53 protein-coding genes (1 of these 53 only partly in view) are annotated in these 54,558 nt (G+C 70.9%); 27 read left to right on the plus strand and 26 right to left on the minus strand.

Features of this window, described 5'->3' with window-relative positions; translation table 11 throughout:
* Positions 1–18: 18 nt before the first annotated feature.
* Entirely contained in the window at positions 19–2,340 is a 2,322-nt protein-coding gene (locus AB0J64_RS36415) for a methylmalonyl-CoA mutase family protein (protein WP_364037587.1), read from the minus strand.
* A 126-nt stretch (positions 2,341–2,466) separates the two neighbouring features.
* Here AB0J64_RS36415 and AB0J64_RS36420 point away from each other — a divergent pair, with 126 nt between their 5' ends.
* Positions 2,467–3,516 carry a glucose 1-dehydrogenase gene (locus AB0J64_RS36420; protein WP_364037590.1) on the plus strand — a complete coding sequence of 350 codons (1,050 nt, stop codon included), beginning with the start codon at positions 2,467–2,469 and terminating at the stop codon, positions 3,514–3,516.
* A 6-nt stretch (positions 3,517–3,522) separates the two neighbouring features.
* Here the strand turns inward: AB0J64_RS36420 and AB0J64_RS36425 are convergent, their stop codons facing one another.
* Positions 3,523–4,410, minus strand: coding sequence for a CHAP domain-containing protein (locus AB0J64_RS36425; protein WP_364037593.1), 888 nt, complete (start codon positions 4,408–4,410; stop codon positions 3,523–3,525).
* A gap of 181 nt (positions 4,411–4,591) precedes the next feature.
* A complete protein-coding gene (locus AB0J64_RS36430; RefSeq protein WP_364037595.1) occupies positions 4,592–5,362 on the minus strand; it encodes a protein phosphatase 2C domain-containing protein in 771 nt (256 codons plus the stop codon).
* Positions 5,363–5,438: 76 nt separating this feature from the next.
* Here AB0J64_RS36430 and AB0J64_RS36435 point away from each other — a divergent pair, with 76 nt between their 5' ends.
* From AB0J64_RS36435 to AB0J64_RS36450, 4 genes are all read left to right on the plus strand, one after another.
* Positions 5,439–7,370: an N-6 DNA methylase gene (locus tag AB0J64_RS36435; RefSeq protein WP_364037597.1), complete on the plus strand. Its 1,932-nt coding sequence runs from the start codon at positions 5,439–5,441 to the stop codon at positions 7,368–7,370.
* Between the two features lie 171 nt (positions 7,371–7,541).
* The gene (locus tag AB0J64_RS36440) at positions 7,542–8,432 is read left to right on the plus strand and encodes a serine/threonine-protein kinase (RefSeq protein ID WP_364037599.1); all 891 of its coding nucleotides are present in this window, start codon (positions 7,542–7,544) and stop codon (positions 8,430–8,432) included.
* Between the two features lie 59 nt (positions 8,433–8,491).
* Positions 8,492–9,487 (plus strand): LacI family DNA-binding transcriptional regulator, encoded by a 996-nt coding sequence (locus AB0J64_RS36445; RefSeq protein ID WP_364037601.1) that lies wholly within the window; start codon positions 8,492–8,494, stop codon positions 9,485–9,487.
* The gene (locus AB0J64_RS36450) at positions 9,488–10,354 is read left to right on the plus strand and encodes a phosphotransferase (RefSeq protein ID WP_364037603.1); all 867 of its coding nucleotides are present in this window, start codon (positions 9,488–9,490) and stop codon (positions 10,352–10,354) included. It begins immediately after the preceding gene.
* 8 nt (positions 10,355–10,362) lie between these two features.
* Here the strand turns inward: AB0J64_RS36450 and AB0J64_RS36455 are convergent, their stop codons facing one another.
* Positions 10,363–11,121, minus strand: a complete 759-nt coding sequence (locus tag AB0J64_RS36455; protein ID WP_364037605.1) for an SDR family oxidoreductase — start codon at positions 11,119–11,121, stop codon at positions 10,363–10,365.
* A gap of 62 nt (positions 11,122–11,183) precedes the next feature.
* Between AB0J64_RS36455 and AB0J64_RS36460 the strand changes: the two genes are divergently transcribed.
* Together AB0J64_RS36460 and AB0J64_RS36465 are read left to right on the plus strand one after the other, a co-directional pair.
* Positions 11,184–12,155: an alpha/beta hydrolase gene (locus tag AB0J64_RS36460; RefSeq protein WP_364037608.1), complete on the plus strand. Its 972-nt coding sequence runs from the start codon at positions 11,184–11,186 to the stop codon at positions 12,153–12,155.
* Positions 12,156–12,251: 96 nt separating this feature from the next.
* Complete coding sequence (locus AB0J64_RS36465; protein ID WP_364037611.1) at positions 12,252–13,121, plus strand: LysR family transcriptional regulator; 870 nt, start codon at positions 12,252–12,254, stop codon at positions 13,119–13,121.
* A 55-nt stretch (positions 13,122–13,176) separates the two neighbouring features.
* Here the strand turns inward: AB0J64_RS36465 and AB0J64_RS36470 are convergent, their stop codons facing one another.
* The 5 genes from AB0J64_RS36470 to AB0J64_RS36490 all read right to left on the minus strand — a co-directional run bounded on the left by AB0J64_RS36470 (position 13,177) and on the right by AB0J64_RS36490 (position 18,910).
* The gene (locus AB0J64_RS36470; RefSeq protein ID WP_364037614.1) at positions 13,177–14,703 is read right to left on the minus strand and encodes a glycoside hydrolase family 13 protein; all 1,527 of its coding nucleotides are present in this window, start codon (positions 14,701–14,703) and stop codon (positions 13,177–13,179) included.
* 4 nt (positions 14,704–14,707) lie between these two features.
* Positions 14,708–15,610, minus strand: a complete 903-nt coding sequence (locus tag AB0J64_RS36475) for a carbohydrate ABC transporter permease (RefSeq protein ID WP_364037617.1) — start codon at positions 15,608–15,610, stop codon at positions 14,708–14,710.
* A complete protein-coding gene (locus tag AB0J64_RS36480) occupies positions 15,607–16,473 on the minus strand; it encodes a sugar ABC transporter permease (protein ID WP_364037620.1) in 867 nt (288 codons plus the stop codon). The genes AB0J64_RS36475 and AB0J64_RS36480 overlap by 4 nt, the downstream gene beginning before the upstream one ends.
* A gap of 4 nt (positions 16,474–16,477) precedes the next feature.
* Positions 16,478–17,806, minus strand: coding sequence for an extracellular solute-binding protein (locus tag AB0J64_RS36485; RefSeq protein ID WP_364037623.1), 1,329 nt, complete (start codon positions 17,804–17,806; stop codon positions 16,478–16,480).
* A gap of 114 nt (positions 17,807–17,920) precedes the next feature.
* Positions 17,921–18,910: a LacI family DNA-binding transcriptional regulator gene (locus AB0J64_RS36490; RefSeq protein WP_364037626.1), complete on the minus strand. Its 990-nt coding sequence runs from the start codon at positions 18,908–18,910 to the stop codon at positions 17,921–17,923.
* A 239-nt stretch (positions 18,911–19,149) separates the two neighbouring features.
* Between AB0J64_RS36490 and AB0J64_RS36495 the strand changes: the two genes are divergently transcribed.
* Entirely contained in the window at positions 19,150–22,404 is a 3,255-nt protein-coding gene (locus tag AB0J64_RS36495; RefSeq protein ID WP_364037629.1) for a discoidin domain-containing protein, read from the plus strand.
* Here the strand turns inward: AB0J64_RS36495 and AB0J64_RS36500 are convergent.
* Entirely contained in the window at positions 22,401–23,273 is an 873-nt protein-coding gene (locus AB0J64_RS36500) for a sugar kinase (RefSeq protein ID WP_364037632.1), read from the minus strand. The genes AB0J64_RS36495 and AB0J64_RS36500 overlap by 4 nt on opposite strands.
* A gap of 188 nt (positions 23,274–23,461) precedes the next feature.
* Between AB0J64_RS36500 and AB0J64_RS36505 the strand changes: the two genes are divergently transcribed.
* The 3 genes from AB0J64_RS36505 (at position 23,462) to AB0J64_RS36515 (ending at position 25,757) form a co-directional block, all read left to right on the plus strand.
* A complete protein-coding gene (locus AB0J64_RS36505) occupies positions 23,462–24,196 on the plus strand; it encodes a hypothetical protein (RefSeq protein ID WP_364037635.1) in 735 nt (244 codons plus the stop codon).
* 135 nt (positions 24,197–24,331) lie between these two features.
* The gene (locus tag AB0J64_RS36510; RefSeq protein WP_364037638.1) at positions 24,332–25,036 is read left to right on the plus strand and encodes a DUF4344 domain-containing metallopeptidase; all 705 of its coding nucleotides are present in this window, start codon (positions 24,332–24,334) and stop codon (positions 25,034–25,036) included.
* Between the two features lie 16 nt (positions 25,037–25,052).
* Positions 25,053–25,757 carry a maleylpyruvate isomerase family mycothiol-dependent enzyme gene (locus AB0J64_RS36515; protein WP_364037641.1) on the plus strand — a complete coding sequence of 235 codons (705 nt, stop codon included), beginning with the start codon at positions 25,053–25,055 and terminating at the stop codon, positions 25,755–25,757.
* A 42-nt stretch (positions 25,758–25,799) separates the two neighbouring features.
* Here the strand turns inward: AB0J64_RS36515 and AB0J64_RS36520 are convergent, their stop codons facing one another.
* The 3 genes from AB0J64_RS36520 to AB0J64_RS36530 form a co-directional block, all read right to left on the minus strand.
* On the minus strand, positions 25,800–26,039 hold the full coding sequence (locus tag AB0J64_RS36520) for a DUF3040 domain-containing protein (protein WP_344987182.1): 240 nt from the start codon (positions 26,037–26,039) through the stop codon (positions 25,800–25,802).
* Positions 26,040–26,120: 81 nt separating this feature from the next.
* The gene (locus AB0J64_RS36525) at positions 26,121–26,366 is read right to left on the minus strand and encodes a type B 50S ribosomal protein L31 (RefSeq protein ID WP_344987183.1); all 246 of its coding nucleotides are present in this window, start codon (positions 26,364–26,366) and stop codon (positions 26,121–26,123) included.
* Between the two features lie 28 nt (positions 26,367–26,394).
* The gene (locus AB0J64_RS36530) at positions 26,395–27,156 is read right to left on the minus strand and encodes an SDR family oxidoreductase (protein WP_364037645.1); all 762 of its coding nucleotides are present in this window, start codon (positions 27,154–27,156) and stop codon (positions 26,395–26,397) included.
* Between the two features lie 135 nt (positions 27,157–27,291).
* Between AB0J64_RS36530 and AB0J64_RS36535 the strand changes: the two genes are divergently transcribed.
* The gene (locus tag AB0J64_RS36535; protein WP_364037648.1) at positions 27,292–28,452 is read left to right on the plus strand and encodes an MFS transporter; all 1,161 of its coding nucleotides are present in this window, start codon (positions 27,292–27,294) and stop codon (positions 28,450–28,452) included.
* Between the two features lie 273 nt (positions 28,453–28,725).
* On the plus strand, positions 28,726–30,537 hold the full coding sequence (recQ, locus tag AB0J64_RS36540; protein WP_364037651.1) for a DNA helicase RecQ: 1,812 nt from the start codon (positions 28,726–28,728) through the stop codon (positions 30,535–30,537).
* 105 nt (positions 30,538–30,642) lie between these two features.
* On the opposite strand, the gene AB0J64_RS36545 is transcribed toward recQ, so the two are convergent.
* The 3 genes from AB0J64_RS36545 to AB0J64_RS36555 are packed head-to-tail and all read right to left on the minus strand — an operon-like array spanning position 30,643 to position 33,271.
* Positions 30,643–31,302 carry a response regulator transcription factor gene (locus AB0J64_RS36545; RefSeq protein WP_364037654.1) on the minus strand — a complete coding sequence of 220 codons (660 nt, stop codon included), beginning with the start codon at positions 31,300–31,302 and terminating at the stop codon, positions 30,643–30,645.
* Positions 31,299–32,453 carry a histidine kinase gene (locus AB0J64_RS36550; RefSeq protein ID WP_364037657.1) on the minus strand — a complete coding sequence of 385 codons (1,155 nt, stop codon included), beginning with the start codon at positions 32,451–32,453 and terminating at the stop codon, positions 31,299–31,301. Before AB0J64_RS36550 ends, AB0J64_RS36545 begins: the two co-directional genes overlap by 4 nt.
* Positions 32,450–33,271 carry a type II CAAX endopeptidase family protein gene (locus AB0J64_RS36555; protein WP_364037660.1) on the minus strand — a complete coding sequence of 274 codons (822 nt, stop codon included), beginning with the start codon at positions 33,269–33,271 and terminating at the stop codon, positions 32,450–32,452. The genes AB0J64_RS36550 and AB0J64_RS36555 overlap by 4 nt, the downstream gene beginning before the upstream one ends.
* Positions 33,272–33,538: 267 nt before the next feature.
* Between AB0J64_RS36555 and AB0J64_RS36560 the strand changes: the two genes are divergently transcribed.
* Positions 33,539–34,453, plus strand: coding sequence for an alpha/beta hydrolase (locus tag AB0J64_RS36560; protein WP_364037663.1), 915 nt, complete (start codon positions 33,539–33,541; stop codon positions 34,451–34,453).
* Between the two features lie 300 nt (positions 34,454–34,753).
* Here the strand turns inward: AB0J64_RS36560 and AB0J64_RS36565 are convergent, their stop codons facing one another.
* Complete coding sequence (locus AB0J64_RS36565; protein ID WP_364037666.1) at positions 34,754–35,398, minus strand: maleylpyruvate isomerase N-terminal domain-containing protein; 645 nt, start codon at positions 35,396–35,398, stop codon at positions 34,754–34,756.
* A gap of 96 nt (positions 35,399–35,494) precedes the next feature.
* Between AB0J64_RS36565 and AB0J64_RS36570 the strand changes: the two genes are divergently transcribed.
* Entirely contained in the window at positions 35,495–36,001 is a 507-nt protein-coding gene (locus AB0J64_RS36570) for a hypothetical protein (RefSeq protein WP_364037669.1), read from the plus strand.
* Between the two features lie 5 nt (positions 36,002–36,006).
* On the opposite strand, the gene AB0J64_RS36575 is transcribed toward AB0J64_RS36570, so the two are convergent.
* Positions 36,007–36,834 (minus strand): lysophospholipase, encoded by an 828-nt coding sequence (locus AB0J64_RS36575; protein WP_364037779.1) that lies wholly within the window; start codon positions 36,832–36,834, stop codon positions 36,007–36,009.
* Between the two features lie 70 nt (positions 36,835–36,904).
* Between AB0J64_RS36575 and AB0J64_RS36580 the strand changes: the two genes are divergently transcribed.
* Genes AB0J64_RS36580 through AB0J64_RS36590 form a run of 3 tightly spaced genes read left to right on the plus strand, consistent with a single transcriptional unit; the run spans position 36,905 to position 38,714 of the window.
* A complete protein-coding gene (locus tag AB0J64_RS36580) occupies positions 36,905–37,393 on the plus strand; it encodes a methylated-DNA--[protein]-cysteine S-methyltransferase (protein ID WP_364037672.1) in 489 nt (162 codons plus the stop codon).
* The gene (locus AB0J64_RS36585) at positions 37,390–38,070 is read left to right on the plus strand and encodes a 2OG-Fe(II) oxygenase (protein ID WP_364037675.1); all 681 of its coding nucleotides are present in this window, start codon (positions 37,390–37,392) and stop codon (positions 38,068–38,070) included. The genes AB0J64_RS36580 and AB0J64_RS36585 overlap by 4 nt, the downstream gene beginning before the upstream one ends.
* 17 nt (positions 38,071–38,087) lie before the next feature.
* On the plus strand, positions 38,088–38,714 hold the full coding sequence (locus AB0J64_RS36590) for an alpha-ketoglutarate-dependent dioxygenase AlkB (protein ID WP_364037678.1): 627 nt from the start codon (positions 38,088–38,090) through the stop codon (positions 38,712–38,714).
* Here the strand turns inward: AB0J64_RS36590 and AB0J64_RS36595 are convergent.
* The 3 genes from AB0J64_RS36595 to AB0J64_RS36605 all read right to left on the minus strand — a co-directional run bounded on the left by AB0J64_RS36595 (position 38,698) and on the right by AB0J64_RS36605 (position 40,877).
* Positions 38,698–39,378 carry a helix-turn-helix domain-containing protein gene (locus tag AB0J64_RS36595; RefSeq protein ID WP_364037681.1) on the minus strand — a complete coding sequence of 227 codons (681 nt, stop codon included), beginning with the start codon at positions 39,376–39,378 and terminating at the stop codon, positions 38,698–38,700. The genes AB0J64_RS36590 and AB0J64_RS36595 overlap by 17 nt on opposite strands.
* Positions 39,379–39,588: 210 nt before the next feature.
* A complete protein-coding gene (locus AB0J64_RS36600; protein WP_364037684.1) occupies positions 39,589–40,398 on the minus strand; it encodes an alpha/beta hydrolase in 810 nt (269 codons plus the stop codon).
* Positions 40,399–40,430: 32 nt separating this feature from the next.
* Positions 40,431–40,877, minus strand: a complete 447-nt coding sequence (locus AB0J64_RS36605) for a MarR family transcriptional regulator (RefSeq protein WP_364037687.1) — start codon at positions 40,875–40,877, stop codon at positions 40,431–40,433.
* Positions 40,878–40,918: 41 nt separating this feature from the next.
* Between AB0J64_RS36605 and AB0J64_RS36610 the strand changes: the two genes are divergently transcribed.
* Complete coding sequence (locus AB0J64_RS36610) at positions 40,919–41,371, plus strand: nucleotide pyrophosphohydrolase (RefSeq protein WP_364037690.1); 453 nt, start codon at positions 40,919–40,921, stop codon at positions 41,369–41,371.
* A 24-nt stretch (positions 41,372–41,395) separates the two neighbouring features.
* On the opposite strand, the gene AB0J64_RS36615 is transcribed toward AB0J64_RS36610, so the two are convergent.
* Complete coding sequence (locus AB0J64_RS36615; protein ID WP_364037693.1) at positions 41,396–41,998, minus strand: TetR/AcrR family transcriptional regulator; 603 nt, start codon at positions 41,996–41,998, stop codon at positions 41,396–41,398.
* Between the two features lie 50 nt (positions 41,999–42,048).
* Here AB0J64_RS36615 and AB0J64_RS36620 point away from each other — a divergent pair, with 50 nt between their 5' ends.
* Positions 42,049–42,474, plus strand: a complete 426-nt coding sequence (locus AB0J64_RS36620) for a hypothetical protein (protein WP_364037696.1) — start codon at positions 42,049–42,051, stop codon at positions 42,472–42,474.
* Between the two features lie 93 nt (positions 42,475–42,567).
* Here the strand turns inward: AB0J64_RS36620 and AB0J64_RS36625 are convergent, their stop codons facing one another.
* Positions 42,568–44,070: an MFS transporter gene (locus tag AB0J64_RS36625; protein WP_364037699.1), complete on the minus strand. Its 1,503-nt coding sequence runs from the start codon at positions 44,068–44,070 to the stop codon at positions 42,568–42,570.
* Between the two features lie 89 nt (positions 44,071–44,159).
* Here AB0J64_RS36625 and AB0J64_RS36630 point away from each other — a divergent pair, with 89 nt between their 5' ends.
* Entirely contained in the window at positions 44,160–47,291 is a 3,132-nt protein-coding gene (locus AB0J64_RS36630) for a BTAD domain-containing putative transcriptional regulator (protein WP_364037702.1), read from the plus strand.
* A gap of 3 nt (positions 47,292–47,294) precedes the next feature.
* On the opposite strand, the gene AB0J64_RS36635 is transcribed toward AB0J64_RS36630, so the two are convergent.
* Positions 47,295–47,744 carry an SRPBCC domain-containing protein gene (locus tag AB0J64_RS36635; protein ID WP_364037705.1) on the minus strand — a complete coding sequence of 150 codons (450 nt, stop codon included), beginning with the start codon at positions 47,742–47,744 and terminating at the stop codon, positions 47,295–47,297.
* A gap of 59 nt (positions 47,745–47,803) precedes the next feature.
* Between AB0J64_RS36635 and AB0J64_RS36640 the strand changes: the two genes are divergently transcribed.
* Both AB0J64_RS36640 and AB0J64_RS36645 read left to right on the plus strand, forming a co-directional pair.
* Positions 47,804–49,018 (plus strand): amidohydrolase family protein, encoded by a 1,215-nt coding sequence (locus AB0J64_RS36640; RefSeq protein ID WP_364037708.1) that lies wholly within the window; start codon positions 47,804–47,806, stop codon positions 49,016–49,018.
* Between the two features lie 20 nt (positions 49,019–49,038).
* On the plus strand, positions 49,039–50,073 hold the full coding sequence (locus tag AB0J64_RS36645; RefSeq protein ID WP_364037711.1) for an alpha/beta hydrolase-fold protein: 1,035 nt from the start codon (positions 49,039–49,041) through the stop codon (positions 50,071–50,073).
* On the opposite strand, the gene AB0J64_RS36650 is transcribed toward AB0J64_RS36645, so the two are convergent.
* Complete coding sequence (locus tag AB0J64_RS36650; RefSeq protein ID WP_364037714.1) at positions 50,050–50,607, minus strand: TetR/AcrR family transcriptional regulator C-terminal domain-containing protein; 558 nt, start codon at positions 50,605–50,607, stop codon at positions 50,050–50,052. The genes AB0J64_RS36645 and AB0J64_RS36650 overlap by 24 nt on opposite strands.
* Before the next feature lie 81 nt (positions 50,608–50,688).
* On the opposite strand from AB0J64_RS36650, the gene AB0J64_RS36655 reads away from it, so the two are divergent.
* The 3 genes from AB0J64_RS36655 to AB0J64_RS36665 are packed head-to-tail and all read left to right on the plus strand — an operon-like array spanning position 50,689 to position 53,350.
* Positions 50,689–51,828, plus strand: coding sequence for an NAD(P)/FAD-dependent oxidoreductase (locus AB0J64_RS36655; RefSeq protein ID WP_364037717.1), 1,140 nt, complete (start codon positions 50,689–50,691; stop codon positions 51,826–51,828).
* Between the two features lie 44 nt (positions 51,829–51,872).
* A complete protein-coding gene (locus AB0J64_RS36660; protein ID WP_364037720.1) occupies positions 51,873–52,493 on the plus strand; it encodes a TetR family transcriptional regulator in 621 nt (206 codons plus the stop codon).
* A 17-nt stretch (positions 52,494–52,510) separates the two neighbouring features.
* The gene (locus AB0J64_RS36665) at positions 52,511–53,350 is read left to right on the plus strand and encodes an NAD(P)H-binding protein (RefSeq protein ID WP_364037723.1); all 840 of its coding nucleotides are present in this window, start codon (positions 52,511–52,513) and stop codon (positions 53,348–53,350) included.
* A 19-nt stretch (positions 53,351–53,369) separates the two neighbouring features.
* Here the strand turns inward: AB0J64_RS36665 and AB0J64_RS36670 are convergent, their stop codons facing one another.
* Positions 53,370–54,494 carry an FAD-dependent monooxygenase gene (locus tag AB0J64_RS36670; protein ID WP_364037726.1) on the minus strand — a complete coding sequence of 375 codons (1,125 nt, stop codon included), beginning with the start codon at positions 54,492–54,494 and terminating at the stop codon, positions 53,370–53,372.
* A gap of 63 nt (positions 54,495–54,557) precedes the next feature.
* Between AB0J64_RS36670 and AB0J64_RS36675 the strand changes: the two genes are divergently transcribed.
* On the plus strand, position 54,558 holds a 1-nt sliver of the coding sequence (locus AB0J64_RS36675) for a MarR family transcriptional regulator (RefSeq protein ID WP_364037729.1). 470 nt of this gene lie beyond the right edge of the window; just 1 of its 471 coding nucleotides falls inside the window; the start codon is cut by the window's right edge — 1 of its three bases falls inside, at position 54,558; the stop codon falls past the right edge of the window.

A 54,558-nucleotide genomic window follows, 5' to 3' on the forward strand; every position in this document is an offset into this window, starting at 1 on the left:
GAAGAGGGACTGGACCGATTAACCACGTGAGACCGGCTGGTACATGCGCGGGGGGATGATCGGGTTGGCCCCGGCCTCGGCGATGTGGTAGCCGGAGATCGAGACCGAGTAGAAGTTGCGCACGCCGTTCCTGATGAACCACTCCTGGATGTCGGCCATCATCCTGAGCGAGAACTCGGTGGAGAAGATGCAGGTGTTCTGGCCCTGATCCTCCTTGAGGATGTCGGCCTGGACCGTGCCCCTGACCGTGGCCAGCGTCCGCGCGCGCAGGTCAGCGGCCTCCTCGGCCGACGGCGCGCGGCCGTGCTCCGCCTGGAAGCGGTCGAGGGCCTGGTCGACGGCGGTGTTGAGGTAGAAGGCCAGGATCGTGGGCGCGGGGCCGTTGATCGTCATGGACACGGACGTGTTGGGCGCCGACAGGTCGAAGCCGTCGTAGAGCACCTTCATGTCGTCGAGCGTCGCGATGGAGACCCCCGAGGTGCCGACCTTCCCGTAGATGTCGGGCCGCAGGTCGGGGTCGTGGCCGTACAGCGTCACCGAGTCGAACGCCGTGGACAGCCTGGTCGCGGGCTGGCCCTCCGACAGCAGCTTGAAGCGCCTGTTGGTGCGGAACGGGTCGCCCTCCCCCGCGAACATCCTGGTCGGGTCCTCGTCCTCGCGCTTGAACGGGAACACGCCGGCGGTGAACGGGAACGTGCCCGGCAGGTTCTCGCCGCGCAGGAACCGCAGCAGGTCGCCGTGGTCGCTGTAGCGGGGCAGGGCCACGCGCGGGATGCGGTTTCCCGAGAGGGTCTCGCGCCAGAGCGGGGTGTGGATCTCGCGGTCGCGGACCTTCACCACCAGCTCGTCGGCGGTGTAGCGCTCCTTGACGGCAGGCCAGCCGTCGAGCAGGGCCCGGGTCTCGTCGGTGAGCTCCCGCTCCGCCTGCGCCTCCAGCTCCCCGAGCCGCGGGTCGTCGTCGTTCAGGAGGGCGCGCACGGCGGCGAGCTGCTGGCGGCGGCGGGCGACCTCGGCCTGGGCGAGGGTCTCCGCGTGGTACCCGCGCACGGTCTCGGCGATGTCGGCCAGGTAGCGGACCCGGGCGGGCGGCACGATGGCGGCCGAGGCCTGCGAGGTGCGTCCGGACACCTCGGGCAGCAGCCCGGGGCCCGATTCGGCCAGCAGGAGGGGCTTGAGGTGCTGGTAGAGGGCCGTGACGCCGGCGTCGTTGTAGCGGGCGGCGATGGTGCCGAAGACCGGCATGTCCTCCGGCCTGACGCCGAATGCCTCGCGGTTGCGTACGAGCTGGCGACGGACGTCGCGCAGGGCGTCCTCCGCGCCGCGCCGCTCGTACTTGTTGATCACCACGGCCTCGGCGAAGTCCAGCATGTCGATCTTCTCGAGCTGCGAGGCCGCGCCGAACTCGGGCGTCATCACGTACACGGGCACGTCCACATGCGGGACGATCCCGGCGTCGCCCTGGCCGATGCCGGGCGTCTCGACGATCACCAGGTCGTGGCCCGCCGCGCGGCAGGCGGTGATCACGTCGTCGAGACAGGCGGGCACCTCGCTGACGGCGCCCCTGGTGGCCAGGGAGCGGAAGTAGGTCTGGGGGCTCAGGCTGTTCATCCTGATGCGGTCGCCGAGCAGCGCACCGCCGCCGCGCCTGCGGGTGGGGTCGATGGCGACGATCGCGATGCGCAGCTTGTCGTCGTTGTCGACGCGGAACCTGCGTACGAGCTCGTCGGTCAGCGAGGACTTGCCCGAGCCGCCCGTTCCCGTGATGCCGAGCACGGGGGCGCGCTTCTCCGAGCCGGCGGCCCTGAGGCCCTCGACCAGCTCGGCCGGGGCGTGTCCCGACTCGAGGAGCGTGATCGCCCGGGCCAGCGCCGCCTGGTCGCCCGAGACCACGGCCTCCACGGACGGCGGGTCGCCCAGTTCGGCGTCGCAGTCCTCGATCAGCTTGTTGATCATGCCGGGGAGCCCGTACTTCTGGCCGTCCTCCGGCGAGAAGATGCGGGTGACGCCGCGCGAGTGCAGCAGCTCGATCTCCTCGGGGACGATCACTCCCCCGCCGCCGCCGTACACCTTGACGTGCCCGGCCCCGCGCTCGCGCAGCAGCTCCACCAGGTACGTGAAGAACTCCACGTGCCCGCCCTGGTACGAGCTGATCGCCACGCCCTGGACGTCCTCCTGGATGGCGGCGGTGACGATCTCGTCGACCGAGCGGTTGTGGCCGAGATGGATGACCTCGGCGCCCTGTGACTGGAGGATGCGCCGCATGATGTTGATCGCCGCGTCGTGGCCGTCGAACAGGGCCGCCGCGGTCACGAAGCGCACGGGGTGTTCCGGGACATGCACGCCTTTTCACTCCTTCGTGAGGGCTCTCCCTCGAAGATACTAGGACGTCCTACTATTTCGACAGTATGACGTCCTAGTATTTGCCACGGTCGCCTGGGGTAGACGTGCCCCAGGGGGTGAGGCCGCATGCGCGCGCTGACGTTCGCACCGGGCAGGAAAGGGACGCTCGCCGTCGAGGAGGTGCCGGACCCCGCGCCGGGCAAGGGCCAGCTGCTGGTGCAGGGGCTGGCGCTGGGCGTCTGCGGGACCGACCGGGAGCTGGCGACGGCCGACTACGGCTGGCCGCCGCCCGGCAGGGAGCGGATGGTCATCGGGCACGAATCGCTCGGCCGGGTGCTCGAGGTGCCCGAGGGGTCCGCGTACTCGCCGGGTGACCTGGTGGTGGGCGTGGTGCGCCGGCCGGACCCGGTGCCGTGCGGGGCGTGCCTGCGGGGCGAGTTCGACATGTGCCGCAACGGCCGCTACACCGAGCGCGGCATCAAGCAGCTCGACGGGTACGCCTCCGAGCGCTGGACGGTCGAGGCCGGGTACGCCGTGCGGCTGGACCGTTCGCTGGAGAACGTCGGCATGCTGGTCGAGCCCGCCTCGGTGGTCGCCAAGGCGTGGGAGCAGATCGACCGGATCGGGTCACGGACCTGGTTCGAACCCGGCAGGCTGCTCGTCACCGGGGCCGGGCCGATCGGGCTGCTGGCGGCGCTGATGGGGCGGCAGCGGGGGCTCGAGGTGCACGTGCTCGACCGCGCCACTGAAGGGCTCAAGTCCCGGCTGGTGGAGGAGCTCGGGGCGACCTACCACTCGGCGACGTCGCTCAAGGCGTTCGCCACCGACAGGCCCGACATCATCATCGAGTGCACGGGGGCCGGGGCGCTCGTCATGGACGCCATGATCAGCACGGCCGCCGCGGGCATCGTCTGTCTGGCCGGTCTCGCTCCCGGCGGGCGTACGCACCGGGTGGACGCGGGGGTGATCAACCGGGACATCGTGCTGGAGAACGACGTGGTCTTCGGCACGGTGAACGCGAACCTGCGGCACTACCGGGACGCCGCCGACGCCCTGGCCAAGGCCGACCTCGGGTGGCTGGAGCGGCTCATCACGCGTCGGGTCCCGCTCTCGCGCGCCCTGGACGCCTTCACGCCCGGCGACGACGTCAAGGTGGTCATCGACCTCACGACCTGACCGGACTCAGCTGGGATCGTAGGGCTTGCGTCTCGTGGGCGTCGGGCGCCTGGTCGCCGTAGTGGTCGAGCCGGTGGTCGCGCTGGTGGTCGCGCTGGTGGTCGCGCTGGTGGTCGAGCCCACCGGGACGCGTGTTCTGGCGGGGCGGGGCGCGGGGGTCGGGGTGGGACGCGGCTTGGCCCGCGCGTTCTCGGAGGGCGGCGCCTTGGCCACGGGCAACGCCTTCACGGAGGGCGGCGCGGAGGAGGCGTGCGGGTGGGTTGGTGCGTTCCAGGGCCAGGAGAAGCGGCGGTGGGTGCCGCGGCGGCGGCCGGAGAAGCGGAGGGAGAGGACGACCGTCATCAGCACCATCGCGGTCAACAGGGCGGGCGGCGTGCCCAAGAAGTCCAGAGGCGACCCCGACTCCGAGCGCGATGCCGGTACGAAGGGGCGTTCGGTCAGGCGGATCTCTGCCGGCTTGTCGGCGGTGGCCTTGACCAGGCGCGGTACGCCGTACCCCACGACCTTGTCGGTCTCCCTGGTCTTGCGCTTGAGCCAGACCCCGTCCACGTTCGCCTCGATGGTGTGGATCTTCGAGCCCTTGACGCTCTCCACGATCCCCACGTGGTCGATGCCCTTGTAGCTCTTGCCGCCCCGCCAGTCGAAGAAGACCAGCGCTCCGGGCTCGGGCTTCTGGGTCCACGCCCCCTGCCTCATGAACCAGGCGGCGTGGGAGGGCGTCCAGGCGAACTGGCCCACGTACTGGCTGATGCCGGCCTTGTCCGAGGCCCAGGCGATGAACATGTCGCACCACGGCGCGTCGCGGTACTGGGTGTCTTGGACGCGATCCGCGTACCACTGGCCGAACTTGGTGAACTGGCCGCTCTTCTCCTTGTAGCCGACTTCCTGCCGCACCGTCTTCAGCAGCTCGTCCGCGATCGGGTCCAGGGTGACTCCTCCCAGAAAACCGCCAAATCACGATGGACTGTAGTAGCGCCATCGCGGATTTGCGCGATTCACTCGGAAAGTGTCGTGGTATGAGCCGAAATTTCGGGTTTGTGACTGGTGAGGCTCCTGAGGTTGCCTACTATCGCCGTTAGGAGCCGGCACCGACCCGGTAGACGGACACGTCGCCCGCACCCGGCGCGACGACATCGGCCACGATCACGGTCACGTTGTCGGGCGAGCCGCCCTCGTTCGCCAGATCGATCAACCTCTGGACGGCCGCGCCCGGGTCTGCCACGGTGGTCAGGACCTCGTGCAGGACCTCGGGACCGAGCACGGTCGTGAGACCGTCGGAGCAGAGGAGGTAGCGGTCATCAGGCTCGGCTTCGCGCAGCGCCATGTCAGGCTCGGCCCTGCCCTCGCTGCCCAGCACGCGCAGCACCATCGAGCGGCGGGGGTGCACGGCGGCTTGATCCTCCGTTATGCGCCCTTCGTCCACCATCGACTGCACAAGTGTGTGATCCTTGGTCATCTGGTAAAGAGCACCGTCGCGAAGCAGATATCCGCGGGAGTCACCGAGATGAGCCAGGGCGAACCGGTAGCCGTCCCACAGCATGGCGGTCACCGTGGTCCCCATGCCCCTGCGCGCGGGGTCGATGTCGGCCAGCTCGACCAGCCGGCGCGCCGCCTCGTGCACGGCGCCCTCCAGCGCCGCCTCGAGGTCCGCGCCCGTCTCGGGAAGCGTGGCATCCAGCTCTCGCATGACGGCGATCGCCGCCGAGCTCGCCAGCTCGCCCGCGGCGTGTCCGCCCATCCCGTCAGCCACCACGAGCAACCGGCCACTCGCGTAGCCCGAATCCTCGTTCTGCTCCCGGCGGCGGCCCACGTCTGATCCGGCGGCATAGCGGATGTTGTGCTTCATACCTTGCAGTAAATCATTGGTTGAAAGACTTCACAAGCAGATGCGCTGAAGACTCTTGTGAACTACTGTGGGCTCCATGAGCCACGACCCGACCGTCAACGCCGGGGACATCGCCCGGCTCGCAGGCGTCGGGCGTGCCGCGGTGAGCAACTGGCGCCGTCGCCACGACGACTTTCCCGATCCCATCGGCGGCACGGCCAACCAGCCGCTCTTCTCGCTGCGACAGGTCGAGTCCTGGCTGCGCCGCTATGGGAAGTCCTACCAGGTCTCCCTGGGAGATCGGGTGTGGCAGCGCATGAAAGCCGCAGGCGATTTGCGCCTCGGCGAGCTGGTGGCCCGGGCGGGAGCCCTGCTGACCAGCCAGGCGACCGCCCTGAGCAGCGCTCCGACCGGCGCCGACGCGCGACAGGACAGTGCGGGCGCCCCGGGCGTGGCGCGGGCCGGTGGCGAGGGCGAGCCGGACGAAGGCCTGGAGGCGGCCGGGCAGGGCCTCGATCCTGAAGGTCTGGAGCCGGAGCTGGCGGAGCTCGTGCTGGAGCTGGCCACGCAGCATGGCGCGCTGACGGCGTACGAGTTCCTGTGCGAGCGCTATCTCGAGGCGCACTCGCGGCAGCTCTCGGTGACCCGCGAGGACGTGGCCGCGCTCATGGTCAGGCTCGTCCGCACGGACGGCGCCACGATCCTCGACCCCGCCTGCGGCGTCGGCACGCTGCTCCTCTCCCCCACCGCAACGCCCGCCAGGACGGAGCCCGGCGAGCCGGGCACGGTCAGGGTACTCGGGCAGGAGCTCAGCGAGACCTCGGCGGGCATCACCGCCTCCAGGCTCCGGCTGCGCGGCGTCGAGGCCCGCATCGTGTCCGGCGACTCGATGCGCCACGACGCGTTCCCCGGCGAGAAGGCCGACGCCGTGGTGTGCGATCCGCCGTTCAACGAGCGGGCCTGGGGTTACGAGGAGCTGACCGGCGACCCGCGCTGGGAGTACGGCCTGCCGCCGCGCGGCGAGCCGGAGCTGGCCTGGGTGGAGCACTGCCTCACCCACGTCAGGCCGCGCGGCCTGGTCGCCATCCTCATGCCGCCGGCCGCGGCCAGCCGCAAGGCGGGCCGCCGCATCCGCGCCAACCTCCTGCGCGCGGGCGCCCTGCGTGCCGTCATCGCGCTGCCGGGCTCGGACCTCTGGCTGCTCCGCCGCCCGGCGGCCGGCGAGCGCCCGCCTTCCGACGTGCTCATCCTCGACGCCACGGACGATCTCGGGAGCGTCGAGCCGGCCTGGCAGGCGTACCTGGAGGACCGTTCCGACCAGACTGTACGCATCATCGACCTGCTGGCCGACGAGGTCGACATGACCCCGGCCCGCCACCAGCGGCGCGACAACGTCGGCAAGGCGTACGCCGAGGCCCGCGACCGCTTCCTGGCCGCCGCGGCGGCGCCGCCCGACCTGAAGGTGCTGGAGCAGCCGCTCGGCCAGCCCGCCACCACGCTGGGCGACCTCATCAAGGAGGGCCTGGTGACCACGTCACAGGCGCCGCCCAAGATGGCCGCCGACGGCGGTGACGTGCCGGTGCTCACCACCGACGACGTGCTCAACGGCACCCCGCCGTCCGGCTTCACCACGATGCAGCAGGGCCTGGTCCCGATCCGCCCGGGTGACGTGGTGGCCTCCTACTCCAGCGTGCGGGTGATGGCCGACGGAGGCGCGATGCTCGGCCCCCACCTGACCCTCTACCGGGTGGACGCGCGCAGGCTGGACCCCGACTTCCTGGCCGGTTTCCTGCGGGCCGCGGGCGGCCGGGTGACCACCGGCTCCAGCAGGTTCGACGTGCGCCGCACCCGGCTGCCGCGCCTGTCGCTGAAGGAGCAGAAGGCGTACGGCGAGGCCTTCCGGCAGCTCGCCGTGCTGGAGGACGCCATCCGCGAGACCTCGACTCTGGGGCAGACGCTGATCAGGCTGGGCCTTGACGGGCTGGCCGACGGCCACCTGCACCCGCCTGCTCATGGCCTCACTCCGTGAGGCGGCTCGCGTGTCTATGGCCTCTGCTCCGCAGAGGCGCTCGGTCGCTGGAAAGCCGCCGCCTTCCCTCGTCGCTCCGGTCGCTACGCTCCCTGCGCTCCTCAGTCCAGGCGACGGCGCACCCTCGCGTGACGGTGTAGTTTTTTCCCGAAGGCTGCTGGGAGGGGCGGAATGGTCATCGGTGACCGCTATGAGCTCGACGACCTCCCTCTCGGGCAAGGCGGCATGGGCGCCGTCTACGCGGGCCACGACCGCCACCTCGACCGGCGGGTGGCGGTGAAGCTGCTCAGGGTGCCCAGCGGGCCGGATCACGAGCTGGAGCGCAGGTTCATCCGCGAGGCGCGCATCCTGGCCAGGCTGGAGCATCCGGGAGCCCCGGTCCTCTACGACTTCGGCACGCACGAGCAACGGCTCTACCAGGTGATGCAGTTCATCGAGGGCGTCACGGTGGCCGACGTGGTGAGCGAGCACGGCCCGCTGCCCGTGTCGTGGGCCGCCGCGATCGCCGCCCAGGCGTGCGCGGTCCTGTCGGCCGCCCACGCTCTGGCGATCTGCCACCGCGACCTCAAGCCGACGAACCTCATGCTCTGCCCCGACGGCAGCGTGAAGGTGCTCGACTTCGGCCTGGCCATGCTGCGTGACACCGACGTCACCACGTTCACGAGGATCGGGCAGATCCTGGGCACGCCGGCGTACATGGCTCCTGAGCAGATCCAGCACGGCGTCGCCGAGCCGCGCAGCGACCTGTACTCGCTGGGCTGCGTCCTGCACGAGATGCTGACGGGACGCCAGCTCTTCACCGGCCCCACCGACTACATGGTCTTCGAGAAGCAGGTCAAGGAGCGCCCGCCGGCCATCCCGGGGCTGCCGCCCGGGCTGGGCGCGCTGCTGTCGCAGCTGCTGGAGAAGCGGCCGGACGACCGGCCCGCCAGCGCGAACGAGCTCTACGATCGGCTCGACCCGTTCGCGCTGGAGCTGCCCGTGCTGCCCGGCTTCCTCACCAAGGCTCCGAGCCCCGGACGCATGTACGCCCGCATGGCGGGCCGCGCGCTCAACGCCTGAGGGCGCTCTCCGGTGCAGGGACTGTAGATTTCTGCCGTGCTCTCCCTCCTGGTGCTCCCATGAGACGCCCGACCCTCGAGGCGGTCGCCGCCCGGGCCGGCGTCTCGCGCGCCACCGCGTCCCGGGTCGTCAACGGACGGACGACGGTGGCGCCCCACATCCGCGACGCCGTGCAGCGCGCGATCGACGAGCTGGGCTACGTGCCCAACCCGGCCGCGCGCAGCCTGGTCACCCAGCGCACCGACTCGATCGCCCTGGTCGTCAGCGAGCCGGGCACCCGGGTCTTCTCCGAGGACCCGATGTTCTCCACGGCGATCAGGTCGGCGTCGATGGAGCTCGAAACGGTGAACAAGCAGGTCGTGCTGATGCTGGCCTCCTCCGCCAAGAGCCACGCGCGCGTGGAGCGTTACATCGCGGGCGGGCACGTCGACGGCGTCATGCTGATCTCCATGCACGGCGCCGACCCGCTGCCGTCCGCGCTGTCCCGCCTTCCCGTCCCCGTCGTCTCGTACGGGCGGCCCGCCGTCCCGGTGGACATCCCGTACGTCGACAACGACAACGTGGGCGGGGCGGAGGCCGGGGTCCGGCACCTGGTGGGGTCGGGGCGCCGGAGGATCGCCACGATCGCGGGCCCGCAGGACATGATCGGCGGCCAGGACCGGCTGACCGGCTACCGCAACGTGCTGCGCGATTCCGGCCTCCGCTCGATCGTCGCGGTCGGCGACTTCACGCGGGAGTCGGGCGCGGTCGCGATGCGCCGGCTCCTGCGCGACGATCCCGGCCTGGACGCCGTGTTCGTGGCCAACGACCTGATGGCGGTCGGCGCCCTGCAGTCGCTCCGCCAGGCCGGGCGCCGGGTGCCGGACGACGTGGCCGTGGTGGGCTTCGACGACATCGAGGCGGCGAAATACACCGAGCCGCCGCTGACGACGCTCAGGCACCCGGTGGCCGAGCAGGCGGCGGCCATGGTCCGGCTCCTGCTCAACCTGTTCGAGGGCGGCCCGGCGGAGCCGGTGATCATGCCCACGGAGCTCGTGATCAGGGAGTCGGCCTAGATGACCGCAGACAGCACCGCCCTGGCCGCCGCCGTCTCGCTGGCCGAGGAGCACGGCGTCGAGGTGCGGGACCCGGTGGTGCTCAACGACTCGTTCAGCCTCCGGATCCACCTGCGTCCGGCGCCGGTCGTGGCACGGGTGCCGACCGTGACCGCGTGGGGGCGGGCGCGGCCCGCCGACGCGTTGCGGCGCGAGCTGGACGTCGTGTCCTACCTGCACGGGCAGGGCGTGCCGGTGGTGCCGCCGAGCGACCTGCTGCCTGCCGGACCGCATCTGCGTGACGGGTTCGCGGTCTCCTTCTGGACGCACGTCGAACACGATCCCGGCTTCCGCATGAGCCCGGAGGTGGCCGGGCGGGCGCTCGCCGAGCTGCACGAGGCGCTGCGGAGCTTCCCCGGCGAGCTGCCCTATCTCGGGCCGGTGCTCGACGAGCCGCTGCGGCTGCTGGAGCTGCTCGACGGGGAGGTCGCGCCCGACGCGCTGGCGCGGCTGCGGGACGCGCACGCGGGGCTGGCCGAACGGCTGGCGGGCCGGCCGGCGCAGGCCGTCCACGGGGACGCGCACCCCGGCAACCTCCTCGCCACCCCCGCCGGGCTGCTCTGGAACGACTTCGAGGAGAGCATGGCCGCGCCCGTCGAGTGGGATCTGGCCTGCCTGCTGCGCACGAGGCGGCTCGACGGGCGGGCCGCCCTGCACGCCTATGGGCGTGATCCCGATGATCCGGCGCTGCGTGACTTCCTGGCGGCGCGCGGGCTGCAGGGGACCCTGTGGATGCTGGCCAGGGGGCTGCGGCTGCCCTCTCTCGCCGCCGACGCCGACGCGGCGCTGCAGGCGTGGCTCCGCGACCCCAGCGGCGCGAGCCGCTGAGGGGGCCGTCAGACCGGGATCACGCCGCCGCGCGGGCCGAGGAAGTAGCCGCCGGTGACGTCCAGGACGTGACCGGTGATCCACCGGGACTCCTCGCTCGCGATCAGCGCCACGGCGTCCGCGATGTCCTCGGGACGGCCGATGCGGCCCAGCGCGGTGACCTCGGTGACCGAGCGCTCGCCGGTGCCGTCGTCCGCGCGGAGCCAGGCGTTCATGTCCGTCTGTGTGACCCCCGGGGAGACGGTGTTCACGGTGATGTTCCGCTCGCCGAGGAGGGGGGCCAGGCTGAAGCCCAGCGTGTCGAGGGCTCCCTTGGTCATCGAGTAGACGAGGTCGGGCAGGGCGATGCGGACGACGGCGGAGGAGATGTTGATGATCCGGCCGCCGTCGTTCAGCAGCGGGAGTGCGCGCTCGATGATGAAGTACGGCGCCCGCACGTTCACGGCGAAGACCCGGTCGAACTGCTCCTCGGTCACCGTGCCCAGCCCGCCCCCCAGGATGGCGGCGTTGTTGACCAGGATGTCCAGCCGCTCCCCCGCGATGCCCTCGAACAGCGCGTCCACGCCGTCCTCGAACGCCGCCCGCACCGCGTACGCCTGCCCGCCCGCGCCCTCGATGGCGGACACCGTCTCCTTGGCCAGGTCGTCGTTCCTGGCGTAGTGAACGATCACACGGGCCCCGTCGGCGGCCAGGCGCTCGGCGATGGCCCGTCCGATGCCGCGCGAGGCTCCGGTAACCAATGCGGTCTTTCCTGACAGATCTCTCATGTGCTCCATCGTGGGGCGCAATTCTCCCACCAGTCCAAGACCTGCTGTTATAGCTTTTTGCTATGGATACACAGATACACCGGATGGTGTCTTCCCCGGCGGGCCGGATCCATCTGGTCGAGCAGGGGGCCGGCCCGCTCGTGCTGCTGGTGCACGGATTCCCCGAGTCCTGGTACTCCTGGCGTCACCAGCTGCCGGTGCTGGCCGCCGCCGGATACCGGGCAGTGGCGCTGGACGTGCGCGGGTACGGCCGCTCGTCCAAACCGGAGGCGGTCGCGGCCTACAGGATGCTGGAACTGGTCGAGGACAACGTCGCGGTGGTGCACGCCCTGGGCGAGGAGACCGCGACCATCATCGGTCATGACTGGGGCGCGCCCATCGCCGCCAACAGCGCCCTGGTACGGCCCGAGGTCTTCACCGCCGTCGGCCTGCTGAGCGTGCCCTACACCCCCCGGGGCGGGCGCCGGCCCAGCGAGTCCTTCGCCCAGATGGGCGGCGCGGAAGAGTTCTACGTCAGTTACTTCCAGGAGCCCGGACGCGCCGAGTCCGAGATCGAACCGGACGTCCGCGGCTGGCTGGCCGGCATCTACGCGGCACTCTCGGCCGACACCATGCCCGCTCCCGACCTGCCCCACCCCCTTTTGGTGGCCGACGGCGGTACGCTCCGCGATCGGTTTCCCAGCGGCCCGCTGCCGTCCTGGCTCACCCCAGACGACCTGGACGTCTACGCCGCCGAGTTCGAACGGACTGGCATGAGCCCGGCTCTCAACCGCTACCGGAACATGGACCGGGACTGGGAGGACCTCGCCCCCTGGGACGCGGCCCCCATCACTCAGCCGTCCCTGTTCATCGGCGGCGCCCGCGATGCTTCCACCACCTGGCTGGCCGGCGCTGTCGACGCATTCCCCACTACGCTGCCGGGCCTGGTCTCCTCCCACATCCTCGAGGAATGCGGCCACTGGATCCAGCAGGAACGTCCCCGCGAGGTCAACCGGCTCTTGACCGACTGGCTCGCCTCCCTGCCGACCGCCTGAAAGGGATGGAAGTCTGGCTGTCACGGGTTGTCCACAATGCGGCCAGGTCTTCCCGTCGCTCCGTTCTCTTTAGCAATCATGCAAAGGAACAGCTCGATGTCTTCCATAGAGGCGCTCAGAAGATTCGTGGTCGTCGCCGAGGAGCTGAGCTTCACCCGGGCGGCCGACCGGCTGTTCATCTCGCAGCCCTCGTTGAGCAGGCAGATCAGGCAGCTGGAGCTCTCCCTGAGAGCCAGACTGTTCGAGCGCGACCGCCGTACCGTGACGTTGACGGCCGCAGGGGCGGCGCTGCTGCCTGAGGCCCGGCGGATCGTCGAGCAGTGGGAGAGCGCGCAGCGGGCGGTCGCGGCGGCGCGCGAGGACCGGACGCTGGTGGTCGGGTTCCAGACGCGGATCGGGCGCGGGCTCGTGCCGTCCATCTCGTCCGCGCTGCCCGGCTGGGACCTGCGCTTCCGGCAGGTGCCGTGGCACGACCCCACCGTCGGACTGGGTGACGGGCAGGTCGACGTGGCCGTCGCGTGGCTGCCCATGCCCGACGACGGCGAGTACGAGTGGACGGTGGTGAGCACGGAGGAGCGCTGGGTGGCGCTGTCCGCGAGCCATCCGCTGGCCACCCGCCCCGAGGTCACGCTCTCCGACCTGGCGGAGGAGCCGTTCGTGGCGATGCCGGTCTCGGCCGGGCCCATGCGGGACTTCTGGCTGGCCGGTGACCAGCGGTCGGAGCCGGCGGTCGTGGGGGCGGAGGCGGAGACGGCCGAGGAGGCGTTCGAGCTGGTCGCGGCAGGGCGGGCCGTGGTGCTGGTCTCGGCCGGGAACGCCGAGCTCTACCGGCGCGACGACGTGGTGAGCAGGCCGGTGGCGGGCCTGCCGCCGAGCAGGCTCGCCATCGTCTGGCGGCGGAGCGACCGGCGGCAGGCCGTGCGGACGCTGGTGGAGGCGTTCGTGACCTGCATGTGCGCCGTCTGAGCGATCCAGGTGACTCTGCCTCTCGCCGGCCGTCGCCGGGCTGGTCGCGCTGCGGTCAGTCCCGCGTGAGCCAGGCCGTGGTGTCGGTGGGAAGGGTCCCGTCCTCCAGCGGGCCGCTGGCCAGGAGGAGCCGTCCCGCGGGTAGCGGCACCGGGTCGGGGCTCAGGTTGGTGACGCAGGTCAGGCCCGAGTCACGGGTGAAGGCCAGGACCTCGTCGCCCAGCGGCAGCCAGGTCAGGGCGCCGTCCCCCAGCAGGTCACGGCGCAGGCGCAGGGCGTCGCGGTAGAGGTTGAGCATCGAGCCCAGGTCCGTACGCTGCGCCTCGGCCGTCAGCTTGCGCCAGCTCTCCGGCTGCGGCAGCCACGGCGTGCCGGTGCCCGAGCCCGTGCCGAAGCCGAACGGGGGCTCGTCGCCGGACCACGGCAGCGGGATGCGGCAGCCGTCCCTGCCCGGGTTCGTCCCGCCCGACCGGGCGTACATCGGGTCCTGGCGGAGCTCGTCCGGGAGGTCCTCCACCTCCGGCAGGCCCAGCTCCTCGCCCTGGTAGACGTAGACCGAGCCGGGGAGCGCCATGGCGAGCAGGGCCGCGGCCCGCGCGCGGCGGTAGCCCAGCTCCAGGTCGGACGGGGTGCCGTGGAGTCGGCCTCCGTGCTCGAACGCGGTGTCCTCGCGGCCGTACCGGGTGACCGGGCGCGTCACGTCGTGGTTCGACAGGACCCACGTCGGCGGGGCGCCGATGGGCGTGTGGGTGGCGAGGGTCAGGTCGATGACTCTGCGCAGCTCCGCCGGGTTCCACGGGCAGGACAGGAAGTCGAAGTTGAAGGCCGTGTGGAGCTCGTCAGGGCGGAGGTAACGCGCGAAACGCTCCTGATCGGGGAGCCAGACCTCCCCGATCAGGATGCGCTCGCCGTACTCGTCGGCCACCTCGCGCCACCGACGGTAGACGTCGTGGACCTCGTCGAGGTCTTCGTAACCCGTGTCCGACTTGATCAGCAGGGCCGCGGAGTCGATGCGCACGCCGTCCACGCCCCGGTCGAGCCAGAAGCGCAGCACGTCCTCGAACTCCTGGTGGACCTCCGGATTGCCCCAGTTGAAATCCGGTTGTTCCGGAGCGAACAGGTGCAGGTACCACTGGCCGTCCGGTACCTGCGTCCAGGCCGGGCCGCCGAAGATCGACTGCCAGTCGTTGAGCGGCTCGTCGCTGAACCAGAAGCGGTCCCTGGCGGCCGGGTCCGCCAGTGCCTCCTTGAACCAGGCGCTCTCCGTGGAGCTGTGGTTCGGCACCACGTCGATGATGACCCTGATGCCGAGGTCGTGCGCCTCCTCGATGAACCGCTCCGCCTCGGCGAGCGTGCCGAAGACCGGCTCGATGTCGCGGTAGTCGGCCACGTCGTAGCCGCCGTCGGCCATCGGCGACGGATACCACGGGTTCAGCCAGATGGCGTCGATCCCGAGATCCTTCAGGTACTGCAGGCGGGAGCGCAGGCCGGCGAGATCGCCGACGCCGTCACCGTTGCCGTCGGCGAAGCTACGCAGGTAGACCTGGTAGATCGCGGCCCCCCGCCACCACGTTTGCGACATGCGCTTATCCCTTGATGCTTCCGGCGGTGAGCCCCGCCATGATGTGCCGTTGGAAGATGAAGAAGACGATGATCATGGGGATGCCAGCGATGACCAGGCCGCCCATGACCTGGTTCTGGGTCACCGCTCCGGCCGTCTGCGACAGCCCCACGCTGATCGTCATCTTGTCGCTGTCCGTCATGACCAGCAGTGGCAGGACGAAGTCCTTGAACGCGGTGACGATCGTAAAGATGGAGACCACGCCCAGGATCGGCCTGGAGACCGGCAGCACGACCGACCACAGCACCCTCAGCGGGCCCGCGCCGTCGATCTGCGCCGCCTCGATCAGCTCCCGCGGGATGGAGTCGAAGAACCGCTTGAGCAGGAAGATGTTGAAGCCGTTCGCCGCCGCGGGGAACCACAGGCCCCAGGCGTTGTTGAGCAGCCCCAGGTCCACGATCGTGACGTAGAGCGGGATGAGGATGACCATCGGCGGGATCATCAGCGTGGCCAGCATCGCGCCGAGGATCACGTTGCCGAACATCGGGCGGAGCTTCGACAGCGCGTACGCCGCCGTGACGTCCACCGCCATGGAGAACAGCCAGGCGCCCAGCGCGTAGTACGCGGTGTTCGCCAGCAGCGTGCCGATGTCGAACAGGTCCCACGCCTCGAGGAACGCACCCAGCGTCGGGTCGGCGGGGACGAGCGTCGGCGGCATCTGGGCGATCTCCTCCGGCGTCTTCATGGCGCCGGTGACCATCCAGTAGAGCGGGAAGACGAAGGCCAGGGTGAAGGTCACGACGACCGCGACGAGGACGAGCCAGTAGATCCGCCTGCCCCACTTGCTGTTGAGCTGGTGCGGCGAGACGATCGTGCGGAACTGCACCTGGATCGGCTTCGGCGACCTCGCTCCCTCGCGGGCGATCATGCTCTGTCCTCACGGGTCGTCCTGAGCTGGAGGGCCGCGAAGACGAGGAGCGCGAGCATGAGCAGCATGCCCAGCGCGCCCGCCTGGCCGTAGTTCATCTGCGAGAAGGCGAACTGGTACATCAGGTACGCGACGGAGACCGTGGCGTTCTCCGGACCGCCGCCGGTCAGCATGTACGGCTCGATGAACACCTGCATGGTCGCCACGATCTGCAGCATCAGCATGAGCAGCAGGATCAGCCGGGTCTGCGGGATCGTGACGTGCCTGATCCGCTTGACTATCCCGGCCCCGTCCAGCTCGGCGGCCTCGTACAGCTCGGGCGCGATGTTCTGCAGCGCCGCCAGGTAGATGAGCGTCGCGCTGCCCATGTTCATCCAGGTCGAGACGAGGACCAGGGAGATCAGGGCGGTCGACGACGAGTCCAGCCAGGCCAGCGGCGGCAGGTGGAGGAAGCCCAGGATCTGGTTGAACAGCCCGGGCCCGGGATCGTAGAACCACCTGAACAGCAACACCGCCACGATCGGCGGCAGCATGACCGGCAGGTAGACCACGAACCGCAGGTAGGCCCGGGCGTGACGCAGCTCGTTGAGCACGAGCGCGACGACGAACGGCACGGCATAGCCGCACAGCAGCGCGAGCAGCGTGAACTCGACGGTGTTCAGCCAGGCCTCGCCGAAGGCCGGGTCCTGGACGGCCGCCTTGAAGTTGTCCAGCCCCACCCAGGTGGGCGGGTTGATCAGGTCGGTCTTCTGGAAGCTCAGGATGAACTCCCTGACCATCGGATACCAGGCGAACACCGTGAAGCAGAACAGCGCCGCGCAGAGGAACCCGTAGGCCGTCAGATTGCGCCTCAAGATCCCCATAAGGTCAGCCCTTGGCCGCCAGCATGGAGTTGGCCTTGGTCTCGGCGTCGGCCAGGAGCTGGTCGATGCCGGCGTCCTTGCGGCTCAGCACGCCCGACATGACCACGTCGAGGATGGCGTACAGCTCCTGCGCGTGGACCGGCTCGGCCTTCGGCGGGACGGTGGCGGCGGCCTGCACATACGGGTCGTAGTTCTGGACCGGCAGCGAGGCGTTCTTCACGCGGTCGGCCTGGATGGCCTTGCCGGTGGCCGAGTCGCCGTAGACGTCGTTGTCGGGCACGCCGACCGGGTTGCCGTTGGCCTTGCCGCGGGCGAAGTCGAAGCGGCCCTTGCCGACGGTGTTGAAGCGGAAGTCGACCCACTCCAGGCCCGCCTTGGCCTCCTCAGGGGTGGCCTTCGGGTTGACCATGAACGCTTCGCCGCCGCTCAGCGACGCCTTGGCCTCGGGGAAGCCGGTGATGCCGTAGTCGGCGACGTTGCCCTTGAACTTGTTGACCACGTCGGTGACCACGTCGGGCGCGCCCAGCATCATGCCGACCTTGCCGCTGCCCATCGCCATCATCAGCGACTCCCAGCCGACCAGGAGCTTGTTGCCCATGCTGTTGTCCACCCAGCGCATGTCGTGCAGGTTCTGCAGCACGGCCTTGCCCTCGGGCGAGTTGAACGCGGCCTTCTTGTTGTCGGGGGTCAGGATGGCGCCGCCGCGGCCGTAGATGGCCTGGGTGAAGTGCCAGCCGCCGGTGTTGCCCCCGGAGTACTCGCCGTAGCCGACGTAGCCGGGGCCGAGCGCGGCGATCTTCTTGGCCGCCTCGCGGACCTCGGCCCACGTCTTGGGCGGGGTGTTCGGGTCGAGTCCGGCCTTGGTGAACAGGGCGCGGTTGTAGACCAGGCCGACGCTGTAGTGGACATTCGGCACGCCGTACACCTTGCCGTCCTTGGTGACCAGCTCGCGGACGTCGGCGCGCAGGTCGTTCCAGTTCTTGACGGCGCCGGTGTACTGCGTGATGTCGAGCGCCTGGCCCTGGGCGATGACGTCGGCGTAGTTGGTCACAGGGACCACGAAGACGGTCTCCATCTGGCCGCCCGCCAGCTTGGGACCGAACGTCTTGGGGTCGAAGCACGGCTGCTGGTCGGTGCTCTTGACGGTCACGCCGGGGTGGGCCTTCATGAACGTGGCCACGTCGTCGTCCCAGGCCTGCCGTTCCTTCGGCGCGGACCTGGCGGGCTGACACGCCACCGTGATCGTGACGGCCTTGGCGCCGCCCGCCGACGGAGTGGCGGGCTCGCCGGAGCCACAGGCTGTGGCCGAGATGCCGAGCACGGATACGAGCAAGAGTCCAGTGGATCTCCGCATGGTCTGACCCTTCTGATGCGAGGTGCCCACACCATAGGATCGCGGACCGAAGCGCGCAATATTTCGACTGACTATTGCAAGATAACGACTAGATCACGTCCGCACGCGGGCCGTGGAGGCGCGGACCACGAGCTCCGGCTCGAAGAGGAGCTCGTCCGCCGGCACCACCGCCTTGTCGATCTGCGCGACCAGCAGGTCCACGGCGGCCCGGCCCATGGCGTCGATGGGCTGGCGGACGGTGGTCAGCGGGGGCTCGGTGCAGTTCATCAGCGCGGAGTCGTCGAAGCCGATGACCGAGATGTCCCCGGGCACGGCGAGGCCGGCGCGGCGGGTCGCCCTGATGGTGCCGAGCGCGAGCAGGTCGCTGGCGCAGATGACGCCGGTCACCCCCCGCTTGACCAGCCGGGCGGCGGCCGCGTGCCCGCCCTCCAGCGAGAACATGGTGTGCTCGACCAGCTCGGGGTCCCCGCCCTCCGCCTGGAACGTCTCCAGCTTGCGCCGCGACGGCATGTGGTCCTTGGGCCCGAGCACCATGCCGACCCGCTCGTGGCCGAGCGCGCGCAGGTGGGCCAGGGCCATCTCGGCGGCCACCGCGTCGTCGCACGAGACCTGCGGGAAGTCGAGGTGCCGGACGGCCGCGTTCACCAGCACGGTGGGCAGCTTGCGCTCGTGCAGCAGCTCGTAGTGCCCGTGCGCGGCGTCGGCCTGGGCGTAGAGGCCGCCGGCGAAGACGACGCCGCTGACCTGCTGCTGGAGCAGCAGATCCACGTAGTCGGCCTCGGAGACGCCGCCGACCGTGCGGGTGCACAGCACCGAGGTGAACCCCTGCTGGGCCAGCGCCCCGCCGACGACCTCCGCGAAGGCGGGGAAGATCGGGTTCTGCAACTCGGGAAGCACGAGGCCGACCAGCCGGGCCCGGTCGCCGCGCAGCTGCGTCGGGCGCTCGTAGCCGAGCACGTCGAGAGCGGTCAGCACCGCCTCGCGGGTCGCGTCGGACACCCCGGGCTTGCCGTTGAGCACACGGCTCACGGTCGCCTCGCTCACTCCGACCTTCTTGGCCACCTCTGCGAGTCGTCGCGTCATGCGCAAACTATACGGCCTTCGACGCAAGCGCTTGCAACGGCTTACGTGGACAGGACGTCGAGCCTTGCGCGGTCCCCACAGCGACTTTCCTGCGCCTGGGCGCTTCCTGACCAGCAGAGAGACGCCACACTGCGTGTGCCCAGTCAGTCAATTGCTTGCGCAATGTCGTCGAAATATTGCGGACATCTGCTCGACATCCTATGGTTCGGCCAACCCGCCTTACCCGAAGGGCCACCCCCATGAGAGCACTGTTAGCCGCCCTTTCGTTAGCCATCGGACTCCTGGCCACACCCGCGTACGCGGCCGCCGACACCAACCTCGCGGCCGGCAAGACCGCCACCGCCAGCAGCTCCACCGACGTCTACACCGCCGCCAACGTCACCGACGGCAACCAGGCCACCTACTGGGAGTCGGCCAACAACGCCTTCCCGCAGTGGGTCCAGGTCGACCTCGGTGCCGGCGCGAGCGTCAACAAGCTCGTGCTCAAGCTGCCGTCCGGCTGGCCCAGCCGCACCCAGACACTGACCGTCCAGGGCAGCACGAACGGCTCCGGCTTCAGCACGATCGTCGCCTCGGCGGCCTACACGTTCAACCCGACCGCGACGATCACCTTCGCCGCCACGACCGCCCGCTACGTCCGGCTGCAGATCACCGCGAACACCGGCTGGCCGGCGGGCCAGATCTCGGAGTTCGAGGTCTGGGGCGGCACGACGGAGAACCCGGGCGCCAACCTGGCCGCCGGCAAGCCGATCACCGAGTCCTCGCACACCCACACGTACGTGGCCGCCAACGCCAACGACAACAACCTGCAGACCTACTGGGAAGGCGCCGCCTATCCCAACACCCTCACCGTGCAGCTCGGCGGCAACGCCGACCTGACGTCGATCACGCTCAAGCTCAACCCCGACCCCGCCTGGGCCAGGCGCACCCAGACCATCCAGGTCCTCGGCCGTGAGCAGAGCGCCACCGGCTTCACCAACCTCGTCTCCTCGGCCACGTACACCTTCGACCCGGCCACGGGGAACTCGGTGACCATCCCGGTCACCGCCAAGGTCGCCGACGTCCGGCTGCAGATCACCGCCAACTCCGGCGCACCGGGCGGGCAGGTGGCCGAGTTCCAGATCTTCGGCACGCCGTCGGCCAACCCTGACCTGACGGCGAGCAACCTCGCGTCGAGCCCGGCGGCGCCGATCGAGACCGACGCGGTCACGCTCTCCGCCACGGTCAAGAACGCCGGGACCGCGGGCTCGGCCGCCACCTCCGTGAACTTCTACGCGGGCACCACCAAAGTCGGCAGCGCCGGCGTTGGTGCGCTGGCCGCAGGTGCGTCGACCACCGTGTCCGCAAATATCGGGACCAGGGACGCCGGGACCTACCAGCTCTCCGCCAAGGTGGACGAGGACGACAAGGTCATCGAGCTGAACGAGGCGAACAACACCGCCACCGGCACGCTGACCGTGAAGCCGGTCGACACGGCCGACCTGATCGCCTCCTCCGTCGCGTGGACGCCCGGCAACCCCGCCGCGGGCAGCACGGTGACGTTCTCTGTGGCGATCAAGAACCAGGGCACGGTCGCCTCCAGCGGCGGCTCCCACGGCATCACGCTCACCGTCGCCAACGACTCGGGCACCGTCGTCAAGACGCTGACCGGCTCGGCCAGCGGCGCCATCGCCCCGGGCGCCACCACGAGCCCGGTCAGCCTGGGCACCTGGACGGCGGCCAACGGCAGGTACACGGTCAAGACCGTGCTCGCCGACGACCCCAGCGAGCTGCCGGTCAAGCGCGCCAACAACACCAGCGAGTCGCCCCTCTTCGTCGGCCGCGGCGCGAACATGCCGTACGACACGTACGAGGCCGAGGACGCCGTGATCGGCGGCGGCGCGGCCCGCGTCGGCCCGAGCAGGGAGATCGGCACGATCGCCGGCGAGGCCTCCGGGCGGCGCGCGGTGACGCTCAACCAGACCGGCGCGTACGTCGAGTTCACCACCAGGGCGGACACGAACACCCTGGTCACCCGCTTCTCCATGCCCGACGCGGCGGGTGGCGGCGGTCTCGACTCGACCCTCGACGTCTACGTGAACGGCACCTTCCTCAAGGCCGTCAACCTGACCTCCCGCTACGCCTGGCTCTACGGCCCCGAGGCGAGCCCCAGTAACTCGCCCGGCTCGGGCCCGCCCAGGCACATCTACGACGAGGCGAACGTGCTGCTCGGCACCACCGTGCCGAAGGGCAGCAAGATCAGGTTGCAGAAGGACGCGGCCAACGGCCAGACGTACGCCATCGACTTCGTGGACTTCGAGCAGGCGACCCCGATCGCCAACCCGGACCCGGCGAAGTACGCCGTACCGGCCGGATTCACCCACCAGGACGTCCAGAACGCGCTCGACAAGGCCCGCCAGGACACCGGCCTGGCCGGCGTCTACCTGCCCCAGGGCGACTACCAGACGTCCGGCAAGTTCCAGGTGTACGGCAAGCCCGTCAAGATCGTCGGCGCCGGCCCCTGGTTCACCCGGTTCCGCTCCCCCAGCGGGCAGGAGAACACCGACGTCGGCTTCCGCACGGAGGCCTCGGCCAACGGCTCGACGTTCGCGAACTTCGCCTACTTCGGCAACTACACCTCGCGCATCGACGGCCCCGGCAAGGTGTTCGACTTCTCGAACGTGGCCGACATGACGATCGACAACGTCTGGGCCGAGCACCAGGTGTGCCTGTACTGGGGCTCGAACACGGACCGCATCACGATCAAGAACTCGCGGATCCGCAACCTGTTCGCCGACGGCCTGAACATGACCAACGGCAGCACCGGCAACCACGTCACGAACGTCGAGGCCAGGGCCACCGGCGACGACAGCTTCGCGCTGTTCTCGGCCACCGACAACAACCCCGGCGAGCAGACCGGCAACGTCTTCGAGAACCTGACCTCCCTGCTCACCTGGCGAGCCTCGGGCGTGGCCGTGTACGGCGGCTACGACAACACGTTCAGGAACATCTACGTCGCCGACACGCTGACCTACCCGGGCGTCACGATCAGCTCGCTGGACTTCGGGATCCCGATGAACGGGTTCGGCGCGAGCCCGCCGACGACGTTCGACAACATCTCGCTGGTCCGGGCCGGCGGGCACTTCTGGGGGCAGCAGACGTTCCCGGCGCTGTGGCTGTTCTCCTCGTCCAAGGTGTTCCAGGGCATCCGCGTCAACAACCTGGACATCGTGGACCCGACGTACAGCGGGATCATGTTCCAGACCGGCTACTCCGGCAGCGCGCCGCTGAACCCGGTCAAGGACACGGTCCTGACGAACGTGTCGATCAGCGGTGCGCAGAAGAGCGGCGACGCCTTCGACGCCAAGTCCGGGTTCGGCATCTGGGTCAACGAGCTGCCCGAGCCGGGGCAGGGCCCGGCCGTCGGGTCGGCCACGATCAACAACCTGCGGTTCGCCGACAACTACCAGAACATCAGGAACACGACCTCGACCTTCACCCTGACCACTAATTAGAGGTCCTGCCTGGTGGGCAGCCCCTGCCAGTCGCTCACGCTGGTCACCGCGGCGGCGCTCAGCAGCGCCCCGCGGTGCAGGCGTTCCTGGGGGATGAGGCCGTCGAGGGCGGCGCTGATGTAGCCGGCGGCGAACGCCTCCCCCGCGCCCGCCGTGTCCACGATGGGGACCTGCCAGCCCGGCACGTCGTACCGCATCCTGTCGGCGCGCACGCTCGCGCCCTTCGCGCCGCGGTCCACCACGACCTCGCGCTCCGGCGTGAGCGCGGGCTTGACCAGGTCGAGCTCGTCCTGGCGGAGGAAGAGCAGGTGCGAGGCGCAGGCCAGCTCGCTGAGCACGTCCTCGGCCTCGCGTACGGACGGCCACAGCTCGGGGACGTACTCGACGGAGAAGGAGATCATCACCTCGGCGTTCCTCGCGGCGCTCACGGCGGTGCGCACCGCCTCGAGCGTGTCCCGGCCGAGGCCGGCCGTGAGGCCGGTGACGTGGAGCATCTTCGACGCGGCGATCCGGTCGATGGGCACGTTGCCCGGCGCGAGCCGCGAGCCCGCCGAACCCGCGCGGTACTGCGTCACTCTCAGTTCGCGGCCGACGCGGATCTCCCTGAGGACCAGTCCCGTACGCAGCCCTTCGGACACGCGCATGTCCGCGACGTCCACGCCCTCGCCCTTGAGCGCGGTGAGCACCCTGGCGCCCAGCTCGTCGTCGCCCACCTTGCCCAGGTACGCGGATCGGTGTCCGAGTCTGGCCAGCGCGACGGCCAGCGTGAACTCGGGCCCGCACACGTCCAGCCGGGCCTCGCTCTCATGGCGGACCCGGCCGCTGGAGACGACGCCGAGGGGCTCCCCGAGCGTGTAGACGTCGGTCATGGGCCAGACTGTACTTGGTCGTGTGGTTCTGGATGGATTTTCGCCCATAACCGCTGGATAACGCCGTGATCAAATATTTTTTCAAATTTTAGCCAACCTTTTCCCCATCACATGGCTCAAAGTAGTACAGGGAGTCGGCCGCCCCGAGCCGGCTCCGAGTCAATACGGGGAGAGGAATCAGCACCCTCATGAGAAAGATCGCACTGGGTATCGCCTCCGCCATTGTCGGTGGAGCCATGCTGCTGTCGGGCGCGGGGGCCGCCTCGGCTGCCACCAAGGCCGACACGCAGCTCAAGATCCGGGACATCACGCCCAACCCGGTCGTGGTCAAGGCCGGAGCCGAGACGACCGCCTACTTCGACATCGGGGCCAGCTCCGACGTCAAGAAGGTCGAGCTCAGCGTGGCGCCCGACAGCGTCCGCACGCTGCGCGCCAAGGACGTCAGGGACCTCGAGGGCTGGCGCTTCGCCGTCGGCTTCACCGAGGGCGACGCGACCGGCAAGTGGAGCGCCACCGCCGTGGCCTTCGACAGCTCCGGCAAGGAGATCGCCAAGGACACGGCGTACTTCTCGGTCGAGCTCCAGAAGGGCAAGGCCGCGACGCGCATCACGGGCTTCAGCGCCGACCCGTACAAGGTCCGCAAGGGCAAGAGGATCGAGTTCTCCGGCCGTCTCCAGGTGGATGACGAGGGCTGGGAGGGCGTCCGCGGCGAGAAGGTGAACGTCTTCTTCCGCGCGAACGGCTCCAGCGGCTGGAAGTGGGTCGCCTCCGCCAAGACCAGGTGGGGCGGTAAGTTCTACGCCTCGACGCGTGCCTACAAGAGCGGCACGTTCAGGGCCGTTTTCGACGGTGACGACGACCTGCAGAGTGCCACGAGCCGCACGGACTACGTGCGGGTCTACGGCCCTTGGTGGCGTCGCTAGTCCATAGCACCGAGGCCCGGCTCCCTCAGGGAGCCGGGCCTTCGGCTTTCCCGAACCGGCATGCAGGTTTAGCGATCTCCCATCCCGCGCATGGACTGTCGCATTGCGTCGACCGACCCCCGAAGGAGCCTCCGCATGCCGTTTCCCCTCATCGCCCTCGTCCTGAGCATGACGAGCACGCTGGGAGCGGCCCCTTCGCCGGAGCTGTCGGTGAGCTACGAGCAGCCGGGCTCCTCCCGGGCCGAACAGGCCAGGAAGCTCCTCAAGGACAGCGGCGCGCTGGAGACCGGGATCCGGCTGCCCGCGCCGGTCAGGGTGGTCGCGCGTGACTGCGACGCGGCGGAGGCCACCTGGGACCACGGTGAGCGCCGGATCACCATCTGCTACCAGCTGGTCGACCATGCCCGGCGCGTGCTGGACGGCATCTCCGAGACCGAGGAGGCCGACGCCGGCACCAGGTCCGCTCGCGTCGAGGCGGCGCTGTCCGTGCTCTTCCACCACGAGCTCGGCCACGCCCTGACCACACTCAACGGCCTGCCCGACAGCGACGGGCAGGCCGACCAGTTCGCGGCGCTGACGCTCCTCGCCGACGCGCCCGAGCGCGTGGTGACCTCCGCCGAGGCCCGTCACCTGCTCGCCGGCCACACCGGCATCGAGGGGCTGTCGGGGCCGGACGAGTCCGCCACGTTCTCCTGCCTGCTGTACGGCGCCGACCCCGGCAAGTACCGCCGCATCGCCATGGGCGGGTGGGTACCGCCCGAGCGGGCGCCTTCCTGCCCGGACGAGTACAACCGGGTCAGGTCCGCCATCGGTGCCATGGCCGTGAAAGCAGGCACATAGCGGGTAGCGTCCGGGTATGGCCGACGACCTGCTCAAAGACTTCAATCCGTTCGACATCTTCGACGCCGAGGCGGCGCGGCTCGACCGGTTCTTCAGCGGGCTCGACGACGCCGGCTGGCAGCGGCCGTCCCGCTGCGACGGCTGGTCGGTACGGGACGTGCTGGGCCATCTGGCCGGCGAGGAGCTCTACAACCACGCCTGTCTCGACGGGGCCGTGCAGGATCTGCTGACCCGGCTCTCCAAGGCCGGCGTGTCCGGGTTCAACGACTTCAACGAGTGGTCGGTGCGGCAGCGGCGCGGCATGCCCGTGGAGGACGTGCTGGATGAGTGGCGGACCATGAACGGCGAGACGCGGCGGCGCATGCGGGAGCTCGGGCCCGACGCGCTGATCGACACGATGGCCGGGCCCTATCCGTGCGGCCTGCAGGCCTTCCATTACGACTCCGAGTACGCCACCCACGCCGACGACGTCGGCGCGCCCGTCGCCGACTCCGAGGCCGACGACAGGACGTTCTGGCGGGTGGCCGTGGGGCGGTTCGTGCTGGCGGAGCAGGAGGCCAAGGTGCAGGTGGAGCAGACGGCCGACGAGATCTGGAGCGCCGTGAACGGCGTCACCGCCTCGCTGTCGTACCCGGAGTTCGTGGAGGCCACGGTCGGGCGCCTGCCCGCCTCGCACGGGATCGAGCCGCGTATCGTCTCGGCCCTGAGGTGCCTCGCCTGACCACCTGGGGGCCGGGGGTTCCGACGGCAACGGTGGCGTGGGTCAGGTGGTCAGCACGGCCAGCAGGAGCAGCACGATCATCAGCGCCCCGACGGCGAAGATCATCCAGACGTGTGCCAGCGCCCACATGCGCAGGCGATCACCGTACGCCTGGGGGAAGATGTCCCCGTCGGACTCGATCTTGTTGATCGCCGCGACACGCTTGGCCAGCTCGGGGTCCTCTCGCTCAAGGGCCTGCTCGATCTCAGCGAGAATGCGGCGTTCCTTTCCAGAGAGACTCATCGCCATCACCACTGCTCCGATGCCGGTGACCCCCTTTTACCCACCAGTAGCGCAGGCATGCCCGCCTGTTCCGGACAGACGTCACTTCCTCCCATAACGCTGGTTGAAGCGCTCGACGCGACCCGCGGAGTCGAGAATGCGGCCGCGGCCGGTGTAGAAGGGGTGGCTGGCGGACGACACGTCCACGTCGACGACGGGGTACGTCCTGCCGTCCTCCCACTCGACGGTCTGGTCGGAGGCCAGGGTGGAGCGGGTGAGGAAGGCGTACCCGACGCTGGGGTCACGGAAGACGACGGGACGGTAGGCGGGGTGCAGGTTCTTCTTCATGCCCCTCTCAACCAGACGACAACGGTTTTCATTCCCGCGCTTCAGGATCGATTCCGAGCACCGTACGCCCGCCGTCCACGGGGATCGTGGCGCCGTTGACGAACGCGGCCTCGTCCGAGAGGAGGTGCGCCACGACGGAGGCCACCTCCGCCGGGGTGGCGACCCGGCCCAAGGGGTGCAGCCTGGCGAGCTGCTCCTCGACCGCCTGGCGCCCCTCGGGCGTCTGGGAGGCCAGGAACGCCTCGTACCGCTCCGTGGCCACCGAGCCTGGGGCCACGGCGTTGACCCTGATGCCGTGCCTGCCGTACTCCACGGCCAGCGACCTCGTCAGGCCCTCCGTGGCGGCCTTGGCGGTCGCGTACGGGAGGCCGCCGGGCACCGCCCTGGTGGCCTGGTGCGAGGTGATGTTGACGATGGCGCCGGGCGTACCGGCCGCGAGGAAGTGGCGCACGGCGGTGGCGCAGCCGACGACGGCGAGGTCGAGGTTGGCCGCGATCAGTGCCCTGACCTCGGAGATCGGCTCGGAATGGACGGACGCGTCCCGGAACACGGCCGCGTTGTTGACCCAGCCGCGCAACGTGCCCGACTCCTGGGCCAGGTCGGCGGCCCAGGCGGCGACCTCCTCGTCGGCGGCGTCGCCGATCACGGGGACGACCCTGGGGCCGGCCCAGGAGAGCGCGTCAGGGTCGCGTTCGACGGCCACGACGGTGTCCTTCTCACCGAGCAGCCGTTCCACCACGGCCTTTCCAATTCCACGTCCGCCGCCGGTCACCACGTAGGAAAAACTCATGACTCGACGTTATTCCTATTTAACAATCCGTTGGCACTGATCGGATGAAGTGACTTTTATCACCGTATTTCCTCTCGGTGAACGGGAATTATTCCCGGCGTGATCGACGCAGCCGGATCGAAGTCCCATGTTTGGATGATCGGCGCTCTCTCTATCACGCAGACCGTCGGTTACGGCGTGCTCTATTACGCTTTCTCTGTGTTCATCCCGCCGATGTCCCGCGAACTGCACGCGGGCGTCGCGCAGCTCACCGGGGCGATCACGCTGGCCGTGCTGGTGTCGGGGGTGGTGGCGCCGGTCATCGGGCGCTGGCTGGACCGTCACGGCGGCCGCGGGCTGATGACCGTGGGCTCGGTGCTGGGCGGTCTGGCGGTGCTGGCGTGGTCCCAGGTGCGCTCCGTCACGCAGTTGTACCTGGTGTGCGGAGTGCTGGGCGTGGCGTCGGCGATGGTGCTGTACGAGGCGGCGTTCGCGGTGATCGTCGCCTGGTTCGACGCGACCAGGCGGGCGCGCGCGTTACTCGCGGTGACGGTCGTGGCGGGGTTCGCGTCCACCATCTTCCTGCCGCTGACGGGCTTTCTCGTCCACCTGTACGGGTGGCGGCAGGCGCTGGTCATCCTGGCCGTCGGATACGCGTTGACCTCGGTCCCGCTGCACGCGCTGGCCGTGCGGAGCCGCAAGGCGCCGCCGCGTGCCGACCGGCGCGAGATCGTCGGGGCGGCTCTGCGTGAGCGGCCCTTCTGGCTGCTGGCGGCGGCCTTCCTCACCCAGACGGGCGCGGTGGGGGTCATGGGGATGCTGCTGGTCACGTACCTGATCGCCCTGGGACATCCACCCGTGTTCGCGGCCAGTGTGGCGGGGCTGCTCGGGGTGCTGTCCGTCACCGGGCGGCTCGTCACCACGGGGCTGCAGGGGCGGTGGTCGGTGGCCCTGATCACTGCCGTCATGTTCGGGCTGCAGGGGCTGGCGGCGGTGCTCCTGCCCCTGGTGGGACGGAGCCTGCCGGGGGCCGTGGCCGCCGTCGTGCTGTTCGGGCTGGGGTTCGGGGTGGCGACCATCGCCCGGCCCGCGCTGCTGGCCGACCGGTACGGCACGGGGGCGTACGCGTCGCTGAGCGGGGCGCTCGCGCTGCCCATCACGGCGGCCAAGGCGGTCGCGCCGCTGCTGGCGGCGGGGATCGCCCAGTTCGCCGGGTACCCGGTCGTCATGGGGGCGGTGGCGGCGGCATGCGCGCTCGGCGCCCTCTCCCTGGTGGCCTACGACCGCGGCATCCGCCCGGGTCCCGCCCCCGCCTGACCGCCCCTTTCCGCCCGCGCCCTGCCCCCCGCCCGACCGCCCCTTTCCGTCCGGGCCCTGCCCTGCCTGGCCGCACCTCTCTGTCCGCGCCCGCACCAGGCACCACGCACCCTCCCACCACACGAGCGGAGTGGCGTGGGGAAGGCGGCGGTGGCGCGGTTACCGGGATAGGTCGGGCAGACTGGTGGGGCGCCGTCCGGAGGCCGCAGGCGGGTCCGATCGCCGTGGGCGGAACTCACGAAACGTTCACCCCCGAACACGTAAGGTAGCCGCATGGATACCCCCACCGAGGTTCTGCACCGCGTGTTCGGCTACGACTCGTTCAGGGCGGGACAGCAGGAGATCATCGACCATGTCGTGACCGGCGGCGACGCGCTCGTCCTCATGCCCACCGGCGGCGGCAAATCGCTCTGCTACCAGATCCCCGCGCTGGTGCGGCGTGGCGTGGGGGTGGTCATCTCCCCATTGATCGCGTTGATGCAGGACCAGGTCGACGCGTTGCGCGCGCTCGGCGTGCGGGCGGGGTTCCTCAACTCGACGCAGGACTTCGACGAACGCCAGCTGGTCGAGTCCGAGTTCCTGGCCGGCGAGCTCGACCTGCTCTACCTCGCCCCCGAGCGGCTGCGGGTGGACGCCACGCTGCGGCTGCTGGCCAAGGGCGAGATCTCGGTGTTCGCCATCGACGAGGCGCACTGCGTGGCGCAGTGGGGGCACGACTTCCGCCCCGACTACCTCGAGCTGTCCACGCTGCGCGAGCGCTGGCCGGAGGTGCCGCGCATCGCGCTGACCGCCACCGCCACCCCGGCCACCCACGCCGAGATCTCCTCCCGGCTCGGCCTCGACCAGGCCCGCCACTTCGTCGCCGGCTTCGACCGGCCCAACATCCACTACCGCATCACGCCCAAGAGCGAGCCCAAGCGGCAGCTGCTGGAGTTCCTGCGCACCGAGCACCCCGGCGAGTCGGGCATCGTCTACTGCCTGTCGCGCTCCTCGGTCGAGAAGATCGCGGAGTTCCTGGCGGACAACGGCATCGCCGCGGTGCCGTACCACGCGGGGCTCGACGCCCGCACCCGCGCCACCCACCAGGCCCGGTTCCTGCGGGAGGACGGGCTGATCGTGGTGGCCACGATCGCGTTCGGCATGGGCATCGACAAGCCTGACGTGCGCTTCGTCGCCCACCTCGACCTGCCGAAGTCGGTCGAGGGCTACTACCAGGAGACCGGGCGCGCGGGCCGCGACGGGCTGCCCGCCACGGCGTGGATGGCGTACGGCCTCCAGGATGTCGTCCAGCACCGCCGGATGGCCATGGAAGGCGACGAGGCACACCGCCGCCGCCAGGTGCTCCATCTCGACGCCATGCTGGCGCTGTGCGAGACCGTGGGCTGCCGCCGGGTGATGCTGCTCGACTACTTCGGGCAGAAGGGCGCCGAGCCGTGCGGAAACTGCGACACCTGCCAGACGGCGCCGGAGTCGTGGGACGGCACGATCGCCGCCCAGAAGGTGCTCTCGACCGTGCTGCGGCTGGCACGGGAGCGGCGGCAGAAGTTCGGGGTGGGGCAGGTGGTCGACATCCTGCTCGGCAAGAAGACGGCCAAGGTGCTGCAGCACGGCCACGAGACGCTGTCCGTGTTCGGGGTGGGCGCGGAGCTGGGCAACGCGGAGTGGCACGGCGTGGTGCGGCAGCTGCTGGCGCAGGGGCTGCTGGCGGTGGAGTCCGACTACGGGGCGCTGGTGCTGACCGACGCCAGCGCGTCGGTGCTGCGCGGGCAGCACGAGGTGCTGCTGCGCCGCGACACCCTGCGCCCGGTCCGTGCCAAGGCGGCGGCTTCTGCCAAGGACAAGGCGGTGACCGAGCTGTCCGCCGAGGCCGCCCCGCTCTTCGAACGGCTCCGCTCGTGGCGGGCCGCCACGGCGAAGGAGCAGGGGGTGCCCGCGTACGTCATCTTCCACGACGCGACGTTGAGGGAGATCGCCACCGTCCGGCCGTCCTCGGTCGCCGAGCTGAGCGGGATCAACGGCGTCGGGGAGAACAAGCTGGCGAAATACGGGGAGCAGCTGCTTGAGGTCCTCCGCGAGGACACCTGAGGCGCCGCGCGCAGCGGGCCGGGGCCCCTTGCCTTGCGGAGGCCGCCGTGAGAAGTCGGCAGGGAGCATGGCGTTCGCCCCATCGAGGTTTCCGGGCGGTGTGCCTCAGGTCACCAGGCCCCTGCGGTAGGCGTAGACCACCGCCTGCACGCGGTCACGCAGGTCGAGCTTGGTCAGGATGCGCGACACGTACGTCTTGACGGTCTCCTGGCTGATCACCAGCGTGGCGGCGATCTCGCTGTTGGACAGGCCGTCGGCGATGAGGCGCAGCACCTCCAGCTCGCGCGGGGTCAGCGCGGTCTCGTCGGGCGTTTCCTGGGCCGGGCGGATCCGGGACGCGTACCTGCCGACGAGCTGCCGCGTCACCTCGGGTGCCAGCAGCGCGGCGCCCGAGGCGACCGTGCGGATGCCGTGCAGGAGCTGCGCCGGCGGCGCGTCCTTGAGCAGGAACCCGCTTGCCCCCGCGCGCAGCGCCTCGTAGACATACTCGTCCAGGTTGAACGTCGTCACCACGAGCACCTTGATCGGATTCTCGACCCCGGCGCCGGCCAGCAGGCGGGTCGCCCCGATGCCGTCGAGCACCGGCATCCGCACGTCCATCACCACGATGTCGGGGCTCAGCCGGCGGGCGAGATCGACCGCGGCGCGGCCGTCGCCGCACTCGCCCACCACCTCCAGGTCCGGCTGCGCATCGATGATCGTCGCGAACCCGGTGCGGATCAACGCCTGGTCGTCGCAGACCAGGACCCGGACCGGCGCGCTCACGACCGGCTCCCCGCGGGGATGCGGGCCCGTACCACGAAGCCGCCGCCCGCCTGCCGGTCGGCGCTGAACTCGCCGCCCAGGGCGTCCACCCGCTCGCGGAGCCCGGCCAGGCCCCGCCCGCTCCCGCCGGGAGAGGCGGCCCTGGAGCCGGGGCCGTCGGTGCTGACCACCACGCTGATCTCCTTCTCGCCGTAGCGCACCCGGACCGAGGTGGGGCTGCCGTGGGCGTATTTGAGGGCGTTCGTCAGGGCCTCCTGGACGACCCTATAGGTCACGAACTCGGCGCTGCCCGCCGATTCCGCCGGACTGCCCTCCTCGGCGAACTCCACCGGCTGCCCGGCTTGGCGGGTCTGCTCCACGAGTGTGTGGAGCTCGCCGGCGGACGGCATGCTGACGTCGGTGTCGTGATCGGCTTTGAGCAGGTCGAGCATGTGCCGCAGGTCGGTGATGGCCCGCCGGCCGGTGTCGCTGACGGCGCTCAGCGTCGCGTCGATGCGATCGGGCGCGGCCGTCAGGTAGCGGGCCGCCTCGGCCTGCACGACCATCGCCGTCACGTGGTGCGTCACGACGTCGTGGAGCTCGCGGGCGATCCGGGTGCGTTCGGCGGCGCGGGTGGCCTCGGCGATGTGGCGGCGGCGTTCCGCCTCGGTGGCGCGGGTGGAGCGCAGCCAGGCCCCGATGCCCCACGCGAGGGCCAGGGCCAGGTAGAACACCACGTAACCTTCCACCCTCTCGCTCGCGCCGAGCCGGCCGAGCGCGAGCGCCAGCGGCACGTACGCCACGGAGAGGAGGACCACGGTGACGCGCCGGTGACGCTCCAGGTGGGCGCCCGCGCTGATGAGCGCGATGGGCATCGCGCTGCTCGCGAACACGTGGTAGGCGCGGAGCTGGTCGAGGACGAAGCCGAGCGACACCAGAGCCAGGCACACGGCCGGCCACCGCCGGCGCACGGCGAGCGGAAGGGACTCCAGGGCGATCGCCACGAACGCCAGCGCGTCGAAGGGCCGGACCGGCAGGTCGCCGACCTGCGTCCCCTTGCCGTGCAGCGCCGGCAGGAGCGATGCGACGGCTATCAGCAGCCCGAACGGTAAGTCCCGGACCACGGCGTCGGACCGCCGCCAGAGGTCCGTGACGCGCCGTAGATCGATCATGGGGCGAGCGTAGCGGTCGCGCCGCGCCGGATCGGGACCACGTTGCCGCGCCGGCGGGCCAGCCACATGAACACGACCATCAGCAGCAGGCCGAACACCACCGCGTACGGGCTCGCCTCCGGCCCGAACTCACCGCCCGTGAGCAGGGCCGGGCCCGACGTCACGCCGTGCAGCAGCCCCTGCGTCGCGCCGTTGCCCGAGACCTCGGTGCCGAAGATGCCGGCCGCCGCGAAGTTCCAGCCGAAGTGCACGCCGATCGGCACCCACAGGGTGCGGGTGGCGGCGTAGGCGGCGGCGAGCATGCCGCCCGCCTCGACCGCGATGGCGATCGCGCCCCACAGGTCGGCGTGCGGGTTGAACAGGTGCGACAGGCCGAACAGCAGGCCGGTCAGCGCCAGCGCCGGCCACGTCCCCGTGCGTTCCTCGACGATCCTGAACAGGATGCCGCGGAACAGCAGCTCCTCCGTCACCGCGGCGGCGGCCATGAAGCCGAACAGCCCGACCGCGCCCGTCAGCGAGCCCTGGCCGTCGATCCGGTAGCCGCCCACGAAGGCGATGTTCACGATGACGGCCGCGAACAACGCGACCCCGATCAGCGCCCCTCGCGCGATGGCGCGGGCGGCGCCCTTCGCCGCCACCTCCGCCGGTGCCCGGTGCTCGGACCACCGCACCACGCGGGCGTACACGAGCACGGCGAGTACGGCCGTCGCGACACCGAGGAGCAGAGTGAGGAGCGGGCTCCCCTGCACCGCGCCCACGATCGCGCCGCCGGCGAAGGCGACCACCGCTACGGGCACGAGCTGTTTCAACAACCGCATGACGACTCCCTTACGTGGGGGGGATTCGGCGACGGGGCGCCGCCGCTACGCCGAGAAACGCTAGGGATCCGGCGCTCGGGAATCGTCCCCGCACGGTGGACACTCGCCTGTCCCTCGCACGAGCTACCGGCGAATGTCCACCACACGGGGACGATCCCGGAGCGCCCGATCCGTAGCGTTACGACGCAGTCACGGCGCTCCGCCCGACTTCCCCGCTGCACCGCCGTGCGCATCACTCCCGCGCCGGCTCCCTCACTGGAGGACCTCATGCTCCGCAAGATCAAGACATCCGTTGTGGCCGCGCTGTGCTGCACAGTGCTCGGCGCGGGGGCCGCCGGCTGCGACGGCGACGCGGTGGAGAACTGGGATCCCTTGGCCCCCGCCACGCGGACAGCCGACGCCGCCCCGATCTCCGGGACCGAGAAAATCGAGGTCGCGGGCCGGTCGGTGAACGTGTCCTGTTCGGGCGACCCGGAGAAAGGCCGGCCGGTCATCGTCCTGATGCACGGGGGAGGCGATGGGTTGGACAAGCTGGCCGCCATCCAGAAGACGCTGAGCAAGCGGAACCGGGTCTGTTCCTACGACCGGCTCGGCGCGGGCGCGAGCGACCAGCCGGACGGCCCTCAGAGCTTCTCCAGCACCGGGAAGATCCTGACCGGGGTGCTCGACCGCGTCGCCGGTGACGGCCCGGTCGTCCTGGCCGGGCACTCGCTGGGCGGGCTGATCGCCGCCAGGTACGCCCCTGACCACCAGGACAGGGTCAAGGGGCTGGTCCTGATGGACGCCACCCCGCCGACCATGGTGGCCGACATCACGAAGGCGATCCCCGAGTCCGCCACCGGCCCCGCGGCCGAGCTGCGCGCGCAGAATCTGGCGATCTTCCAGGGCGAGAACCCGGAGAAGCTCGTCATCACCGACGGCAAGGTCCGTTCCGCAGGGAACATCCCGGTGGAGGTGATCCAGCACGGGAAGCAGTACCTCGCGGCCGTCCCCGCGTACGGGCCACGCCTGGAGCAGGCGTGGGCCGCGGGCCAGCGCAAATGGCTTGCGCTGTCCAGCGTCGGCAAGCTGCGCACGGCCACGAAGAGCGGGCACTACATCTACGTCGACCAGCCCGATCTCGCCGTCCAGGTCATTGACCGCGTCACCGCGCAGGCCGCACGTCAAGCGCAGGACGAGTAACCGGCCCGGCCGGCACCGCGACGAAGGCCAGGCGCTGGAACACGGAGATGAAGCGGGCGGGCGTGGTGGTGGCGACGGCCGCACGAAGAACGGTCGTCGCCACCACGTTGTCGGCCTGGTCGCGGCGATCAGCTCGCCGCCCCGCTGACAACCGGCCGGACGCGTGTCGGGCTCGCGATGACGAGCGCCTTTGACTTGCCGTACAAGATGATCGTACGGCGTGTGAGCGGGAAATGGTGCCCGGGGCTGGGTGTTCTGTCCTTGAGGTTGGGGTTGCCGGGCTGGTCAGGGGCCTGTTGATCAATTCGGATCGCGGCCGAGGTAGGCCAGGAGGCGGTCCTCGGCGGGGGCGTGCGGGGACACGGTCACGCGCGGGGCGAACCTGTGCGGCCGGTCGTCCCCGGTCACGAACAGCTGGGCCAGGTCCAGCAGTTCGTCGGCCATCAGGGACGGGATCGGGCGGTGCTCGCCGCAGGATCTGGCCACGTCCCAGCCGTGCACGGCGATCTCGATCGCGCCCACCGCGGCCACCACCGGGCTCGTGAGGTGGTGGCCGGCTATGGCGATCAGCTCGTTGCCGGGAGGGGTGCCCGCGGTCCGGTTGCTTGCGAGAGTGCCCGTCCACAGGGCCAGGACTTCGGTGGCGCCGTCCCGGAGGTGGAGCGCCGGGTTGTGGCAGGCGCCCCTTGAGACCTCGTCCACCGGCGGCGGGAAGACGTGGCCGATCCTTGACGGCGGCGGGAGCACGTGGCCGGTGGCGGCGTCGTTCAGGGTCTGGAGCGAGTCGGCCAGGTGGTCGAGCAGGCGCTGGAGGTTCCAGTCCGCACAGGGTGTCGCCCGGCAGAGGGCTGCCGTCGTGACGATGCGGAGGCTGCCCACCGCGTAGTCGATCGCCCGCTCCAGCAGCGCCACCCCTGCGGCCGATGCCAATGTCTGCTCGCACATATCGCCTCCTCACCCCATGCAGACCCCGCCGCCAAGGAAAACTCATCGGCCGGAACCTCCTGCGCCGATCCCGAGTAGAGAGAGCGAGGAGGTTCGATGAAGCAGTCGATGGTGGCAATGCTCTTGCTGGTCGCCGGGTGTTCGGCCGGGGCCGGGGCCCCCGCCCCTGCCCCTGCCCCCGTGGCGAGGTCCGCCGTCCCGAGCTCTGACATCCCGGCCATCACCCCGAGTCCGACGGCCACCCGAGCGGTGTGCAACGGGACCTCGGTGATCCTCAGTGAGGGGTTCCCAGAGGTGCGCGGGACGGCGCGGGACGCGGAGCTGTGGGGGTTGCTGTTCGCCCCAGGCCCGCCGCTCGCCGGCCGCAAAGAGATCAAGATCGTGTGGCGCATGACCGGTGAGGGGCCGCTGCGGGTCAGGGCGGCGCTTGCCGACGGTACGCCGGCCAGGCTCACCTGGGGTCCCGAGAAGCATGGCGGGTCGAGCTGGCAGCGGCCGGGCGAGGAATGGGGCACGGGGTTCGTGTTCCCGAAGCGCGGTTGCTGGAAGATCGAGCTCACCCGCACCCGGGGCTCGGGGTACGTGTGGCTCTCCGTCAAATAGGCTTGTCAAACAGCCCGGTCGACGAAGCCCGTCACGTCGTCCAGGACCTCGTCCTTGTTGGTCTCGTTGAAGACCTCGTGCCTGGCGCCCTCGTAGATCCGCTCGGTCAGGTCCGTACCCTTGATCGCCTCGATGCCGGAACGGCTGCCGCTCAGCGGGACGAGCTCGTCGTCGGCCCCGTGCACCCAGAGCGTGGGCAGCGACCCGAGGCTGCCGCCCTTGGCGATGGTGGCCAGCGTCTTGGCGAACGCCTCCAGCGTGGCCCGCTTGAACGGGCCGTGCCACACCAGCGGGTCGGCGGCGTACGCGGCCCCCACCGAGAGGTCGCGCGAGAGGGTGGCCGGGTCGATGGGGATGTCCGGCAGCTCCTCGTAGGCCAGCAGTATCGGGACGACCTGCCATTCGCCGATCACCGGCCCTGACAGGACGAGCGCGGCCAGGCCGTCGCCGTAGCGCTGGGCGTATCGGGCGGCGATCATGCCGCCCATGGAGTGGCCGATCACCACGACGGGGACGCCGGGGTGGTCGGCCCTGGCGCGCTCCTCGACGGCGTGCACGTCCGTGACCACGTCCTCGAAGTCGACGACGAGCACGCGGTCCCCTGCCGACTTGCCGTGGCCCATGTGGTCGAGGCCGTAGACGGCGGCGCCGTGCCGGACGAGCCGGTCGGCGACGTACTCGTAGCGGCCGATGTGCTCGCCGTACCCGTGGATGAGGACGGCGACGTATCGGGGGCGGTCATGGGGCCACTCGCGGACCGTGTTGAGGCCCTTGGTGCCGGTGAAGGTGTGCTCGCGCGACTCGGCCATGGTCACCGAGGCTACGCTGATCATCGCCACGCCGTCCACGCTGCGATGTCCGAAAACCGCTGACTTTCGCGCACCCGTCGGTGTTGTACAGAGCATGGACATCTACACCACGATCGACAGCCCGCTGGGTGAGATCCTGCTCGCCGGTGACGGCTCGGCGCTGACGCGCGTGTCGTTCGGCGTGGGCACGCGAGAGGGCCCGAAGCGGGATCCGGCCGCGTTCGCCGAGGCCGAGCGGCAGTTCGCCGAGTACTTCGCGGGCGAGCGGATGACGTTCGACCTGCCGCTCGCCTCCCACGGGACCCCGTTCCAGGAGCGGGTGTGGGCGGAGGTGGCGGCGCTGCCGTACGGGACCACGACAACCTACGGCGCGCTCACCGCGCGCATCGGCGCGCCCCGTGACCGGATCCGCGCGGTCGGCGCGGCCATCGGTGCGAACCCGCTGCTCATCGTCCGCCCCTGCCACCGCGTCGTCGGCGCGGACGGCACGCTGACCGGGTACGCGGGCGGGCTCGAGCGCAAGCACGAGCTGCTCACCCTCGAAGGCGCCCTGCAGCCACAGCTCTGGAGCGTGGGGTCGTGAACTGGGAGAAACTGACGGAGGAGGTCAACGCGTACGGGTGCGCGCTCACGCCGCCGCTGCTCACCCCGCAGGAGTGCAAGGAGATCGCCGGCCTGTACGGCGAGGCGGGGCTGTTCCGGTCCACCATCGACATGGAGCGGTTCCGGTTCGGGGCCGGGCAGTACCGGTACTTCGACCGGCCGTTCCCGCCGCTGGTGGAGAGACTGCGGGCGGAGCTCTACCCGCAGCTGCTGCCGATCGCCCGTGACTGGGCGACCAAGCTGGGATGGCCCGCGCCGTGGCCGGACGACTTCGGCGAGTGGCTCGACATGTGCCACCGAGCCGGGCAGACCAAGCCGACGCCCATCCTGCTGCGGTACGAGCGGGACGACTGGAACGCGCTGCACCGCGACCTCTACGGTGACCTGGTGTTCCCGTTGCAGGTCGTGATCGGGCTCGACCGGCCGGGCGACGATTACACGGGAGGCGAGTTCCTGCTGGTGGAGCAGCGGCCGCGGGCCCAGTCGCGGGGCACGGTCACCGTCTTGCCGCAGGGACACGGGCTGATCTTCACCACGCGCGACCGGCCCGTACGGTCGTCGCGGGGCTGGTCGGCCTCCCCCGTGCGGCACGGAGTGAGCACCGTACGGTCGGGGCTGCGTCATACGCTGGGGCTCGTCTTCCACGACGCCCGCTGACCAGGAGGGGGTGGACGATGCGGGAGATAGCGCCCGGTGCGGTGCATGTGCCCGGGTGGCTCACGCTGGACGAGCAGCGCCACCTCGTCCGGGCGTGCCGCGAGTGGGCCATGGGCCCGGTGCCGATCCGGCACACCGTGCTGCCCAGGGGCGGTGTCATGTCGGTGCGGACGGTCTGCGTGGGCTGGCACTGGCAGCCGTACAGGTACACGCGCGTCGCCCACGACGTGAACGGTCGCCGGGTGGCCGGCTTCCCCGGCTGGCTCGGCGACCTGGGGCGTCGCGCCCTGGCCGACGCGTACGGGGCGTCCGGCGAGACGTACGAGCCCGACACCGCTCTGATCAACTTCTACGACGGCCAGGCGAAGATGGGCATGCACCAGGACAAGGACGAGAAGTCGGACGCCCCGGTGGTGTCGCTGAGCATCGGCGACCGGTGCCTGTTCCGCTTCGGCAACACGGAGACGCGCGGCCGGCCGTACACGGACGTCGAGCTCGCCTCGGGCGACCTGTTCGTGTTCGGGGGGCCGTCGCGCTTCGCCTACCACGGCGTGCCGAAGGTCTATCCGGGCACCGGCGATCCCGCCACCGGGCTGGCCTCCGGCCGCCTCAACATCACGATGCGGGTCACGGGTCTACGATGAGGTAGTCGAACTCCTCGTCGGTGAGCTTGCGGCGCAGGATCTGCAGGACCCGCTGGGGCTTGTCGTCCGGCCCCTGCACGTAGAACGGCTTGCCGTTGCGGCCGAACGTGATCGCCGAGTCGCCTTCCCACTTGCCCAGCATGTCGTCGGCCAGGGGCGCGAAGTCCTCATGCGCCTCGAACCCGAGCGTGCGGGCGTAGTCGATCGACCCGAACACGATGTCCTTGGCCAGCTCGAACGGCACCTCCTGCCAGCCCGCGTACTCGCCGAAGAAGTACTGGCGGAAGCGCGCGAGCTCGCGCTCGTCGAGGACGTCGGGGCCGATGGCGTTCTTCAGCCCGAGGCAGTAGACGTCGGCGAGATAGCCGCTGACGGTCATCTTGTCCCAGGTGTGCCGTCGGGCGACCAGCACGCTGACCATGCCGCCCGTGCCCGACTCCGGTGCCTCGTCCACCCACCCGCGGGCGGGATCGACGGTGAGCCCCTCGCTCCAGCCGACGTTGACCCAGCACCCGACCACCTCTGGGTCGACGGCGGGGGTCTCCGCGGCGATGGCCCGCACGAGCGGCGCCACCACGGACGGCGACACCTTCAGCGCCTTGGCGATCTCCTTCGGAGAGCGGCCCTGAGCCCGCAGCTCACGCACCTGATCCTTCAACTCCATTGGGGAAGCCTAACCCTGGTGAGAGCACGCATCGAGCCACCACGACGGTCAACGCCGACGTGGCGAGGAGAAAGCCCTGATGGAAGAGGGACCTGTGCGGCTGCTTGCCGGTCAGGCCGCCGATGCGGCGGTGGAAACCGTGCGCCCTGCTCGAACCGCGGCCCGTCCGGCTTCCCCGACCCTGCTCGGGGGCGAGCCGGGACGAGGTGGTCAGCTGACGCCCTGGAGCACCTCGCGGAGCCGGGCCGCGTACGCGCGGGGGTGGCTGGTGTTGCCGTTGTGGCCGCCCGGGAACTCCACCAGCTCGGTGCCGAGCACCTTGGCCAGCTCGACCGCGCACCGGTGATCGAAGACGTGCTGCGGGGTGGTGCGGCCGGTCGCGGGCAGGATGCGGGTACGGCAGCCGCTCAGGTCCAGCTCGTCCTGCACGACGGCGGTGAAGTCGCGGCGGATGAAGAAGTCGAAGTTCGCCTGTCGCTGGGCCGTCATGGGCTGCGGGGTCAGGTCGGCCTCGGCGTCCTCGGTGATGCCGAGCACCCGCTTGACCTGGCCGATCGCGGCGGGCAGGCCGCCTTCGGCGTAGATGTTCTGGAGCTCGGTCAGCTCCGCCCGGTGTTCGGCGCGTTCGGCCTCGGGCAGCAGCCAGGGCGAGACGGGCTCGTGCGCGATGAGCAGGCCGATCTGCTCCGGGTGCTCGACGGCCAGGTGGAGCCCGATGGAGGCGCCCAGACTCTGGCCCAGCATGATCACGGGCTGGTCGGTGAGGTGGGCCAGGAGCCTGTGCACGTCATCGGCGTGCTGCCGCACGCTCACTCCGGCCTCGGGATCGTGGATGGTGCTGCGGCTGAGCCCGCGCCGGTCGTACGTGATCACCGTGTACTCGTCCACCAGCCGATCGACCAGGTCGACGCTGCGGCCCGCGTCACCCTCGCCGCTCTGGGAGATCAGCAGGAGCGGCCCTGTGCCGCGTGTCTCGTAGTGGAGATCGGCGCCCGGCACGTGAAGGATGTCTGCGTTCATGCAGATCACGATAATCCATCAAATTAGATACATCAACTTCGATGCATTATTTCCGGGATCAGCCGCGCGGCCAGCTCCTCCAGCATCGCCACGGTCACCCTCACGCGTTCGGGATCGTCCGTGCCCAGGGCGGCGGCCAGTGCGGCGTCGATCGAGGCGTCCCGGACCTCGGCCACCCGGTCGGACACCTTGGGAGCCTCACGGATGATCGTCCGCCGCCGGTCCGCGGGGTCCGTCTCGGTGATCACCGCGCCCGCGGTGCGCAGCCGCGCGACGGCCGCCGACACGGCACTCTGCGGCAGGCCGGTACGGGCGGCGATCTCGCCCACGGTGGTGTCCGGGTGCCCACGCAGATCGCTCGCGACGATCAGGACGGTACGCACGCTCGTGGAGTGCTCACCGATGCCCTCGGTCGGCATCGCCTCCTCGCCGATCTTCATCAGTGTCCGGCCCAACAGGAACAGCTCGACCCCATTCACGAGCAGCAACATACCGGCGGGCGTCGGTAAGGTCGTTCGACGTGACGACGGAGTTGGAGCGCCTTGCCGTACGCCTGCGCGAGTTCGCCAGAGCCAGGGACTGGGAGCAGTTCCACACACCGAAGAACCTGGCGATGGCGCTGGCGGGCGAGGTCGGGGAGCTGGTGGCGGAGTTCCAGTGGCTGACGGCCGACGAGTCCAGGAGCCCCGGCCCTGACGCGCTCGCCAGGATGCGTACCGAACTGGGGGACGTGACCCTCTACCTGATCCGGCTGGCCGACGTGCTCGGCGTGGACCTGGTGGAGGCGGCACAGGCCAAGCTTGAGGAGAACGACCGCCGCTACGCCGCCGACCGCTACCGCGGCTCGGCCGAGAAGGCACCGCCGCTCCCGCACGACAGCCGGCCCCCGCACGACGGCCAGCCTCCGCACGACAGCCGGCCTCCGCACAACGGCCGGCCTCCGCACGACAGCCCGCCTGCGCACGACGCCTGACCCGCCGTACTTCGGCGCCGGAGGTCAGGCGTCCCGTGCCTGGCCGGGGCCGGTCGTCAGGCTGTGGGCCACGTCGGCGGCCAGCGCCTCGGCGAGCTCGGGCAGCCGGGCGCGCTCCTCGAGGAGCAGGAACAGCCAGGCGAAGATCGGCCCCAGCAGCATGGCGTGCACCCGCGCCGGATCCGGCCGGTGCGGCAGCTCCCCCCGCCCCACCGCCCGGTCCAGCACCTCGGTCACGCAGTCACGCTCGGCCTGGACGAACGTCTCAGCGAACGCCGCCGCCATCCCCTCATCCGCGTGAACGTCGGCCAGCATCCCCGGGACCACGCCCGGCGGCGGCGCGGTCAGGGTCGTGGCGATGACGCGGGTGACCGCGGCGAGATCGGCGGCCAGCGAGCCGGCGTCAGGCGGCGTCTCCAGCTCCAGGTCGTGCATGACGGCCGCGAAGATCATGGCCTGCTTGGTGGCGTGGCGGCGGTAGATGGCCGCCTTTCCGACGCCTGCCCGCGCCGCCACCGCGTCCACGGTGAGCTGTGCGTACCCCTGCTCGGCCAGCAGTTCGCGGGCCGCCGCGGCGATGGCCCCGTCCACGCGTCCGTCCCTGGGGCGACCCACTGGCTGTCTCATGCGGACGAGTTTATTACGGAACCGGCAGACCCGTAATATGATTCGGAACCATGAGTTCCGATACTTCCGTTTCCGTAAAGCGGGCGGGCGGGATCCTGGTCTTCCTGGCCTGCGCGCACCTGGTCCTCACCGGGGCGCTGAGCGCCGAGCACATCCCGAGCTGGTTCGCCGGCGGAATGTGGTTCTTCCCGCCGGGGCCGGACGACCTGTCGCGGCTCGCGCCGGACGTGGGCGCGTTCTGGCTGGTCTGGGGGAGCTTCGCGGTGCCGTTGGGGCTGATCGGGGCGCTGGTCGTGGGGTTCGGGCGGCGTGGGGAGGTGCCGCCGCCGTACCTCGGGATCGGCGTGGCGCTCTGGGCGCTGGCCGGGGCCGCGGTGTTCGAGCCCTCGCCGTTCGTCCTCGCCGTGGTGCCCGCCGCGATGCTGCTGGCCGCCCGGCGCCGGGCGACGGCCTCGTCGGCCTCGCCGGCTCCATGACCAAGAACGCCCCCGTGAACAGGAACGCCGCCCCGAACGAGAACGCCGCCGGACCGGCCACGGGGGCCGGTCCGGCGATGGCGTCCGAGTGGGTCACGTCGTCGGGTTGTGCCGCCTCAGGGCCACCAGCGTGATGGCGGCCAGGCCGAGGAAGGTGACCGTGCTGATCGCCGCCACCGTGTTGAGCCCCGTGGTGAACGCGGCACGCGCCAGGTCCAGCAGGCCGGGCAGGTCCTTGGCGGCCGTCACCGCGGCGGTGATGCTCTCCCGCGCCGCCTCCACCGGCAGGTGCTCGGGAAGCTGCCCGCGGTAGACGGCGGTGCCGAGGCTGCCCAGCGCGGCCACGCCCACCGCGACGCCGAACTCGCCGCTGGTCTCCGACAGCGACGCCGCGGAGCCGGCCTTCTCCGCGGGCGCGGCCGTCATGATGACGCCGTTGCCCACGCCCATCGGCAGCGCGACGCCCGCGGAGGCGAGCACCAGCCCGGTCACGACCAGCCCGGTGCCTCCGACGCTCGGCACCTGCGTGTGCAGGAACAGTCCGACCGCGCCCACCGCGAACCCGCCGGCCATCACGTACACGGCGCCGAGGCGGCGGGCGAGGCCCGGGGCCAGCGACAGAGCGACGATCATGGCGAGGTTCTGCGGCACGAGCCAGAGCCCGGCCTCCAGCGGGGACAGCGCCTGGACGGTCTGCAGGTACTGGGTGGTCATCAGCGTCGTCCCGGCCATCACGACGCCGGCGAGCAGCATGGTCCCGAGCGTGGTCGCGAAGGCCCGGTTGGCGAACAGCCGCAGATCCAGCAGGGGGTCGGCGAGGCGGCGCTGCCGCCGTACGAACACCACGCCGAACGCGGCCCCCGCCACGATCGCCGCCACGGGCACCGCGTGCCAGCCGCTCCTGGCGATCTCCTTGAGCCCGTACACGACCGGCAGGATGGTCGCCAGCGACAGCGCCACGCTGGCCAGGTCGAGCCGCCCGGCGCCGGGGTCGCGGTACTCGGGCAGCAGCGCCGGCGCGGCCACCAGCACCAGCATCATGAACGGCACCCCCATCAGGAACGCCGACCCCCACCAGAAGTGCTCGAGCAGCACCCCGCCCACCAGCGGCCCGACCGCCATGCCCAGCATGAAGCAGCCGTACCAGAGCGCGATCGCGGTCCCCATCTGCTTGCCGTCCCGGAACATGTTCCTGATCAGCGCCATCGACGACGGCAGCAGCGTCGCCCCGGCGATGCCGAGCAGCGCTCGCGCGGCGATCAGCATCTCGGCGCTCACCGAGTACGCGGCCACCACGGAGGCGGTCCCGAACGCCGCCGCGCCGATCATCAGCAGCTTCCGCCGCCCGATCCTGTCGCCCAGCGTCCCCATGGTGACCAGGAACCCGGCCAGCATGAACGAGTAGACATCCATGATCCAGAGCTGCTGCGGCGCGCTGGCGCCGAGGTCGGCGCTGAGGTGCGGAAGCGCCAGGAAGAGCACGCTGACGTCGATGGAGAGCAGCAAGGCCACGGAGGCGAGTACGGCCAGACCGGTCCATTCCCGGCGGCCCGCGAGTGTGCCACTGAGTGTGCCGGTGAGTGTGCTGGTGTTCATTTCGTTCCCCTTTCAGCTGCCTCCACGGTGCGGTAAGGGGCTTCCGGTGTTCTTTCCGCGGGCTTAAGGCCGCACATAAGGTGACGAGCATGCGTTTTGGGGTGCTGGGCCCGCTGGCCGTGTGGACGGACTCGGGCGAGAGCGTCACGGTTCCGGGGCTGAAGGTACGCGCGCTGCTCGTGGACCTGCTCGTCCACGAGGGCCATCCGGTGTCCGTGGACCGGCTGGTCGACGATCTCTGGGGTGAGGAGCCGCCGGGCAATCCGGCCGGCGCGCTGCAGGTACGGGTCTCCCAGCTGCGCAAGGCGTTCGAGGACGCCGAGCCCGGCGGCAAGAACCTCGTCGTCTCCCGAGCTCCCGGCTACCTGCTGCGCAACGAGGACGGCGCCGTGGACGCCGCGCGCTTCGCCGCCCTGCTGGCCCGGGCCGAGGCCGCCGACAGCCCGCGGACCAAGGCGGGGCTGCTGGCCGACGCGCTGGCACTGTGGCGGGGGCCCGCGTACGCGGACTTCGCCGACGAGGAGTACACCAGGTCGGCCGTACTCCGCCTGGAGGAGCAGCGGCTGTCGGCGCTGGAGCAGCACGCCGAGGCGCGGCTGGAGCTGGGCGAGCACGGGCTGCTCGTGGGCGAGCTGGGCGACCTGGTGGCCAGGCATCCGCTCAGGGAACGGCTGCGCGCCGTCCACATGCGTGCCCTCTACCGCGCGGGCCGCCAGAGCGAGGCGCTGGCCTCCTACGCCGAGCTGCGGGAACGGCTGGCCGACGAGCTCGGCCTCGACCCCGGGCCCGAGCTGGTCGCGCTCCACCAGGCGATACTCGGGCAGGACCCCGCGCTGAGCGTGCCCGCCGACCGCCCCGTCACGAACCTGCCCGCCCCCGTCAGCAAGCTCGTCGGCAGGGACGAGGCGCTGGCCGAGGTGTGCGCGCTGGTCGGCGAGGAGCGGCTGGTGACGCTCACCGGCAGTGGCGGGGTGGGCAAGACCAGGCTGGCGCTGGAGGCCGCGAACCGGCTGGTGGACGGGTTCGCGGACGGCGCCTGGCTGGTCGCGCTCGACCAGGCGTCCCGCTCCCCCGCCGAGGCCGTGCTGGCGGCCCTGGACATCCGCGAGGACACGAGCGCGCCGGCCACCCAGCTGGACCGGCAGCTCGCCGCGGCGCTCAGGGCCAGGCGGATGCTGCTGGTGCTGGACAACTGCGAGCACGTGGTCGAGCAGGTCGCCGAGCTGGCCGAGACGCTGCTGCGGGCCTGTCCCGAGCTGCGGATCCTGGCCACGAGCAGGGAGCCGCTGGCCGTGGCCGGCGAGGTGCTGTGGAGCGTGCCTCCGCTGGACGTGCCCGGCAGCGCCGATCTGGCGGTGATGGCGCGCTCTGACGCGGTCAGGCTCTTCGTGACCAGGGCGGCGGCCTCCGCCCGCGGGTTCGCGCTCGACGCGGGCAACGCGCAGGCCGTCGCGCAGCTCTGCAGGCGGCTGGACGGCATCCCGCTGGCGCTGGAGCTGGCCGCGACCCGGGTGCGGGCGCTGGGCGTCCACGGCGTGGTGGCCAGGCTGGACGACCGGTTCCGGCTGCTGGCCTCGGGGCAGCGCGGTGCGCCCGCCCGCCAGCAGACGCTCACCGCGGTGATCGACTGGAGCTGGGACCTGCTGTCCGACGAGGAGCGCCGCGTCCTGCGCCGTCTCGCCGTACACGCCGACGGCTGCACCCTGGAGGCCGCCGAGTCCGTGTGCGACGCGTCCGAGCTCGACGTGCTCGACCTGCTGGCCCGCCTGGTCGACCGCTCGCTCGTGGTCGTCGCCGACGCCCACGCGGGCGTCAGGTACCGGCTGCTCGAATCGGTCTCCGAGTACTGCCGGGGCAGGCTGTCCGACGCGGGCGAGCTCGATCGGGTCCGCCTCGCGCACCTCCGCCACTACCTGGAGCTGGCCGTACGGGCCGAGCCTGAGCTGTACGGGCACGAGCAGCGGGACTGGCTGCTGCGCCTGGACGCGGAGGCCGCGAACATGCGGGCCGCGCTCGACACGGCGGTCGCCCAGCAGGACGCCGACAGCGCGGCCCGGCTGGTCAACGCGCTCGCCTGGTACTGGTTCCTGCGCGGCAGGCTGGCCGAGGGCAGACGGTCGATGGCGACCGCGCTGTCCGTGCCGGGAGACCCCTCACCCGTCAGGGCCAGGGCGGCGGCGTGGGAGGCCGGGTTCGCGCTCATGGTGGGCGAGCAGGTCGCGTGGGAGCACGTGCTGAAGGGGGTCGAGGACCCGGGCGAACGGGCCAGGGCCGAGCTGTTCGTCGGTATGCACATCCAGGACATGCCGACGGCTCAGGAGCTGACGCGCCGGGCGCTGGTCACGTTCAGGGAGGTCGGCGATCGGTGGGGCGTCGCGGCGGCGCTGGCCAGACAGGCCAGGGACGCGTTCACGACGCGGGACATCGAGGCGCTGGAGCGGATCGGTGAGGAGAGCGCGCGGCTGTTCACCGAGCTGGGCGACCGCTGGGGGCTGCTGCAGGCCACGGCGTGGCTGGCGTCGCTGGCCGAGATGGCGACCGACGCGGAGCGGGCCAACCGGCTGTTCGGCGAGGGGCTGCGGATGGCCGAGGATCTGGGGCTGTGGCCGGAGGTCTCCACGCGCATCGCCTGGCTCGGCTGGATCGCGTTGCAGAGCGGCGAGTACGAGCGCGGCATGGAGTTCTGCGAGCGGGCCATGAAGCTGGCGGAGAGCCAGGGCTACAAGGAGGGCACGATCATGGGCCAGATGGGCCTCGCCTTCGCCGCGCGCCGGGCCGGCCGGCTGGACCTGGCCGAGACCCACCTGCGCCTGCTGGTCGAAGGGGTGCCGCGCGGCCCGGACGTGGAGCCCGCCCTGCACCTGCCGGACACGCTCATCGAGCTGGGCTTGCTGCTGGAGCTGCGCGGCGACCCGGAGGCGGCCATGGACCTGCACGTCGAGGCGCTGGCCGGGGCCCAGAAGATCGGCGACCCCAGGACGATGGCGTGGGCCGTCGAGGGTGTGGCCTCGGCCGCCGGGCCGACCGAGAAGGCGGCCGTGCTGCTGGGGATGGCGGCCGCGGCCAGAGAGCGCAACCAGACTCCCGCGGGGGCGGCCGAGCGGGCCGACATCGAGCGGGTGTCGGCGAGGGTACGTGATGCGCTCGGCGAGTACACCTTCGCGGCCGCGTACCAGGAAGGCGCCGCCCTCAAGCTCGACCAGGCCGCGGACCTGCTGTGACAGCTATGCCGCAAGGTGCTCGGCCAGCCGGTCGAAGAACTCGATCCAGCCCGCCTTGGCCTGCTCGGCGTGCTGGGGGTCGGTGTTGACGCCGTACTGGTGGAAGCGCATCTCCGTCCCGCCGTCCGCCTCGGTGAAGTCGACCGTGACCACCGACGCCGGCCCGTCGCCAGGATTGTCCGGGTCCCCCGTGGTGAACACCAGCCGCTCCGGCTCTCTCACCTCGCGGTAGGTGCCGTTCAGCGTCGCCTCGAACCCGTCCTCGCCGACCAGCGTGGCGCGCCAGACGCCGCCCGGACGGGCGTCCAGCGTGATCCGGCCGACCGGCGTGGTCAGCATCCGGGGGCCGAACCACCGTGAGAAGCGCTCGGGGTCGGTCCAGGCGGCCCACACCAGCTCGCGGGGGGCGTCGTAGTGGCGGGTGATCTCGTACTCTGCGGTCTGTGTCGTCATGTCCCCAGAGTGCGGGAACGGCCTTCAGATCCTCTTCTCATGGTCTTAAGGTCGGGTGCATGAGGATCATCCGCGCCGCACAGGTGCTCACCGGACGTCCCGGAGAGGTGATCGCGGACGGCGAGGTCCTCATCGACGGCTCCCAGATCGTCTCTGTGGGGCCGCGCGGCAGCGGGGGCGACGCCGCCGAGGTCGTCGACCTGCCGGGCCACACGGTCCTGCCCGGGCTGATCGACGCGCACGTGCACCTGGGATTCGACGCCAAGGTGGACCCGGTGACGCGGCGCAGCCCCGAGAGCGATCACCACCTGCTGTTACGCATGGCGGAGAACGCGCGCAAGCTCGTCTCCGCGGGCGTCACGACCTGCCGCGACCTCGGCTCGCGCGGCTTCCTCGACCTGGCGCTGCGCGACGCCGTCGAGGAGGGCCTGGCCGTCGGCCCGCACATCGTGGCCGCGACCAGGCCGATCACGATCACCGGCGGCCACTGCTGGTACATGGGCGGCGAGGCCGACGACGAGCCCGCCATCCGCCGCGTCGCCAGGGAGAACCTCCGGGCGGGCGCCGACTGCCTGAAGGTGATGGCCTCGGGCGGGCTGATGACGCCGGGCGCGCCGCCGAGCTGGGCGCAGCAGTACGGCACCGACCTGCTCAAGGTCGTCGTGGAGGAGGCCGCGTCACGCGGCAAGGGCGTCGCGGCGCACGCCCACGCGCACGCGTCGATCCGCAGCTGCGTCGAGGCGGGCGTCACGACCATCGAGCACTGCACGTTCTTCACGCCGTCGGGGCACGAGTTCGACGCCGAACTGGCCGATCTGGTCGCGGCCGCCGGCACGTACGTGTGCCCCACCGTGCACGGCGCGCTCTGGCGGATGCGCGAGAGCCATGGGCCCGAGATGCTCGACGCCTGGCTGAACAGCGTGGCCGCCATGCGGGAGGCCGGGATCCGGCTCATCGCGGGGACCGACGCCGGGTTCGCCTCGGCCGGCGTGGCCAACCCCACCGACGGGTACGTCGGCGGCCTGGAGGTGTTCGCGCAGGTCGGCTACGGCAACGCGGAGATCGTCGAGCTGGCCACCGTGCGCGCCGCCGACGCCTGCGGAGTGGGCGAGGTGACCGGCAGCCTGGAGGCGGGCAAGCGGGCCGACCTCATCGCGGTCGCGGGTGACCCGCTCACCCGCCTGGCCGACCTGCGCAACCTCGCCCTGGTCCTGGTCTCCGGCCGTGCTGTCACGCAGGCGGGCGTGGACACGGTGACCCCGTCCGTCGGCTGAGTCGATCGACAGGATTCTTCATGCTGCCCTGGTCCGCCGAACTGGCCGGCCGCCTCGACCATGACGTCATCGACAGCGCCCTGCTGCGCGGCAACCCCCTGGGTGACCCGCACGAGCGCCCGGTGCTGGTGTACGTCCCGCCGGGGTACGACGACGAGCCCGGCCGCCGCTACCCCTCGATCTACGTGCTGCTCGGCTACACCGGCCACGTCGCCATGTGGCTGAACCGGGCGCCGTTCCGCCGGCCGTTCCCGGAGCTCGCCGACGCCGTGTTCGCCTCCGGGGAGGCGGACCCCGCGATCGTCGTGTACGTCGACGCGTGGACGGCGCTCGGCGGCAGCCAGTTTCTCGACTCCCCCGCCACCGGCCGCTACCACTCCTACCTGCGCGACGAGGTCGTCCCGTGGGTGGACGCCCGCTACCGCACGATCGCCGACCGCGACCACCGCGCGGTCACCGGCAAGTCCAGCGGCGGCTACGGCGCCATGGTGACGGCCATGCTGGCACCCGACGTGTTCGGGGCGCTGGCCACCCATGCCGGTGACGCGCTGTTCGAGGTCAGCAACCGCAGTTCGTTCCCCGAGCTGGCGCGCAGGCTGCGCGACATGTACGACGGCTCGTACGACACGTTCCTCGCCGACTTCCGCGGCCGCCTGGCCGGGACCAAGGAGGGGGATCTGGACCTGCTGGAGATGTACGCGTACTCGGCGGCGTACTCGGCCGACCCCGACGGAACCGTGCACGTGCCCTTCGACGACACGGGCGCGGTGGTGCCGGAGGTGTGGTCGCGCTGGCTCGCCCGCGATCCGGTCGTGATGGCCGGGGAGCCCCGCTACGCGGAGGCCCTCCGTTCGATGCGCGCGATCTGGGTGGACGCCGGGAACAAGGACGAGTACTTCCTGGACTTCGGGGCGGTGGCGTTCCGCCGGGCGCTGGAGGCGGCGAGCGTACCGGACGAGAAGATCTACTTCGAGCTCTTCGACGCCGGGCACGGCGCCATCGAATACCGCTATCCGCTCGCCCTGGCCTGGCTATCCCGGCGCCTGAGCCCCTGACGTGCTCCTGACCCCAGCGATGATCAACTCCAGGCCCGCACGGAAGGCGGTGTCGCGCTGCTCCTTGGGCCAGTGGCCGACCTTGCGGGCCTGCTCCTCGGTCGTGTAGCCGTTGACGTAGGCCATGACGGTGTCCACGGCCACCGGAGCCAGCTCCGCCGGGATGCCCGCGGCGGCCAGGGCGGCGATGAGGCCGTGGAAGGCGGCCACGGCCTCGTCCCCCGGTTGCTGGAACGTCGACAGCAGGCGCGCGCCGTCCCGGTGGGCCAGCATCAGCTCGCGGATGCCGATGGCGATCACGCGCAGCCGCTCGTCCCAGGGCCCTTCGAGCGGCGGGGCGGCACCGTCGGGCGGGGTCACGAGGTGCGCGACCATGGCGTCCAGCAGCGCCTGCTTGCTGGGGTAATGCCGATACAGCGCGCCGGCCTGCACTCCTAGCCTGCCGGCCAGGCGGCGCATGGTCAGCCCGTCGAGGCCGACCTCGTCGAGCAGCTCGATCGCCGCCTGCAGGACCTGCCCGCGCCGCTCCCCCATGTGAACTCCTTGACAACCCGGCTCCGCGTACGTGAACAATGTACACGTGAACGTTGTTCACGTCGGACCGGGAGGACGGACATGAACGGACAGCGGGTGCTGATCGCGGGGGCGGGCCTCGGCGGGCTGACGCTGGCGCACGGGCTCTTACGCGCGGGCATCGACGTACACGTGTACGAGGCCGACGACGGCAGCGGCGAGCGCTTCCAGGGTTACCGGATCGGGCTGTCGCCGCTCGGATGGGAGGGGCTGCGCGCGTGCCTGCCCGAGCGGCTGTACGAGCTGGCGGAGGCGACCAGCGGCAGCCTGGACGGGCCTGGCCTGCTCTTCGACGAGCACCTCACGCTGCTCAGCCGCGACCTGCCCGGACCTGAGGAGGCCAGGGCGGTCGACCGGCAGGTGCTGCGGCGGATCCTGCTCAGCGGTCTCGGCGACCGGGTCACCCACGGCAAGCGCCTGACCGGCGTCGACGAGTCCGACGGGACCGTGACGGCCCGCTTCGCCGACGGCACGCAGGCCGTGGGGGACGTGCTGGTGGGAGCCGAGGGCAGCAACTCGGTGGTCCGCCGCCACGTGGCCCCCGAGGTGGGCTACGTCGACACCGACCTGAGCGGCGCGATGGGCCGCACCCCGATCACCGGCCGCTTCCTGGAACTGGTGCCCGGCCGCGGCACCATGGTCAAGGGTCCGGGGATCACGCTGATGCTGGGCCGCATGCAGTTCGGCAGGGAGCCCTCGGAGGCCGCCGCCGAGCTCGTTCCCGGTCTCGACATGCCCTACCGGGACAGCTACGTACGCTGGGTGCTGATCGTGCCCCCCGAACACCCGGGAGCGCGGCAGACCCTCCCGGACGCCCGCGAACTCGTCCTGGAGCTCATCGACGGCTGGCACCCCGACCTGCGCGACCTGGTGGCCTCGGCCGACATGAGCGCCGTGGGCCGCGCCCAGGTCTACGACCGTCCCGTGCCGCCCTGGCCGGCGGGCCGGATCACGCTACTCGGCGACGCCGCCCACCTGACCCTGGCCAGCGGGGGGAACGGCGCGAACACCGCCATCCAGGACGCCCTGCGACTGGGCGAACGGCTGGCCGAGGTCCATCGGGGCGAGCGGGACCTCCGCTCGGCGCTGGCCGAATACCAGGAGGACATGCTGGCGCGCGGGAACGCGGCGGTCGAGCACAGCAAGGAGGCACTGAAGCGCTTTGTTCCTTCAACCAATTGAATGATACTTGTCAATCGAATGGTTGATGGATTACCGTCTCCCGCATGGCGCCACGTAGAGCGCCGCGCCCAGACGAGCGCGGCAAGGCCGCGGAAGAGACCCGGGAGCGGATCTTGCGGGCCGCCGTGCGCGAGTTCGGCGAGAAGGGCTACTCCGGCGCGCGTACGGCCGGGATCGCCGCCCGTGCCGGCGTCAACCAGCAGCTGATCTCCTACTACTTCGGCGGCAAACAAGGCCTGCTGGAGGAGCTGCGGCGGCGTCGGCAAGAAGAGGAGCCGTCGGCGCCCGACGCCTCTTTCGAGGAGTCGATCGGCGCGCAGTTGGCGCGCACGCTCGACGACCCCGACTGGGCGCGGCTGGTGGTGTGGCAGGCACTGGGCGATTGCCCGTTCGCCGACGCCGACGAAGGGCGGCGGCACATGGAGGCGCAACGGTCCAGGATGGCCGCGGCGCTGGAGCGGATGCGCAGGCGGCAGGAGGCCGGGGAGGTCGCCGGCCGGGTCGATCCGGCCTTCGCGCTGCTGGTCGCCTACTCGGTGGTGTTCGCGCCGATCACGATGCCGCAGTTCGTACGGGACATCTTCGGCGACGATCCGCTGTCGCCGGAGATACGGCGCCGGCTGCACGGCGAGCTGGTCAAGCTCCTCGGCGAGGCCGAGGACTGAGGGAGGTTGTTGTCGCGATGGTGATGGTGGTCTTCGGGGCGCGGGGCAATGTGGGGCGCCATGTCGCCGCCGGCCTGCTGGCGGCCGGTGAGCGGGTCAGGGTGACGAGCCGGGATCCGGAGAAGGGCGGCCTGCCTGCGGGCGCGGAGGTCGTGGCGGCCGACCTGGAGCGTCCCGAGACGTTGCCGGCCGCGTTGGAGGGCGCCGCGAAGGTGTTCGTGTACGCCAAGCCGGACGGTGTCGCGGGCTTCGCCGAGGCGGCCAGGTCGGCCGGGGTGCGGCAGGTGGTGCTGCTGTCGTCCGCGGCGGTCGTGATCAAGGGCGCCGACCGCAATCCGATCGCCCTGCAGCATCGGGCCGTCGAGACGGCCCTGGAGGAGTCAGGGCTGGACTGGACGTTCATCCGGCCGGGGATGTTCGCGACGAACACGCTGTGGTGGTGGCGTGAGCCGATCCGGGGCAAGGGGGCGGTGCGCCTGCCGTACCCGGAGTCGCAGACCGCTCCCGTGCACGAGAAGGACCTGGCGGCGCTCGCGGTGACGGCGCTGCGCGAGCCGGGGCACGAGCGGCAGGCCTACACCGTGTACGGGCCGGAGTCGCTCACGCTGCGGCGGCAGGTCGAGCTCATCGGGGAGGCGATCGGCCGCACGATAGCGATCGAAGTGATCTCGGCCGAGGAGGCGCGGGAGGAGCTGGGCCGTACGATGCCGCCGATCGGCGTCGAGGTGACCATGAGGCAGTGGGCGGCCCGCGACGGCGTCCCCGCGCAGACGTCGGCGGTGGTGGAGAAGGTGACGGGGCGTGCCGCGCACACGTTCGCCGAATGGGCGGCCGATCACGCGGCCGACTTCGCCTGAGCGGCTCATACGAGGGTGATCACCTGGCGGTCGCGGTGAGGCGGTTGCTGAAGCGGGCGAGCATGGCGGTCTGGTACGTCTCCGGGACCAACCGGGCGATCAGCGGCGGGACGCGCCAGTTGGCGGGATTGCGCCTGGCCAGCCGCGAGACCAGGGAGATGTGCGGGTAGCGGGCTTTCTCGTAGGCGCGCAGCCGTACCGCCGGATCGTCGCCTTCCTCGGCGAGCTCGCGCCCGAGCACCCACGCGTCCTCGAGGGTCTGGTTGGCGCCCTGCCCCAGGGTGGGCGGCATGGTGTGGGCGGCGTCGCCGACCAGCGTGATGCGGCCCTCGCCCCAGACCTCGGGGACCTTGTTCCAGTGGTGACCGAAGAACTCGAGGTCGTCCTCGGTGGCGGCGGCGAGCACCTCGGGGACGGGCGAGGCCCAGTGCCCGAACCGGCGCCGCAGCTCGGCCAGCGGCGCGGCGGGCCGCGGGTCGCCTGGCGACCAGCGCACGTCGAACCACCACTGCAGCAGGCCCTTGCCGGCGGGCATGAGCCCGCACGCGCCTTCGCGCCCACTGATCATCAGATGCCGGGTCGTGTCGGTGATCTCGATGTCGATCGGGCTCAGTCCCTGCCAGGTGCCGAAGGTGGCCGGTCGCACGGTACCGTCGCCCCACAGGGTGCGCCGTACGGCCGAGTGGTGGCCGTCGGCTCCGATGAGCACGTCACCGGTGGCCGTCGACCCGTCGGCGAACGTCGCCGTGACCCGGCCGCCGTCCTGCGCGACACTCCGGCAGGCCAGGCCGTAGTGGACGATGCCGTCGGGCAGCCCGTCGGCCAGCCGTTCCAGCAGACAACGGCGGGGAACCGCCTGGGTGGGGAAGCCGTACCGGTCGGTCGCGTGGGCGATGTCCATGCTGGTGCGCAGCCGGCCGCCGGAGGTCAGCGCGTCGATCCGGTCGATGCGGGCACCGACGCCCTCCAGACTGACGCCGAGATCGTCCAGCACGGCATTGCCGTTGCTCCAGACGAGCAGCGCCTTGCCGCCCGTCCGCCGGGCCGGCGCCTGATCGTAGAGCCGCACCCGGTGACCGGCGGCCAGTAACCCGCGCGCGACAGCCAGACCGCCCACCCCGGCGCCTATGACGAGTATGTCCATCTTTTCCTCCAAATCGGAGTCTCTTCGATTCGAAGATACATCGCCCTGGAGTAGGTTGGCAGAG

It is taken from the genome of Nonomuraea sp. NPDC049695, assembly GCF_040674955.1.
GTDB lineage: Bacteria > Actinomycetota > Actinomycetes > Streptosporangiales > Streptosporangiaceae > Nonomuraea > Nonomuraea helvata.

Excerpts from the sequence above, each read along its gene's own strand:
- AB0J64_RS36560 (WP_364037663.1), top strand. The coding sequence starts at position 33,539 with ATGCTCCGCAAGATCAAGACATCCGTTGTGGCCGCGCTGTGCTGCACA.
- AB0J64_RS36490 (WP_364037626.1), bottom strand. The coding sequence starts at position 18,910 with ATGACGCGACGACTCGCAGAGGTGGCCAAGAAGGTCGGAGTGAGCGAG.
- AB0J64_RS36460 (WP_364037608.1), top strand. The coding sequence starts at position 11,184 with ATGGATACACAGATACACCGGATGGTGTCTTCCCCGGCGGGCCGGATC.
- AB0J64_RS36625 (WP_364037699.1), bottom strand. The coding sequence starts at position 44,070 with ATGAACACCAGCACACTCACCGGCACACTCAGTGGCACACTCGCGGGC.
- recQ (WP_364037651.1), top strand. The coding sequence starts at position 28,726 with ATGGATACCCCCACCGAGGTTCTGCACCGCGTGTTCGGCTACGACTCG.
- AB0J64_RS36600 (WP_364037684.1), bottom strand. The coding sequence starts at position 40,398 with ATGAACGCAGACATCCTTCACGTGCCGGGCGCCGATCTCCACTACGAG.
- AB0J64_RS36645 (WP_364037711.1), top strand. The coding sequence starts at position 49,039 with ATGCTGCCCTGGTCCGCCGAACTGGCCGGCCGCCTCGACCATGACGTC.
- AB0J64_RS36670 (WP_364037726.1), bottom strand. The coding sequence starts at position 54,494 with ATGGACATACTCGTCATAGGCGCCGGGGTGGGCGGTCTGGCTGTCGCG.
- AB0J64_RS36650 (WP_364037714.1), bottom strand. The coding sequence starts at position 50,607 with ATGGGGGAGCGGCGCGGGCAGGTCCTGCAGGCGGCGATCGAGCTGCTC.
- AB0J64_RS36630 (WP_364037702.1), top strand. The coding sequence starts at position 44,160 with ATGCGTTTTGGGGTGCTGGGCCCGCTGGCCGTGTGGACGGACTCGGGC.
- AB0J64_RS36655 (WP_364037717.1), top strand. The coding sequence starts at position 50,689 with ATGAACGGACAGCGGGTGCTGATCGCGGGGGCGGGCCTCGGCGGGCTG.
- AB0J64_RS36510 (WP_364037638.1), top strand. The coding sequence starts at position 24,332 with ATGCCGTTTCCCCTCATCGCCCTCGTCCTGAGCATGACGAGCACGCTG.
- AB0J64_RS36660 (WP_364037720.1), top strand. The coding sequence starts at position 51,873 with ATGGCGCCACGTAGAGCGCCGCGCCCAGACGAGCGCGGCAAGGCCGCG.
- AB0J64_RS36555 (WP_364037660.1), bottom strand. The coding sequence starts at position 33,271 with ATGCGGTTGTTGAAACAGCTCGTGCCCGTAGCGGTGGTCGCCTTCGCC.
- AB0J64_RS36475 (WP_364037617.1), bottom strand. The coding sequence starts at position 15,610 with ATGATCGCCCGCGAGGGAGCGAGGTCGCCGAAGCCGATCCAGGTGCAG.
- AB0J64_RS36435 (WP_364037597.1), top strand. The coding sequence starts at position 5,439 with ATGAGCCACGACCCGACCGTCAACGCCGGGGACATCGCCCGGCTCGCA.
- AB0J64_RS36500 (WP_364037632.1), bottom strand. The coding sequence starts at position 23,273 with ATGACCGACGTCTACACGCTCGGGGAGCCCCTCGGCGTCGTCTCCAGC.
- AB0J64_RS36550 (WP_364037657.1), bottom strand. The coding sequence starts at position 32,453 with ATGATCGATCTACGGCGCGTCACGGACCTCTGGCGGCGGTCCGACGCC.
- AB0J64_RS36495 (WP_364037629.1), top strand. The coding sequence starts at position 19,150 with ATGAGAGCACTGTTAGCCGCCCTTTCGTTAGCCATCGGACTCCTGGCC.
- AB0J64_RS36445 (WP_364037601.1), top strand. The coding sequence starts at position 8,492 with ATGAGACGCCCGACCCTCGAGGCGGTCGCCGCCCGGGCCGGCGTCTCG.
- AB0J64_RS36640 (WP_364037708.1), top strand. The coding sequence starts at position 47,804 with ATGAGGATCATCCGCGCCGCACAGGTGCTCACCGGACGTCCCGGAGAG.
- AB0J64_RS36470 (WP_364037614.1), bottom strand. The coding sequence starts at position 14,703 with ATGTCGCAAACGTGGTGGCGGGGGGCCGCGATCTACCAGGTCTACCTG.
- AB0J64_RS36635 (WP_364037705.1), bottom strand. The coding sequence starts at position 47,744 with ATGACGACACAGACCGCAGAGTACGAGATCACCCGCCACTACGACGCC.
- AB0J64_RS36530 (WP_364037645.1), bottom strand. The coding sequence starts at position 27,156 with ATGAGTTTTTCCTACGTGGTGACCGGCGGCGGACGTGGAATTGGAAAG.
- AB0J64_RS36615 (WP_364037693.1), bottom strand. The coding sequence starts at position 41,998 with ATGAGACAGCCAGTGGGTCGCCCCAGGGACGGACGCGTGGACGGGGCC.
- AB0J64_RS36520 (WP_344987182.1), bottom strand. The coding sequence starts at position 26,039 with ATGAGTCTCTCTGGAAAGGAACGCCGCATTCTCGCTGAGATCGAGCAG.
- AB0J64_RS36430 (WP_364037595.1), bottom strand. The coding sequence starts at position 5,362 with ATGAAGCACAACATCCGCTATGCCGCCGGATCAGACGTGGGCCGCCGC.
- AB0J64_RS36440 (WP_364037599.1), top strand. The coding sequence starts at position 7,542 with ATGGTCATCGGTGACCGCTATGAGCTCGACGACCTCCCTCTCGGGCAA.
- AB0J64_RS36450 (WP_364037603.1), top strand. The coding sequence starts at position 9,488 with ATGACCGCAGACAGCACCGCCCTGGCCGCCGCCGTCTCGCTGGCCGAG.
- AB0J64_RS36575 (WP_364037779.1), bottom strand. The coding sequence starts at position 36,834 with ATGATCAGCGTAGCCTCGGTGACCATGGCCGAGTCGCGCGAGCACACC.
- AB0J64_RS36420 (WP_364037590.1), top strand. The coding sequence starts at position 2,467 with ATGCGCGCGCTGACGTTCGCACCGGGCAGGAAAGGGACGCTCGCCGTC.
- AB0J64_RS36580 (WP_364037672.1), top strand. The coding sequence starts at position 36,905 with ATGGACATCTACACCACGATCGACAGCCCGCTGGGTGAGATCCTGCTC.
- AB0J64_RS36465 (WP_364037611.1), top strand. The coding sequence starts at position 12,252 with ATGTCTTCCATAGAGGCGCTCAGAAGATTCGTGGTCGTCGCCGAGGAG.
- AB0J64_RS36505 (WP_364037635.1), top strand. The coding sequence starts at position 23,462 with ATGAGAAAGATCGCACTGGGTATCGCCTCCGCCATTGTCGGTGGAGCC.
- AB0J64_RS36455 (WP_364037605.1), bottom strand. The coding sequence starts at position 11,121 with ATGAGAGATCTGTCAGGAAAGACCGCATTGGTTACCGGAGCCTCGCGC.
- AB0J64_RS36480 (WP_364037620.1), bottom strand. The coding sequence starts at position 16,473 with ATGGGGATCTTGAGGCGCAATCTGACGGCCTACGGGTTCCTCTGCGCG.
- AB0J64_RS36595 (WP_364037681.1), bottom strand. The coding sequence starts at position 39,378 with ATGGAGTTGAAGGATCAGGTGCGTGAGCTGCGGGCTCAGGGCCGCTCT.
- AB0J64_RS36565 (WP_364037666.1), bottom strand. The coding sequence starts at position 35,398 with ATGTGCGAGCAGACATTGGCATCGGCCGCAGGGGTGGCGCTGCTGGAG.
- AB0J64_RS36570 (WP_364037669.1), top strand. The coding sequence starts at position 35,495 with ATGAAGCAGTCGATGGTGGCAATGCTCTTGCTGGTCGCCGGGTGTTCG.
- AB0J64_RS36515 (WP_364037641.1), top strand. The coding sequence starts at position 25,053 with ATGGCCGACGACCTGCTCAAAGACTTCAATCCGTTCGACATCTTCGAC.
- AB0J64_RS36665 (WP_364037723.1), top strand. The coding sequence starts at position 52,511 with ATGGTGATGGTGGTCTTCGGGGCGCGGGGCAATGTGGGGCGCCATGTC.
- AB0J64_RS36590 (WP_364037678.1), top strand. The coding sequence starts at position 38,088 with ATGCGGGAGATAGCGCCCGGTGCGGTGCATGTGCCCGGGTGGCTCACG.
- AB0J64_RS36620 (WP_364037696.1), top strand. The coding sequence starts at position 42,049 with ATGAGTTCCGATACTTCCGTTTCCGTAAAGCGGGCGGGCGGGATCCTG.
- AB0J64_RS36535 (WP_364037648.1), top strand. The coding sequence starts at position 27,292 with ATGATCGGCGCTCTCTCTATCACGCAGACCGTCGGTTACGGCGTGCTC.
- AB0J64_RS36525 (WP_344987183.1), bottom strand. The coding sequence starts at position 26,366 with ATGAAGAAGAACCTGCACCCCGCCTACCGTCCCGTCGTCTTCCGTGAC.